General features: G+C 54.0%; 40 protein-coding genes. 32 read left to right on the top strand and 8 right to left on the bottom strand.

All coding sequences use genetic code 11. From position 1 onward, the window contains the following. Positions 1–119: 119 nt before the first annotated feature. From AC6CHQ_RS14205 to AC6CHQ_RS14220, 4 genes are all read right to left on the bottom strand, one after another. Positions 120–1,124 (bottom strand): FecCD family ABC transporter permease, encoded by a 1,005-nt coding sequence (locus tag AC6CHQ_RS14205; protein ID WP_498081880.1) that lies wholly within the window; start codon positions 1,122–1,124, stop codon positions 120–122. After that, positions 1,117–2,115, bottom strand: coding sequence for a FecCD family ABC transporter permease (locus AC6CHQ_RS14210; protein ID WP_424236790.1), 999 nt, complete (start codon positions 2,113–2,115; stop codon positions 1,117–1,119). The genes AC6CHQ_RS14205 and AC6CHQ_RS14210 overlap by 8 nt, the downstream gene beginning before the upstream one ends. 82 nt (positions 2,116–2,197) lie before the next feature. Next, a complete protein-coding gene (locus AC6CHQ_RS14215) occupies positions 2,198–3,121 on the bottom strand; it encodes an iron-hydroxamate ABC transporter substrate-binding protein (RefSeq protein ID WP_498081881.1) in 924 nt (307 codons plus the stop codon). A 26-nt stretch (positions 3,122–3,147) separates the two neighbouring features. Beyond that, positions 3,148–3,930 carry an ABC transporter ATP-binding protein gene (locus tag AC6CHQ_RS14220; protein ID WP_498081882.1) on the bottom strand — a complete coding sequence of 261 codons (783 nt, stop codon included), beginning with the start codon at positions 3,928–3,930 and terminating at the stop codon, positions 3,148–3,150. 146 nt (positions 3,931–4,076) lie between these two features. Between AC6CHQ_RS14220 and AC6CHQ_RS14225 the strand changes: the two genes are divergently transcribed. From AC6CHQ_RS14225 to AC6CHQ_RS14245, 5 genes are all read left to right on the top strand, one after another. Next, positions 4,077–5,135, top strand: a complete 1,059-nt coding sequence (locus AC6CHQ_RS14225; protein ID WP_498081883.1) for an NAD(P)/FAD-dependent oxidoreductase — start codon at positions 4,077–4,079, stop codon at positions 5,133–5,135. A 334-nt stretch (positions 5,136–5,469) separates the two neighbouring features. Continuing rightward, the gene (locus AC6CHQ_RS14230) at positions 5,470–6,315 is read left to right on the top strand and encodes a MurR/RpiR family transcriptional regulator (RefSeq protein WP_498081884.1); all 846 of its coding nucleotides are present in this window, start codon (positions 5,470–5,472) and stop codon (positions 6,313–6,315) included. Positions 6,316–6,335: 20 nt separating this feature from the next. Then, the gene (locus AC6CHQ_RS14235) at positions 6,336–7,136 is read left to right on the top strand and encodes a GNAT family N-acetyltransferase (RefSeq protein WP_498081885.1); all 801 of its coding nucleotides are present in this window, start codon (positions 6,336–6,338) and stop codon (positions 7,134–7,136) included. Between the two features lie 24 nt (positions 7,137–7,160). Further along, complete coding sequence (gene menC, locus AC6CHQ_RS14240) at positions 7,161–8,291, top strand: o-succinylbenzoate synthase (RefSeq protein WP_498081886.1); 1,131 nt, start codon at positions 7,161–7,163, stop codon at positions 8,289–8,291. 271 nt (positions 8,292–8,562) lie between these two features. Beyond that, the gene (locus AC6CHQ_RS14245; RefSeq protein ID WP_424236784.1) at positions 8,563–9,639 is read left to right on the top strand and encodes a YkvI family membrane protein; all 1,077 of its coding nucleotides are present in this window, start codon (positions 8,563–8,565) and stop codon (positions 9,637–9,639) included. A gap of 100 nt (positions 9,640–9,739) precedes the next feature. Here the strand turns inward: AC6CHQ_RS14245 and AC6CHQ_RS14250 are convergent, their stop codons facing one another. Further along, positions 9,740–14,290: an endonuclease gene (locus AC6CHQ_RS14250; protein ID WP_498081887.1), complete on the bottom strand. Its 4,551-nt coding sequence runs from the start codon at positions 14,288–14,290 to the stop codon at positions 9,740–9,742. A gap of 502 nt (positions 14,291–14,792) precedes the next feature. On the opposite strand from AC6CHQ_RS14250, the gene AC6CHQ_RS14255 reads away from it, so the two are divergent. From AC6CHQ_RS14255 to AC6CHQ_RS14290, 8 genes are all read left to right on the top strand, one after another. Further along, on the top strand, positions 14,793–15,473 hold the full coding sequence (locus AC6CHQ_RS14255; RefSeq protein ID WP_218143871.1) for an N-acetylmannosamine-6-phosphate 2-epimerase: 681 nt from the start codon (positions 14,793–14,795) through the stop codon (positions 15,471–15,473). A gap of 35 nt (positions 15,474–15,508) precedes the next feature. Then, entirely contained in the window at positions 15,509–16,375 is an 867-nt protein-coding gene (locus AC6CHQ_RS14260) for an N-acetylneuraminate lyase (RefSeq protein ID WP_092049736.1), read from the top strand. Between the two features lie 20 nt (positions 16,376–16,395). Then, a complete protein-coding gene (locus AC6CHQ_RS14265) occupies positions 16,396–17,889 on the top strand; it encodes a sodium:solute symporter family protein (RefSeq protein ID WP_251240000.1) in 1,494 nt (497 codons plus the stop codon). A gap of 33 nt (positions 17,890–17,922) precedes the next feature. Further along, positions 17,923–19,611, top strand: coding sequence for an FAD-binding protein (locus AC6CHQ_RS14270; RefSeq protein ID WP_498081888.1), 1,689 nt, complete (start codon positions 17,923–17,925; stop codon positions 19,609–19,611). Between the two features lie 106 nt (positions 19,612–19,717). Further along, on the top strand, positions 19,718–20,626 hold the full coding sequence (locus tag AC6CHQ_RS14275; RefSeq protein WP_251239998.1) for an ROK family protein: 909 nt from the start codon (positions 19,718–19,720) through the stop codon (positions 20,624–20,626). 12 nt (positions 20,627–20,638) lie between these two features. Continuing rightward, positions 20,639–21,472: a MurR/RpiR family transcriptional regulator gene (locus AC6CHQ_RS14280; RefSeq protein WP_092049725.1), complete on the top strand. Its 834-nt coding sequence runs from the start codon at positions 20,639–20,641 to the stop codon at positions 21,470–21,472. Between the two features lie 20 nt (positions 21,473–21,492). Then, positions 21,493–22,653, top strand: coding sequence for an N-acetylglucosamine-6-phosphate deacetylase (gene nagA / locus AC6CHQ_RS14285; protein WP_251239997.1), 1,161 nt, complete (start codon positions 21,493–21,495; stop codon positions 22,651–22,653). A 19-nt stretch (positions 22,654–22,672) separates the two neighbouring features. Continuing rightward, the gene (locus tag AC6CHQ_RS14290) at positions 22,673–23,584 is read left to right on the top strand and encodes a DNA-3-methyladenine glycosylase family protein (protein ID WP_498081889.1); all 912 of its coding nucleotides are present in this window, start codon (positions 22,673–22,675) and stop codon (positions 23,582–23,584) included. 155 nt (positions 23,585–23,739) lie between these two features. On the opposite strand, the gene AC6CHQ_RS14295 is transcribed toward AC6CHQ_RS14290, so the two are convergent. Further along, positions 23,740–24,285: a phosphoribosyltransferase family protein gene (locus tag AC6CHQ_RS14295; protein ID WP_498081890.1), complete on the bottom strand. Its 546-nt coding sequence runs from the start codon at positions 24,283–24,285 to the stop codon at positions 23,740–23,742. A 163-nt stretch (positions 24,286–24,448) separates the two neighbouring features. Between AC6CHQ_RS14295 and hemG the strand changes: the two genes are divergently transcribed. The 17 genes from hemG to AC6CHQ_RS14380 all read left to right on the top strand — a co-directional run bounded on the left by hemG (position 24,449) and on the right by AC6CHQ_RS14380 (position 43,791). Beyond that, positions 24,449–25,831 carry a protoporphyrinogen oxidase gene (hemG, locus tag AC6CHQ_RS14300; protein ID WP_251240050.1) on the top strand — a complete coding sequence of 461 codons (1,383 nt, stop codon included), beginning with the start codon at positions 24,449–24,451 and terminating at the stop codon, positions 25,829–25,831. A 191-nt stretch (positions 25,832–26,022) separates the two neighbouring features. Beyond that, positions 26,023–27,213 carry a MalY/PatB family protein gene (locus tag AC6CHQ_RS14305; protein ID WP_092049716.1) on the top strand — a complete coding sequence of 397 codons (1,191 nt, stop codon included), beginning with the start codon at positions 26,023–26,025 and terminating at the stop codon, positions 27,211–27,213. A gap of 102 nt (positions 27,214–27,315) precedes the next feature. Next, positions 27,316–28,626, top strand: a complete 1,311-nt coding sequence (locus tag AC6CHQ_RS14310; RefSeq protein ID WP_498081891.1) for an MFS transporter — start codon at positions 27,316–27,318, stop codon at positions 28,624–28,626. 228 nt (positions 28,627–28,854) lie between these two features. Beyond that, positions 28,855–29,781 (top strand): DUF7309 domain-containing protein, encoded by a 927-nt coding sequence (locus AC6CHQ_RS14315; RefSeq protein ID WP_498081892.1) that lies wholly within the window; start codon positions 28,855–28,857, stop codon positions 29,779–29,781. Between the two features lie 65 nt (positions 29,782–29,846). Beyond that, positions 29,847–31,421: a plasmid pRiA4b ORF-3 family protein gene (locus tag AC6CHQ_RS14320; RefSeq protein WP_498081893.1), complete on the top strand. Its 1,575-nt coding sequence runs from the start codon at positions 29,847–29,849 to the stop codon at positions 31,419–31,421. Positions 31,422–31,780: 359 nt separating this feature from the next. Then, a complete protein-coding gene (locus tag AC6CHQ_RS14325; protein WP_498081894.1) occupies positions 31,781–32,863 on the top strand; it encodes a CdaR family transcriptional regulator in 1,083 nt (360 codons plus the stop codon). A gap of 155 nt (positions 32,864–33,018) precedes the next feature. Then, positions 33,019–34,425, top strand: coding sequence for an FAD-linked oxidase C-terminal domain-containing protein (locus tag AC6CHQ_RS14330; RefSeq protein ID WP_498081895.1), 1,407 nt, complete (start codon positions 33,019–33,021; stop codon positions 34,423–34,425). 16 nt (positions 34,426–34,441) lie between these two features. Then, a complete protein-coding gene (locus AC6CHQ_RS14335) occupies positions 34,442–35,710 on the top strand; it encodes a (Fe-S)-binding protein (protein ID WP_498081907.1) in 1,269 nt (422 codons plus the stop codon). 44 nt (positions 35,711–35,754) lie between these two features. Further along, entirely contained in the window at positions 35,755–36,759 is a 1,005-nt protein-coding gene (locus AC6CHQ_RS14340) for a DctP family TRAP transporter solute-binding subunit (protein ID WP_498081908.1), read from the top strand. A gap of 30 nt (positions 36,760–36,789) precedes the next feature. After that, positions 36,790–37,278, top strand: a complete 489-nt coding sequence (locus tag AC6CHQ_RS14345; RefSeq protein ID WP_498081896.1) for a TRAP transporter small permease — start codon at positions 36,790–36,792, stop codon at positions 37,276–37,278. After that, the gene (locus AC6CHQ_RS14350; RefSeq protein WP_498081897.1) at positions 37,275–38,597 is read left to right on the top strand and encodes a TRAP transporter large permease; all 1,323 of its coding nucleotides are present in this window, start codon (positions 37,275–37,277) and stop codon (positions 38,595–38,597) included. The genes AC6CHQ_RS14345 and AC6CHQ_RS14350 overlap by 4 nt, the downstream gene beginning before the upstream one ends. A gap of 19 nt (positions 38,598–38,616) precedes the next feature. Next, complete coding sequence (locus AC6CHQ_RS14355) at positions 38,617–39,363, top strand: SDR family NAD(P)-dependent oxidoreductase (protein WP_498081898.1); 747 nt, start codon at positions 38,617–38,619, stop codon at positions 39,361–39,363. Continuing rightward, entirely contained in the window at positions 39,356–39,841 is a 486-nt protein-coding gene (locus tag AC6CHQ_RS14360) for a PPC domain-containing DNA-binding protein (RefSeq protein WP_498081899.1), read from the top strand. Before AC6CHQ_RS14355 ends, AC6CHQ_RS14360 begins: the two co-directional genes overlap by 8 nt. 1 nt (position 39,842) lies before the next feature. Beyond that, positions 39,843–41,324 (top strand): class I adenylate-forming enzyme family protein, encoded by a 1,482-nt coding sequence (locus AC6CHQ_RS14365; RefSeq protein WP_498081900.1) that lies wholly within the window; start codon positions 39,843–39,845, stop codon positions 41,322–41,324. After that, positions 41,321–42,457: a thiolase C-terminal domain-containing protein gene (locus AC6CHQ_RS14370; protein WP_498081901.1), complete on the top strand. Its 1,137-nt coding sequence runs from the start codon at positions 41,321–41,323 to the stop codon at positions 42,455–42,457. Before AC6CHQ_RS14365 ends, AC6CHQ_RS14370 begins: the two co-directional genes overlap by 4 nt. After that, a complete protein-coding gene (locus tag AC6CHQ_RS14375; protein ID WP_498081902.1) occupies positions 42,454–42,762 on the top strand; it encodes a Zn-ribbon domain-containing OB-fold protein in 309 nt (102 codons plus the stop codon). The genes AC6CHQ_RS14370 and AC6CHQ_RS14375 overlap by 4 nt, the downstream gene beginning before the upstream one ends. Before the next feature lie 57 nt (positions 42,763–42,819). Further along, positions 42,820–43,791, top strand: a complete 972-nt coding sequence (locus AC6CHQ_RS14380; RefSeq protein WP_498081903.1) for a bile acid:sodium symporter family protein — start codon at positions 42,820–42,822, stop codon at positions 43,789–43,791. 54 nt (positions 43,792–43,845) lie between these two features. On the opposite strand, the gene AC6CHQ_RS14385 is transcribed toward AC6CHQ_RS14380, so the two are convergent. Beyond that, a complete protein-coding gene (locus AC6CHQ_RS14385) occupies positions 43,846–44,385 on the bottom strand; it encodes a helix-turn-helix domain-containing protein (RefSeq protein ID WP_092049672.1) in 540 nt (179 codons plus the stop codon). Positions 44,386–44,519: 134 nt separating this feature from the next. Between AC6CHQ_RS14385 and AC6CHQ_RS14390 the strand changes: the two genes are divergently transcribed. Both AC6CHQ_RS14390 and AC6CHQ_RS14395 read left to right on the top strand, forming a co-directional pair. Continuing rightward, entirely contained in the window at positions 44,520–45,848 is a 1,329-nt protein-coding gene (locus tag AC6CHQ_RS14390; RefSeq protein WP_498081904.1) for an MFS transporter, read from the top strand. 28 nt (positions 45,849–45,876) lie between these two features. Then, positions 45,877–46,872 (top strand): ornithine cyclodeaminase family protein, encoded by a 996-nt coding sequence (locus AC6CHQ_RS14395; protein WP_498081905.1) that lies wholly within the window; start codon positions 45,877–45,879, stop codon positions 46,870–46,872. A gap of 377 nt (positions 46,873–47,249) precedes the next feature. Here AC6CHQ_RS14395 and AC6CHQ_RS14400 read toward each other — a convergent pair. After that, positions 47,250–47,463, bottom strand: a 214-nt coding sequence (locus AC6CHQ_RS14400; protein WP_498081906.1) for an integrase core domain-containing protein, incomplete at its 5' end; no start/stop codon positions are given.

Here is a 47,463-nt window from a genome sequence, read left to right on the forward strand (position 1 = left end):
TTTATTTTGGGCTCAGGTAAAGATAATCAACGTTTCAACGAAGATAGTCAACATTTCATCGTAAATCGTCAACGTCTCAATAAACTTAATCAACGTTTCAAGATCGTCAACGTTTCCTGTCACCCACTCTTCCTCATCAGATAAAGGAAGTACGGAGCACCGATAAGGGCGGCGATGATGCCGGCGGGGACCGTGAAGGCCGGGAGCGAGTGGCCGATCGTATCAGCCGCGACAAGGAGCCCTGCACCGATCAGCATCGCCGCAGGAAGGTAATGCTGGTGGTGCGGTCCGGCGATGGCCCGGGCGATATGCGGAGCCATCAGCCCGATAAAGGCGATGTAACCGGTGACGGAGACGGCAGCCGCGGCAAGGGCGACAGCAATCGCGATCAAAATCATCCGGCTCCGTGACAGCCGAAGGCCGAGCCCGATCGCCGATGGTTCGCTGAGCGCCAGGATATTTAGCGTATTCGACCGGTACAGGACATACGGGACGAGCAGAACGATCCATGGAAGAAGGGCGAGCACAAACGGCCAGTCTGCGCCCCAGACGCTTCCCGCGAGCCACTCCGCGACAAAGGCGGCCTCCTGGCGCTCGGCGCCGGAGATCAGGAGCATCATGCCGCCGGACAGGGCGGACGCAAACCCGATTCCGACAAGAAGAAGGCGCATCGGACGGAGACCGCGTCCCTTTTCAGTCGAGAACAGATAGATGAGTGCGGCAGTCACGATGGCTCCGGCAAATCCCACGGCCGGAAGCAGATAGGCGTAGTAAGGGATATCGCCTCCGGCAAAAAGATAAAACACGGTGATGGCGAATCCTGCCCCGGAATGGATCCCGATAATTCCCGGGTCCGCCAAATCATTTCGCGCGAACGTCTGCAGGATTGACCCGGACACCGCAAGCGCCACCCCTGCAAGTACGAGCACCGCCACTCTCGGCAGCCGCACTTCCAGCAGGATGAACGATTCCTTGAACGTGCCGTTTCCGGTGAGGACGGGGATGAGCCGGTCGATAGTCACGCCTGATGCACCTGCCGACAGGGCGGCGATAAGCACGATGAGGAACAGTCCGGCCAGGATAAGTGTCCGGCGGAGCGGCCTGCGCCGTTTCGATTCACGCATCGCGGAGCCCCCCTTTCCGGACGATCATGAGGAAGAACGGCAGTCCGATCAGTGCCGTAATGGCGACAACCGGCGTCTCGAATGGTGCATTCAAGGTCCGGCCGGCGAGATCGGCCAGCACCATAAACGCGGCGCCGAGAAGGGCGCTCATCGGGACGATACGTGTATAGTCCGAGCCGCTGAAGGTACGCACGATATGCGGGATGATGAGGCCGACAAACGCCAGGTTGCCGACAAGGGAGACCGCCGCACCTGCGAGAAGGGCGGTGATGCCCATCATAATGGCTTTCATCAGGAACACCCGCTGGCCTAGGCCGGCTGCCACGTCTTCCTGCAGGCTGAGGATGGTCAGCTGGCGGCTGACGGCAATGGCACCGATGAGGCCTACTGCGATAAACGGAACGATGATGAGAGCCTTGGGAGTCGTGCCCATGAGACCGCCTGCCGTCCAGAGCGAGACGTCCTTGGAAATCTGGAAGACGATCCCCGTTCCGTCCGCAATCGCCTGCAGAAAAGCGGAAACCGCAGCACCTGCGACGACAAGCCGCATCGCGGACATGCCGCCCCTGCTGGATGCCCCGATGCCGAATACGAGCACCATGCCTACGCCTGCACCGATAAAGCAGGCTGCCAGGATTCCGAGATAGGGGATGCCGGGAATCAGTGCCAGCGATAGGGCGAGCGCAGCGTTCGCTCCTGAGGTCAGTCCGAGAAGGCCGGGGTCAGCGAGCGGGTTGCGTGTTACGCCCTGCATGATCGCGCCGGCAACGCCAAGCGCCGCTCCTGTGAAGGTGGCGGCCACCACGCGCGGAATACGCAGTTCGCGGAGTATAGCGGCATGTTCGCCGGTCGCGGATGAGATGGCCTGCCAGACATCACGGATGCCGGTATCCGCGGCTCCGAGCGTCAGTGCCGCAACAAAGGATGCGGCCACCAGCAGAACACCGAGCGCGAGCTGTATCGGAAATGGAACAAGTCGTTTGGTGGTCATATCGTCAGTCACTTTCCTCAATCAAAGGAAAAGCGGTCCGCAGACCGGGCCTCACCCGGCCGGATGGACCGCTTTTCTGATGTTATTCGTTTCCGAGAAATTCCTGTTCAAAAAAGTCCAGCTGGTCATCAAGTGTCATGGCATCGTTGAAGTAGGCAGTCCGTGCATCTGCAACGATCAGATTGCCGTTTTTCACAGCCGGAATTTCCTTGAACCAGGCAGCATCCATGAACGAGGTGTCCTGCTCTTCCGTCAGGCTCAACACCAGATAATCTCCTGCGTAGTCCCCGAGCACTTCCTGCGAGATGGCGAAGTAGCCCGGCTCAAGCGCGACATCCTCGACCTGCTTCGGCATCTTCAGTCCCATTGCCTGGTAGAGGATTTCAGTGCCGCGACCCCAGTTGTCGCCGAACAGGTACAGCTGCTTCTCAAAGTTTTCCGCGACGGTCACCGTAGCATCTTCGCCGATCTTTTCCTTGATACGAGTCCCAATGTCTTCGGCGCGTTGCTTGAAGTCTTCAACCCACTCGGTTGCTTCCTTCTCTTTGTTGACGACTTTGGCAATTTCGATGTGCTGTTGGAGATAGTCATTCTTGCCGTAAGTGAAGAGAACGGTCGGCGCGATCTTCTCCAGTTTGTCTGCGTTCTGGATGTTGTTCAGGCCGATGATGAGATCCGGCTCCAGTTCGATGATTTTTTCGATGTCTTCGTTGGAGACGACTTCGGCGTCTTTCAGCGCCTCGTCAAAACTCGGGTTGGCTGCCGACCAGGAATCGACGCCGACAATCGGCACACCGAGCTTGATCAGGTCGCCTGCGTAGGATGACAGCACAACGACGCGCTGAGGATCTGCCGGGACTTCGACGGGCCCGGTTTCGGATTCATAGACGATGGTGTCGGAGGAAGCGTTGTCTTCCGCTTCTCCCTTGGTGTCACCAGTGGATCCGCATGCGGCAAGCGCAAGTGTCATGAAAAGGGTGAGGATCAAGAGCAGTTTCTTGTTCATATGGATTCTCCTTCGGATAAGGTCGTTTATTTGATCAGATCATAGGTCATGCAGAAGGGGGCCCCGGTCCTCGGGTCCTTTCCGATGACTGCATCGATGCGGAACACATCTTTCAGCACGTCGGGGACGAGCACTTCTTCCGGCGGTCCGCTTTTGATAAGCCGTCCTGCCGAAAGGGCGATGAGATGATCGGAGAAACGTGCGGCCTGGTTGAGGTCATGAAGCACCATGACGATCGTCCGGCCCTCTTCACGGTTCAGCTTCTGCAGAAGTTCCAGGACTTCAAGCTGGTGGGCCATGTCCAGGTAGGTGGTCGGCTCATCCAGGAAGATGATCCCGGTGTCCTGCGCGAGGGCCATCGCGATCCAGGCCCGTTGCCGCTGCCCGCCGGACAGGGCATCCACCGGCCGGTCACGGAATTCGTCCATGCGGGTCGCCTCCAGCGCCCAGTCCACCATGCGGCGGTCTTCAGCGCTCAGTCGTCCGAATCCCTTCTGGTAAGGGAAGCGGCCGTAGGCGACGAGTTCTCCTACCAGGAGGCCGTTGGCGCTGTCCTGCGTCTGTGGGAGGATCGCCATTTTCCTCGCCAGCGCTTTCGTATCCATCGAGCGGATGTTGGCGCCGTCAAGCAGGACCGAACCGTCCTGGTGGGGGATGATGCGGGTAATCGCCTTTAGGAGCGTTGATTTGCCGCATCCGTTCGAGCCGATGATGGTCGTGATCTTTCCCTGGGGAAACGATATATCCATCCCATGGACAATGGGGGTATCTCCGTAGCCGACTTGGATCTGTTCGGCGAGCAGTTGCATATCGGGTTTCTCCTTTCTTTTTGGAGTAGAACATGTTATTCTCGATGAAAATGATTATCAATGAGAATGATTTTCAATTTCAGATGATATAGACTAACGATGAAGGTGTCAACTGTTTTCTGAAGCAGGAGAGGGAGGAAATCGACATGGCAGAACCGATCCGGGATGTGACGATTATCGGCGGAGGGCCGGCCGGGCTGTACTCGGCGTTTTATGGAGGGCTCCGCGGCATGGACGTAAGACTGATTGAGGCGAGGGAAGAACTGGGTGGAAAAGTATGCCTGTTCCGCGAGAAGATGATCTGGGACGCGGGTGGCCAGCCGCCGTTGCAGGGGGAGACGTTCCGGAGGCAGCTGATCGAACAGGGGAAGACGTTCGGTCCGGAAGTGCTGACAGGGACGAAGATCGCTGCCATCCGGAAAAATGGAAAGGGCCTGTTTGAGGCCCAAGACCATCTCGGCCGTATTCATCTGTCGAAGGCCATCATCATGGCGAACGGCGGCGGCATCGTCACGCCCCAGAAGCTCCGGCTGCAGGGAGCTGCCGTTGCGGAGATGGACAATCTTCATTACACAATGCCGTCGCTTGCAGCATTTACCGGCAAGACAGTGTTGATCTCGGGCGGTGGAGATGCGGCGGTCGACTGGGCTGAAGAACTGTCCGGCATCGCGGCGAAAGTGATTCTCGTCCACCGCAGGGACAATTTCTGCGCGCACGAGGCGCAGGTGGAGAAGGTCAGGAGCAACGGCACCGACATCATGCTGAATGTGACGATCCACCGGCTACTATCAGATGCAGCGAAAACCCGGATTGAACTGGTGGAACTGATGGATACGGAATCCGGCGCGCTTACCCGTGTGGAAGTGGATGATGTCGTCGTCAGCCACGGTTATGAGCGTGATTCCGAGCTGGCATTTGAACCGGAACCATTGCGCAAAGACGGCCACTTTTTCGAAGGCGGGGCAAATGCAGCCACCACTGTCCCGGGAATTTTTGCCGCCGGTGACTGCCTTTCATACACAGGCAAGGTTAATCTCCTTGTCGGCGCCTTCCAGGACGCGGTCAATGCTGTGAACCGTGCTAAAACATTTATCGAGCCTGAAGCCCACGACCGGGGAATGGTCTCTTCCCACAATGACCGCTTCAAAGAACGGAACCGTTCGCTCATCAGGCAGATTGCGGAGGAAGTGAAATCCGGAGGTTGATTTCGCAAAAGTACACAGTCCAATACTTCACCCGACCAGACAGACTTTGCAGCCGACACTGCAAAGCCTGTCTTTTTTACATTTAAAACCCGACTCAACCCTCTATCACCATGAAGGAAAGATAATATTCAGAAATATATTGCACCTCTCTCCCAATCGTGATAGTGTAAAAATCATATTGAAGGATTCCCTTCATTAATGGAAAACTTATGCAGGAATTCCTTCAAAGATAGCCGGCGCCTATTTTGCAGGCCCGGATCAAAGATGTCCTGCCCGTTTGAGGGCTTCTTGATGTTTGGGTCATTACATACAGTCGAATGGGGTGTGCGGGATGATGTTGAAGGGATTGGTCCACCGGGAAATCCTGAAGCTTCCGCGGGGGCAGCGGAAAGTAGCAGAATATGTGATGGAGCGCCCGCATGACGTGGCGGTATGCTCAGGCTCCGAGCTCGGGGAGCGTACCGGCACGAGCGAGTCGACAGTCATCCGCTTCAGCTATAACATGGGGTTTACAGGCTATCCGGCGCTGCAGAAGGCGATCCGTGAGGAACTTTATACACCGGAAAGCAGCTTCACGGATTACCAGGACGACAAGCTGACAATCGGTGAGGACAGCCGGATTTTTGAGAAGGTCATGGAACGTGACCAGCGCGCAATCGCCGAGACTGCGAGAAATATTGACCCGGTTCAGTTCGACCGGGCCGTGCGGGAGATCCTTACAGCCGGAAATGTATCGGTGCTGGGCCTGCGGGCTTCCTATCCTGCTGCCGCCTGGCTGTCACTTATGCTGAGATTTGTACGGGACGGTGTCGATGTCATGCATCCGCAGGCGGAGGATCCGGCCTTGGCAATGGTGAAAATGGACAGCCGCTCCGTTGTGATCGTTTTCAGCTTCCATCGTTATCTGAAGGAAACACTGGAAATTGCGGATCTGGCAAAAAAGAGGGGGGCCTTTGTGATCGGCATCAGCGATTCCCTTTCGGCGCCGGTCTCTGGCTGCTGCGACGTATTGTTTTCCATGGAGTCGGGTTCAAACACGGTTGACAAAGCAGCACCACTTTTTTCATTTTTAAATTCGCTTGTGGCTGCGCTATGCGTAAAGGATCCGGCAACGGTAAAAAAACGGCAGGAAGCTGCACGGGCGATTGATAACGGGTTTTATTATGTAGAGGGCATCTGACACGCCGGGGAGTGAAAAATATGGAACAGCCGGTAATCCGGTCATTTGAAAAAGGGGAAACCCACCAGGCGACGGAACTGGAGCGGGCTGTGTGGGGAAGTGCGACACCACCGCAGCAGTTCCTGACAGCCATGAAAAACGGCGGCCTGCTGATCGGCGCCTTTATCGGGGACCGGGCAGTCGGTTTCCAATATAGTTTTGCGGGCTTTGACGGAAAAAGGCCGTACCTGTGCTCGCATATGCTGGCGCTCCTTCCGGAATACCGGCATTCGGGCCTAGGCGCGGCCATGAAACGGCACCAGGCAAAACTGGCGAAAGAGATCGGCTATGACCTGATCCAATGGACATTCGATCCGTTGGAAAGCCGCAATGCCTACCTGAACATCCGGAAGCTCGGTGGTGTGGTCGGCACGTACTGGGAGGACTGCTACGGCGAAATGAAGGATCCGCTGAACGCGGGACTTCCTACGGACCGTTTCTGCCTGGACTGGTGGATCGACAGCCCGCGTGTGACCGACGGAATACGCCAAGCGGAGCTGGATGAGGCCCATCCGTATACAGTGTCGGCGAGCCAATCAGGCCAGCCGGTACTGGATCAGCCGGAGAAGGTGCCGGAAGCTGAGGCAATCATCGTTCCGGTCCCGGCCGATTTTCAGGCAATGCGCAAGGAAGACATGACGCTGGCCATTGACTGGCGCTTAAAGACGAGGCAGATTTTCACGGAAGCTTTCAAAAAGGGATATGTGCTCGCGGACGTCCGGAGAAAAGACGGACGCTTAAATGAATATGTACTGATCAGAAATGAGCATGTACCGCTTTAATTCACGAAAAGGGAGATGGGATAGTTGATCATCAAAGAGATTCGATTGCGCCGCATGGAGATGCGCATGAAACATCCGTTTACAACCAGTTTCGGGACGATGCAGGACAAGCCGTTCCTCCTGATCGAGGCGATTGATGAGGAAGGGAATTCCGGTTGGGGGGAGTCGGTCGCATTTACCTACCCCTGGTATGCAGAAGAGACAGTGGAGACGAACGCTCATGTGATCCGTGACATCCTCGTGCCGCTTTTGCTTGAGAAAGAAATCAATCATCCCGATGAGGTGAATGAACTCTTCGCGCCAATCCGCAGGAACAATATGGCAAAGGCGGCCATTGAGGGGGCTGTCTGGGACCTGTATGCAAAACGGAACAAGCAGACCCTCGCAGAAGCGCTCGGCGGGAATAAGGAGAAGATCGACGTAGGCATCTCGATCGGAATCCAGGACAGCAAGGAGCAGATGGTCGAGACGGTCCGCGGCTTTATCGAACAGGGCTACAAGCGCATCAAGATGAAGATCAAGCCGGGCACCGATATCGAAATCATCCGTGCGGTCCGGGAAGCATTCCCGGACGTGCCGCTCATGGCGGATGCCAACTCCGCCTACACTCTTGAAGATATCGAGCTGCTGAAGATGCTGGATGACTTCGATCTCATGATGGTTGAGCAGCCGCTTGCGCATGACGACATCATCGATCACGCGAAACTGCAGGAAGAACTCGAAACGCCGGTCTGCCTGGATGAAAGCATCCACTCGCTCGAAGATGCGCGCAAGGCGGTCGAACTCGGCAGCTGCCGGATCATCAACGTGAAAATCGGCCGCGTCGGAGGACTGACCGAAGCCAGGAAGATCCATGATTATTGTGTCGGAAAAGGCATCGCACTCTGGTGCGGAGGGATGCTGGAAGCGGGAATCGGACGCGCGCACAATGTCGCATTGACCACACTGCCGGGCTTCACGCTGCCGGGGGACACGGCCGGGTCGGACCGGTACTGGGAAGAAGATATCATCACACCGGAAGTCGTTGCCGTGGATGGAGAGATCACAGTCCCTTCCGGATACGGTATCGGCTATGAGCCGGATCTTGAAAAAATCCGGAAGTATACAGTCGGGGAAGAAGTTTTCCGGACGGAGAATGCACAGTCAAATCGGTGAGCGTAAATAGGGGAACGGTGCTCTCGGGCACCGCTTTTCTCACCCTCCAGGTGACGGAATATTCCGATCTCCAAATGGTGCAATCTCCAGGGGCATTCGACAGAATTCTTTAAATCTTGCTTGAACTATGTAAGGATTCACGTTATCGTAGAAGGTATATTGAAAACGCTTACTGGTGGTTTCGACCAAAGAATTCTCAACAGAGACATACATCTGGGAACAGGTTGTTGCTGCGGCAGTTGAACCTTCCCGAAAACGGAGGGGATGGAAGTTGAAAGAAAGTATCCGGTTAGGGGCTGCGTTTGCAGGGGTGGTTGTCGGGGCAGGATTCGCCTCGGGACAGGAAATCCTGCAATTTTTCACGAGTTTCGGATTATGGGGGATTGCCGGCGCAATCGCCGCCATGGCAGTGTTTGCTTTTATAGGAATGAACCTGGCCAGTATCGGAAGTTCATTAAAGTCGAAGTCCCATAAAGAAATTATTTATAAAATCTGCGGGAAGCCGATCGGGATGTTCGTGGATGCGGTCATCACATTCTTCCTGTTCGGTGTTGCCGTTATCATGTATGCCGGCGCAGGGTCGCTTTTTGAAGAGCAGTTCGGAATTCCTGCCGTTGTCGGCAGTTTGTTCATGGTCGTGGCCACCATGGTGACCGTTTTGATGAACGTCCAGAAGATCATCACGGTGATCGGTGCCATCACGCCGTTCCTGGTGGCCCTAATCATTATCCTGGCAGGCTATTCGGTATTAACGGCTGACATCTCGAGTGCGGAGATTGCGCGTCTTGCACAGGAACAGGATGCGGCGGCTCCTCACTGGCTGCTCAGTGCTTTCCTCTATGTATCGTTTAACATCGCGTGCAGTGCTTCGATGCTTGCGGTCATGGGCGGAACGGTCAAAGACCGCAAGACGGCGGCGATCGGAGGCGCAATCGGCGGAGGACTGTTAGGTGTTCTGATTCTGCTCGTCAACCTCGCCATGCTGACCAAACTGGATGCAGTTAGCGGTGCAGCAATGCCGACATTGGCGCTTGCAGCTGAGATATCGCCGGTTCTTGCCAATATTATGGCAGTTGTGTTGCTCTGCATGATCTACAATACGGCTGTCGGTATGCTGTATTCCTTTACTGCACGGGTATCGGAGGCCGGCACAAAGCGATTCAAAGTCCTGGTTGTCCTGTTCGGGATCGGAGGCTTTGCCCTCAGCTTTGTCGGTTTTGTCAGCCTGGTCGGCACGCTTTATCCGATCACGGGTTATCTCGGCCTTGTTCTCATCGCCGCGGTGATCATCTACTGGGTGAGGAAAGTCGCGGGTGGCGCAAGGGTCAGCAGCGAAACAGTATCATAAGATTCCATCGTACGATAACAGGGAGGCACCGGCTGACGGCGGCCTCCCTGTATTTAATTTAAGAAGGCCCGGCTCAATGCCGGGCCTTCTTTTGATTTGCTTATGCTGCTGGATCTGCTTGATTTTCCGCACCGCTGCCGAAGATCGACTCCGCCCATTCCGGTTTGTCGATGAACGGGTTGCGGTTGCCCTGGATCTCGAAAATGACATTGTTCCTGTTTTGCTCAAATTCGCTGACCGGATCCATCTCATGCCATTCCAGGAGAACGGACAGCTTGCCGTGGTACGGGGCACTGCCGTTATTTACCCGCTCGTTGAGTTCGAGGTCCACACGGTTGCCTTCCTCATAGCGGGTTGCCATGTAGAAGAGCATCCGGGCAACATCGCCTTTGACTTCATCCGGCGCTTCGAAGGAATCGCCGTCGCGCAGGCATCCGCTGCAGTTGTTGACCGGGTTGCCGCCGTAGTCGAAGTCTAGGTTGCTGCGAGAGCTGTTTACTTGGACGTCTGTCGGTCGGAGGTGATGGATGTCCGTGCCGGGTCCCATCGATGTGCCGAAGTCGCCGTGTGACTTGGCCCAGACGTGCTCGCGGTTCCAGTCACCGACCTGTCCGCCGTTTCGGTCCTTGGAGCGGGACTGTTGTGAGTAGAACAGGATGACGTTGTCCGGGTTGTCCGGATCCTCATCCGTCAGGCGTAGTGCATGCCAGACCTGTTTATAGGTCAGCACTTCCTGCTCCGAGATGATGTCATGGAGGGTTGCTTTCAGGGCTTCGCCTTCCAGGTCTTCGGTTCCGTTGTAATAACCGTCAGGATTAACCGGCTCCTCCGGGATAACAGGCTGCTCAGCCTCTTCGACTGTCACGCTGAAGCGGGCAGTTGCGCTTTTCTTGCCATCTGTTGCCGTAACGGCAATGAGGTGCGTGCCGGCTTCGAGATTAAGTGTCAGTGTGCTGCCGGAGACGGTGCCTTTGGTTGCCGAGTAGGAGAGAGGATCGCCGTCAGGATCTGTAAAGTGTCCAGTGAGGTCAATGGTGACCGTCTCTCCTTCAGTCACGCTCCGGTCTTCAATAGGGGAGGAGACTTCAGGTGCCTTATTTGTTTCCGGTGCAGGCTTTTCCTCACCGGGAAGGCCGATCAGCCGGCCTTTGGAATCATAGAGAGTCAAAAGTTCCGGAGATGCTTTTTTCTCAAACTTGATCGATTGGATGTTTTCGCCGCCGCGGATTTCAAGCGGCTTCGTGCCTTCGATGATCAGTTCCTTCACTTCAGTGCCCTTGGCATCGATGATCGTACCGTCTTTTTTCGGCTTTACATAAACGGTCTGATTCTTGAAGCCTTCACCATGGAGTTCGGCGTAGCGGCCATTCAGGTGGAGGCCGTTCGGGATGACGCCGCGTTCATTGATCGTGACGGAGACGCTCTGCTTGCCGATCGTTACTTTCTTTTTGTCCGGCTTGTCGAAGACATAATGGTCTTTCGGCTCAATCGGCTCGAATTCCATGCCTTTGACGAGGTCGAGCTGAACCATGAGCGGGTCGTGGTCACTCGCGCGGCCAGCCATGTCGGTGAAGTCGGCGTTGATGTGCAGGATGTCAATTTCCGTGTCTTCGACTAGATTGTTCGAGACGACGATGTGGTCAAGCACCTGCGAGTTGCCCTGGTAAATGTACGTGTAGCGGTCAGGCGCATCGACATGGTTGATCATATTCGTCATGATGTCGCCTTCAAGGATCTTGAGCGGTTCCGCGAACTGGTAGTCGTTAAAGTCACCGACCGCAACTACATTCGCTTCCGGATTGTCCGCTTTGACGTCTTCAACGAAACCGTTGACGAGCTTGGCGATTTCGATGCGCTGTGCTTCACTGCCGAGGACCGGCGGCTGGATTTTTCCAAAGATCGGCGTGTCACCGCTCTTGGAGTTCCAGTGGTTCGCAATCACAACGACGCTTTCGCCCTGGAAGTCGAACTGTGCGGCAAGCGGCTTGCGGCTGTCTTCAAATGCCGGGTCGTTCGGTGCGATGCGGCCCGGGTTCAGGGTAAGCTTGCCGTCTTCGTAACCGACAGCGGTTGTCGCATCACCGTGAGGAATGCCGTCCGTAAGCGAGACGCGTTCCGGGTTGTAGAGGAAGGCGACGCGGATGTTCGCGTTTGGCGCTCCGCCATCCTCGTTGTTGACCGGGTTGATGTTGGCGTATTCATAGCGGACACCGCCCGCTTCGACGATGGTGTCAATCAGCCGCTGGTACGACTCGGATGCATCGGAGTCGCCCGCATCCTGGCCGTTATTGTCCTGGACTTCAGTCACGCCGACAATATCCGGGCTCTGCATGTCCACCGCAAATGCGCGGGCAAGCTTGCGGGCCTTATCATCGGACGTGGACTTCGTGTTGTTCGAGAAGTTCTCAAGGTTATAGGAAGCGATCGTCAGCTTGTCCTCGTCTTTGACGATTGTCGTCTGCTCCGGCGAGGTATCGCCTTCCACATGGTTCGCCTGCATGTCGTCGAGGGAAGCGAAGATCTTGTAGTTCTGGAACGAATAGCCGACGACGCCGGTGTTCGGGCCTTCGAACCGGTCGCCTGTCGCGACTTCAAAGTCACGCGCGGAGTCGTTCGGCTCGAGGCGGAATTGGATACGCTCCGCGTTCTGGTCGCCTTCTTTGTAAAGGATGCCCCCGTGAATCGTTTCCTCAGGCCAGTTCTCAAGTACGGTGACGAGGTCGCCGTGTTCCTGAGGACCGACTGCACGGACGTCACCGACCGTCACGCGCATACCTTCAAGGCTTTCCCAGAAGTCAATCGCATCGGACTCCGGATCGAAGACGGTGAGCTGATCATCGTCGACGGTCTCGGTCGGAAGGTTCGACTCGTCGATCACGACCGGTTCCGGTAGGTCGAGGCCGCGTTCGAGCACGGTCACCTGTCCGCCACGGTCATCGCGCACGTTAATCTGAGTAATCGGGAGGTCGGAATCATGGCGGTCGGAGTAGCCGTCGATCGCATACTCGCTTACTTCACCGGAGACGGAGACCAAATCGCCGACCTGGACCGGCCAGCCTTTACTTCCTGCGTAGAGTGTAATCGCTTCGGATGTATGCGGGTCTTCATCCGCAAGCTCGTCCGGTGTCTGGACGTGGTAATAATGCGCTCCGTTTAGCTCGTAGTGGTACGTGACAATCCCTTCCACACCTTCGACCCGCTGGCTGTCAAATGATGAGAAGTGGTCGGCGCCCTGGATGTCATGGATACGGAGTGCTTCGGTGATCGTGTACTCATAAATGGACATTTCGCTGAACTCGCCGTCCGCATTCCGGACCACAGTCTTCAGGACAGTGTCTTCACTGATGGTCACCGGGCCTTCATAGACCGTGCCGTTTTCAGCCGGATCGGAGCCATCCACCGTGTAAAGGATATCGGCACCCGCCGTTGTCGTCGTGAGGGTCACTTCCTGAGGACCGACGTATGTGCCGGAACCCGGAGTAGCCGATGCAGGACGGAGGATCGTGCTGTCAGCAACGATGTCTTCGGCGCCGCGCGGGATAATCTGATAGGCATCATCGAACTGCTGGACAATGCCGGTGACCGACTCATAGGCCATGCCTTCTTCAAGGCCGAGCTGGTTGGTTTCATCACGGACGATGAACTCTCCGTTGCCGTCGGTTGCGGTGAAGTTTGCCCAAGAGCTGCCGCCGGACATGTCGCCGAGCGTCACGCCGCTTACGGTGACCAGCTGTGACTCAAGCGCTTCTCCAATCTGGTCGCCCGTGACGGATTTTGCCGCAGGTGCTTCCGCGTCCGCACGGTTGACTACAGTCGCGCTGTCCAGCTGGAGAAGGCCGCGGTAGTCTGCGAGTGTCCCGGTGAGGGTCACTTCTTCTCCGGCTTCAAGCCCGAGGGAAGTCGGGCGGACCGCGATGCCGCCTGTTTCGTCCTGGACGGAGATCGTGTTTTTCAGGTTTGCTGCGACCACACCTTTAATAGTGACGGTCTCGCCGAGAGGGAGGGCACGGGCATCCGCGATGGAGATGGTGTCAATCGGTTCTTCGGGATCAGATGGTCCGCCTTCCTGAAGGTGGCTGCCGAGGTTTGAGAAATCATCTTTTCCGAACTCATCCCATTCAGTTGTCCGGTCGAATGGGTCATCAATGACCTTATCCCCGGCTGATACAGCCGCTTTCCGTACAAGTGTCAGGTCCTTACCGAACTCCAGACGCTCGCCAACCCGGCCAATTGAATCAACTGCCTGCCCGTCTTTTTTCAGAACAACCGCATCGTCACCGTTAAAGTTGATGACGGTCTGGTTCAGAAGATCGGCCTTGCCGAGGATGTCCGGAACTGCCTGGTTATGAGCCAGGACATAGGTTTCGCCCGCCGCGAGTGTGCCAGAGAGTTTGAGGGAATTGCTTGGTGAAGAGGAACCGTTTGCATACAGTTCGAGGCTATAGGCTCCGAGGTCCACTTCTGCTCCGGTGCCGTTATAGAGCTCCAGTGCCTTATTGAAGCTGCTGCCTTCAATGTATTCCGAGATCAGCAGGTCTTCTGTCGCAGTTTCCGCATTTGCGGTTGCCGGGATCGCCGGAACCATCAGGCTCAGCATCAGGCTTGCGGACAGCAGGCCATTCAATGGCCTGCGCCAACGCTTTTGGTCCATATGGGTATCGCTCCTTTTTGTATGAAGTCCATTATGAATCGTGGGGGAGAATCAGAACCGTTTCAATAGATTGAAAGAGAATTTAACGAAATTTACAGAGACTTTACTCTGTTTCCTACTTTAGTCCGTTTTCCTCCCTTCCTGCTTATCATGCCGGGGGCAAAATGGCATGACAATGGCTTTTGCCAAAGTTCGGATTTTTGATTCTATTAAACTATTCGTTTGGAATCATACAACTTGAGGGTGCATTGAAATTTTGGGTAAATAGAACCTCCGTGAAGGGGTCTAAAGTAGTGGAAGGAGAAACTTGTTCGGTTAACCTGAGCGGAAACTGCTTAGATATCTGACATGCTGGTTTGATTGTTCGTTGTCATTTATATAAATAACTTTGACAATTAGTTATCAAAAGTGATATATTTTTCTCGTGAAATCGTTTACTATTGGTCGCCTAATTCGCAATCAGGCGGCCTCAATGTGGCCAGGATGAAGGTGGAGAGTCATGATGGAAATTTTGGATAGGCTGAAGGGGCGGCTGATCGTCTCTTGCCAGGCGCTCGAGGACGAGCCGCTCCATGATCCCTATATCATGGGCAAGATGGCATTGGCGGCCAAAGTCGGCGGCGCTGCGGGCATCCGGACCAATACGGTCAAGGATATCCGGGCGATCAAGAAGGAAGTGGATCTGCCGCTGATCGGCATCATCAAGAAAAATTACGGCGATCATCCGGTGTTTATCACGCCGACCATCAGTGAAGTCGCAGAACTGCATGAAGAAGGTGTGGGCGTCATCGCTTTTGACGCAACCGGAAGGACGCGTCCGGACGGAAAGACGTTCGGGGAGTTTTTCTCGGAAGTTAAAGCCCGCTTCCCGGATCAGCTGTTCATGGCAGATTGTTCAAGCGCCGATGAAGCGGTCGAGGCGGAACGGGCAGGTGTCGATATCGTCGCGACGACACTCGTCGGCTACACCCCATACACGGAAGGTCATGTGCCGCTTGAGGCATTGGAGGAAGTCGTCTCCCGCGTGTCGGTTCCCGTCATCGCGGAAGGCAATATCGATACACCGGAAAAAGCACGGAAGGCGCTCCAAATCGGGGCGCATGCGGTGGTAGTGGGCGGGGCAATCACCCGCCCGCAACTGATCACGAAAAAGTTTGCGGACGCCATGGACGGCCGTTCCTAAAGCTAAGACCAATACACAAAACGGAAGGTGAGAATATGAACGGAATTTATACGGCACTGATCTGCTCGTTTGACGAAAACGGCAAGGTAAATGAAAAAGGGCTGCGCGAAATCGTGCGCCACAATATCGATGTGCAAAAAGTGGACGGCCTCTATGTGAACGGCAGCTCGGGGGAGAACTTCCTGATGTCCGCGGACCAGAAAAAGAAAGTTTTTGAGATCGTCAAGGATGAAGTCAAGGACGAGGTCAAACTCATCGCGCAGGTCGGTGCCCTTGATATCGACGAAGCGGTCGAGCTTGCCCAATTCGCAACGGATCTCGGCTACGATGCCTTGTCCGCGGTCACTCCTTTTTACTACCGCTTTGACTTTGAAGAGGTCAAGGACTACTACAACACGATCCTTGAGAACGTCGACAACAAGATGATCATCTATTCGATTCCTGCTCTGACAGGCGTCAGCATGAATCTCGAGCAATTCGCGGAACTGTTTGAGAACGAAAAAGTCATCGGCGTAAAGTTCACGGCACCGGACTTCTTCCTTCTGGAGCGGATCCGCCACGCATTCCCGGATAAGCTGATCTATTCCGGTTTTGACGAAATGTTGCTTTCTGCCGCGGTTCTCAATGTGGACGGCGCAATCGGCAGCACATTCAACGTCAACGGACAGCGTGCCAAGCAGATTTACGCGCTTGCCAAGGAAAGCCGGATCGATGAAGCCCGTGAAGTCCAGAAAGTGACGAACGATCTGATCGCAGAAATTCTTGCGAACGGCCTCTACCAGACCATCAAAGAAATCCTGAAAGCCCAAGGCGTAGACGCAGGCTACTGCAGAAAGCCGATGAAGCGCCTGACAGAAGACAAAGTCGAAAACGCGAAAGCGATGGCAGCGAAATACTGCTGATCGGCTAAGGGGGAAAGGTTATGGATGCAAAATTTGCAGTCATTGACTATGTAATTCTGTTCGCTTACCTGCTGTTCATCCTTTATGTGGGGATTGCCGTCGCGAAAAAAGAAATGCGGGGGAAAGAGTTTTTTAAGGGGGACGGATCGATCCCTTGGTGGGTCACATCCGTCAGTTTGTTTGCTACATTGCTCAGCCCGATTTCATTTCTGTCTCTTGCAGGAAACTCGTATCTCGGTTCCTGGGAACTGTGGTTCGCGCAGCTCGGCCTGTTCATCGCCGTGCCCATCGCGATCTATTTCTTCCTGCCTGTCTACCGGAAGCTGAACCTCGACACGGCATATGAGTATCTGGAGCGCCGGTTTGATGTGAAGATGCGGATGATCGGCAGCGTGCTCTTCATCGTCTATCAGATCGGCCGGATGTCGATCATCATGTACCTGCCGGCCATCGCGCTGAGCGCGGTCACCGGCATCAATACCGTCCTGATCATCCTGTTCATGGGTGTCATTGCGACGATCTACTCCGCGTTCGGAGGGATCAAGTCCGTACTCTGGACCGACTTTATCCAGGGGGTTGTCCTGATCGGCGGCGGTATTTTCGCCCTGATCTTCCTGCTGTTCTCGATTGACGGCGGGATGGGAGAGGTGTTTAAAACCGGCACCGAGAACGGCAAGTTCTTCACGGACATGCCGCTGTTTGATCCGAATTTCGTCAACAACAGCATCCTGCTTCTGATCTTCGGTGCAGGTCTGTCAACCGCGTTCTCATACATCTCGAGCCAGGATATGGTCCAGCGCTATCTGACGACGGATAACCCGAAAGAAATGAACAAGATGACGTATATGAACGGGATCCTGTCCCTCGGTACGGCCACGCTGTTCTTCTTTATCGGGACAGCACTCTACACGTTCTACACACAGCAGGGAGGCGCTATGCCTGAAGGCAAGGGTGACCTGATCTTTGCCAACTATATCGTCAGTGAACTGCCAGTCGGGATTTCCGGACTTCTCATCGCCGGCCTGTTCGCAGCAGGACAGTCGACGCTGTCGACCGGTCTGAACAGTGTCGCGACCAGCTGGACGCTCGATATCCAGAACGTCTTCAAGCCGGGCATGAGCGATGAAGCAAGCACGAAGATCGCACGTGTCGTCTCGGCGCTTGTCGGTGTCTTCTCGATTGCATTCGCCATCGTTCTTGCCTACTCGGATGTCAGCTCGGCTTACGAATGGTTCAACGGCCTGATGGGCCTCGCGCTAGGAATCATCGGCGGTACGTTCACGCTCGGCGTCATGACGAAGAAAGCTAATGCAAAAGGTGCGCTTCTTGGTTTTATTGCAACAACGGTACTGGCCGTCTACATCTCGTACTTTACGGACATCACTCTCTGGGCGTATTCGATCATCAACCTGATCGCCTCGCTGATCTTCGGCTACGGCTTCAGCCTGCTGTTTAAAGGCAAAAGCAAAGCTGAAGATGGAGAGCTGACTTTCTACGATAAAACAGTCAACTGATTCATACGGAATGCTGAAGGGAAGGTGAGCAGGATGGAGATCAACAAAACGGTCGAAACGGATGTGCTTGTCGCGGGAAGCGGCCTGGCCGGCATCAAGGCGGCTAAGGAGCTTTCGGATCTCGGACACCGGGTACTCTTGGTGACGAAGATGAAAATCGCGTCAGGGTCCAGTTTCTATCCGCTGAAAGCCTCCCTTGGCACCCAGGTGACAAAGGACCAGGAAGACGAGCAGACGTTTCTGAAAGACATCGAAGAAATGAGCCGGGGCATGCACAGGCAGGACCTCGCAGAAGTATACGTCCGCGAAATCCCGGAGCGGGTCAAGGAATACTGGGACATCGGGGTCGACGCGAAAAAGCTGGAGGGAGAGCGGAAGGCCTGCTTCGCACCGAACGCCCGAAGAATCTACCTGCTGAGTGACTGGGACCGCATCCGACGGAAAGTCAACGAAATCTTCGCACGCTATGACACACTCTCCATAATGGAAAAGACGGTCATCCTGACGCTGATCAAGGAAGGCGGCCGGGTGACAGGGGCTGTGCTCCTTGATGAAAATCACGAGCTCGTCCTTGTTCGGTGCAAGGCTGCAATCGTTGCGACCGGCGGGTTCGGTTCGATCTACAAGCACAACCTGAACCCGAATGATGTGGACGGCTCGGGGCATGTCCTTGCACTTGAGGCAGGGGCCCGCCTGGTGAACATGGAATTTATCCAGTTTATCCCCGGCATCACTTCGCCGAAATATAAGACACTGTTCGGCGAGCACACCCTCATGTATTGCAAGGACATCGTGGATGGTGAAGGAGAAAGCCTTCTCAGGCCGATGCTTCCGGAAGGGCTCAGCCTCAGGGAATGCTTGGAGATCCGGAGCACCCACGGACCGTTCACGCATTCTCTGGAGTCCAGGTACTTCGATATCGCCATGATGAAGCGCATCACCGAAACCGGGAACGAGGACGGGTTCCGGCTGCAGTTCGACCCGGCCATTTATGAGAATCAGGAAGAATTCTATACCGTCTACCTGAACTGGCTAAAAGAACGCAACGTCAACTTGGCGGAAGATGAAATCCGCATCGCCCCGTTTGCCCATGCAAGCAATGGCGGAGTCTTTATCGACCCGCACGGACGGACTGGCGTGGATGGCCTGTATGTGATCGGCGAGCTTTCGTGCAACATCGAAGGGGCGAACCGGCTCGGCGGAAACTCAACGGGCGCCTGCATGGTGTTCGGGAAGCGGGCTGCGGAACACTGTTCTGATTATATCGGCGGGGTGGATCCCGGAATTGCAGATGTAAAACTCGCTGCTGATCGCCTGACCGGGATGTTCGGTGAACCGACTGCTGCTGATGCGGATGTGGAGGCTGCGGCGGAACGGGCAAGGGCAGTGACTGAGAAAATCAGGGAAATCCTCTGGTACCATGCCAATGTCGTCCGCTCAGAAGAAGGATTGTCCGGTGCACTGGACGAAATCCGTGGATTGGAGAAGGTGGTGGACCTTCCGCTGCTCTTTAGCCGGCCGGAAAAAAGGCAGCTGGCTTTTAAAACACGGAATTTTCTAAAGCTTTCCCAAGTCCTGCTGCTGGCGATGCTGGAACGCAAGGAAAGCAGGGGCGCCCACTACCGTGAAGATTATCCGGATGAAGATGAGGCATTTAGCCGCCGGCTTTTTGTCTCGGCCGATCCTGAAGGTCAGCCGCATCTTGAATTTCTGAATGAATGACAGCCGAAAGGCAGAGAAAGAGAAAAACCTGTCACGGGTTTTTCTCTTTTTCAATGGACAATGAGAGAAATGAGAATAACAATAGAAATAGAAATGAGGGAAGATCATGATGCTTGGCGTCATTGATATCGGCGGGACATCAATTAAATACGGGGTTCTTGGCGGTTCCGGGGAACTGATCCACCATGATTTCGTGCCAACGGAAGCGTGGCGTGGGGGAGACGCGGTTGTTGAGAAAGCGTGCGAAATCTCCGATCTTCTCCGGGAACGCTTCGATATAGAAGGAATCGCGATCAGCTCCGCGGGGCAGATCGACAACCGGAACGGTTCGGTCGTGTTCGCTACGGACAATATCCCGGGCTATACAGGCTCGCCAGTGGCGGAGCGGGTCAGCCGGCATACGGGGTTGCCGGTCACAGTCGAGAATGACGTGAACTGCACGGCGCTCGGCGAGCATTGGAAGGGAGCAGGCCGGGGTGTCCGGAACTTTGTCTGCATGACAATCGGGACCGGAATCGGAGGGGCGTTATTCTTGGACGGCCATCTTTTCACGGGCTCTGCATTTTCTGCAGGCGAGATCGGCCATATCTCTCTTTACCGGGACGGAAAGCCATGCAATTGCGGAAACAGCGGGTGTTATGAACAGTACGCTTCCGCTTCCGCCCTAATCGCGCTGATCCGGGATGCGTATGAGGGCGAGCCGGATCTGGAAGCGTTCTTCGATCTGGTTAAAGAAGGGGAAGAGGTGGCGAATGAGATTTTCGGGCGCTGGGTGGATGATATTGCGACAGGTCTCCAGTCTCTTGTCCATTCCTTCAATCCCGAATGCATCATTATCGGCGGCGGCGTTTCTGAACAGGGTGAGATCCTAAGAGGCGCGATTGAAGAATCCCTCCGGAAGAAGGTCATGCCGAACCACCGCAAATCACTTGAAGTCCGCCTGGCGGAGCAGGGTAACCGGGCAAACTTGCTCGGAGCGGCCCATCATTTCATAGAAAGCCGGAAAAATGGATAGGGGGGTAAGGGGATGAACAGTCCGCTCAGCAATGTGAGGCCGTCTGTGGTCATGGAGCAGCACAAACACCAATTCACCAAGTCCGAGCAGAAAATCTATGCCTATATTCTTGAGCACCCTGAACAGGTGATCTATCATTCCCTGACTGAGTTCTCGGATGCGAGCGGTGTTGCCGAGGCGACGGCACTTCGTTTTCTGAGGAAGCTGGGGTACAAAGGGTTCCAGGACTTTAAGTTCCTGTTCGCCAGGGAAATTGCCGAAGCCGGCACAGATCAGGGAGAAACGTATCTAGAACGGATCCGGGAAAACATGGTCCAGGCCATTCGGGACACGCATGACGTCGTCGTTCAAGACGAGTTGGCTGCCAGCATCGAGGCGATCGACCGGTCCGATGACGTGGTCATCTTCGGCATTGGCTCATCCGGAATCGCGGGGCTGGACATGCAGCACCGCCTCATGAGGATCGGGAAGCATACAAGCGTCGTGACAGATTCCCACTTCCAGATGATGCGCGCCGCGTCTCTTAATGAAAAGTCAGTGGTGATCGCAATCAGTCTGACCGGCGGTACGAAAGACATCGTTGACGCGGTCCGTGTCGCCAAGGAGAAGAAGGCGACGATCATCGCGCTGACAAACTACGTGAAATCTCCGCTTACCAAGTTTGCCGACCATATCTTGCTGACTTCCGCGAAAGAGAGTCCGCTGGACAGCGGTTCTCTCGTATCGAAGGTTGCACAGCTGTTCCTCATCGACCTGATCTGTACCGGACTGACGATGAATAATTACGATGAAGCGGAACGGGTAAAGCGGGAAGTATCCGACAGCATCTCTGGGAAACTGTACTGACATTGGGAAGGATGAGCGAAATGGGAACAATCTTGATCAGTGGGGCCAAAATCTATGCCGAGGAAGGTGTCCTGGAAGGGGGCTATGTGCTGGTCCGGGATGGTGAGATTGTCGATGTGTCCGGCACCCGTCCGGCGGAATTGCCGGATGAGATGCTGGAGATCGACGGCACTTCTCTGAACCTGCTCCCGGGATTCATCGATGCCCATATCCACGGAGCGGACGGGGCGGATGTGATGGACGCGACCGAAGAGGCACTTGACCGGATGGCCCGATTCCTGCCGGCGGAAGGGACGACGGCATTTCTCGCGACGACCATCACCCAGTCACATGAAAACATCGGCAGTGCGCTCGAAAACGTTGCACAATATCCGAACCGCCCAGGTCAGGCTGAAGTGCTCGGCGTCCATCTGGAAGGGCCCTTTGTGGAGAAAAAGCGTGCCGGCGCACAGCCTGAATCCTATATTATCGAACCCGATGCGGAGCTGTTCCGGAAGTGGCAGGAAATGGCCGGAGGAAGGATCAGTGTCATCACGATGGCGCCGGAACATGACCGGGATGGCGCGTTCATCCGGGAACTGTCCGAGTCGGGAGTGGTCGTATCGGCAGGACACACCGATACCGGATTTGTAGGAATGCAGGATGCTGCTAAGCATGGCGTCAGCCAGGTGACCCATCTGTGCAACGCCATGCCGGGAATCCATCACCGGGATGTCGGTGTAGTCGGAGCGGCATTTATTTTGGATTCCCTCAAGGCGGAACTGATTGCGGATGGCATCCACGTCGAGGAACAGATGCTCCGCCTGATCTGGCAGAACATCGGACCGGAGCGGCTGATCCTCATCACCGACTCCATGCGGGCAAAAGGACTTCCGGCTGGGGATTACGAGCTCGGCGGACAGCCGGTCAGGGTGACCGAAGACCGGGCGGAACTTGCAGACGGGACGCTTGCCGGCAGCATCCTGAAAATGAATGAAGGCGCACGGCGCATGCTTGGGATTGAAGGCGTCACAATGGAAGACATCGTGGCGATGGCATCCCGGAACCCAGCCCGCCAGCTGGGAGTCGATGACCGGAAGGGCGGCATCCGGGAAGGGAAAGATGCGGACCTGATTCTCGCCGATGACAATCTGAATATCCGGCTGACTCTTTGCCGGGGGGAAGTGGCGTTTCAGGCGTAAGTGAAAGGAGACGGACCCGATGATCCATCAAATGATCATCCCAGTACCGGAGGATTTCAGCTTTGCAGAGAACCTGGAGTATCTGTCGCGTTCGGCTGACGAGTGCATGTTCCATATTGAAGAAGGCAAGGTATCGCGGGCGATTGAAGCTGGCGGTGAGCCGGTTGTTTTTGAAATGGAAGATCATCAGGATGGAATCTCTGTCCGGTTGAACATGAACGGGAAACCGGGCGCGGAGGAGCAGGCGGCAGTTTCCGGGTTCATCCGCGATTGGCTGGACCTCGAAAGGGATCTTGGTCCGTTTTATGAAATGGCGGAGCGGGATACGCTTCTCCGAGATGCGGTCAGCCGTCACCGTGGGCTCCGTGTCGTCGGCATTCCTGATTTGTTTGAAACGTTCGTCTGGGCGATCCTCGGCCAGCAGATCACCGTGGCTTTCGCCTATGTGCTGAAGCGGCGATTCGTCGAGACATTCGGCCAAGCCATCGAATCGGACGGTGTGACCCATTATCTGTTTCCCTCCACGGAGAAAGTGGCCGCGCTTGAACCGGATGCATTGCGCGAATTAAAGATCACGGCCCGGAAAAGCGAATATATCGTCGGCGTCGCGCGTCTGATCGCGGACGGGGAACTCACGAAAGACGGCCTTCTGGCGATTGGAGATGACCGGTTGATCGAGCACCGGCTCACTGCCATCCGGGGCATCGGCCCGTGGACCGCGAACTATGTCCTGATGCGATGCCTGCGGTCACCTGATGCCTACCCGGCGGCTGACGTCGGATTGCATAACGCCCTGAAGCTGGTCGCTGGCCTTGACCGGAAGCCGACTCTCCCGGAAGTGGAGGCTTTCGCCGAACCGTGGCAAGGATGGCGTGCGTATGCGACGTTTTATCTATGGCGTTTCCTGAGCAGCGAGGCGGAACAGGGTTAAATTCAGAGTTAATCAACGTCTCAAGGAAGATCGTCAACGTTTCACTAAAGATAATCAACGTCTCAATAAACTTCATCAACGTTTCCATAAAGATAATCAACGTTTCAACAAAAACAGGCGGTTCCGCAAACTCGGAACCGCCTGTTTTCACGTATTCATTCGGCCGGGAACAGTGGCAGCTTTTCAAGGTAAAGAATGTCGTCCCGCTCCGACGCGTCACCTTCGGCAAGCATGGCGGCGCGGCCAACGACTTTCGCGCCGGCCTCTGTGACAAGTGCCTCAAGCGCCCGGAGGGAATCGCCGGTGCTGATGACGTCATCGATCAGGATGACACGCTTCCCGCTAATCAGGGCGGCATCCGGGCCATCCAGGACGAGTGTCTGCTTTTTCTGGGTTGTAATCGAGGTGACGTTCGCCACCAGCGGCTCATCCATGTACGCTTTTACGCTTTTTCTGGCCACGATGTAACGGGGCATGCCTTTCAGCTTCGCCACTTCGTGGGCGAACGGAATGCCTTTTGCCTCGGCTGTCACGAGAAAGTCCACATCAGGCAGCTTGTCCGAAATGAGTGATGCCGCTTCAACCACAATTTCGGTGTCGCCGAGGATCACGAAGCTGGCGATCTGGAGTTCTTCGGATACCCAGACGAGCGGCAGCTCGCGGGTGACATTCCCAATCGTTAATGTATACGAGTTCCGCATGAAGTCCCTTCCTTTCCCGATCCGGATCACAGATTTTGGTTCAACTACAGTTTACCCTTTAGCGGCCGCTCTCTGTCACAAAACTGTCCGCGCACAAGTCGCATCAGCTCATCAAAACGGTGTACACTTGCGTTAGAGGGCTTTAAAAAGGAGCGGGTGAATGATGAAACGTATGATCGTGGTCGGCGGGGGCATCACCGGACTATCCGCTGCGCATCGGCTGAATCAGCTGGCAGATGAATCAGGTGAAGATGTCCAAATCACGCTGGTCGAAGCGGAAGGACGTCTAGGCGGAAAATTGTGGACGCTTCATGAGGACGGGTTCATCATGGAAGCGGGAGCGGATTCGATCGTGGCACGCCACGAAGCGGTGGGAACGCTGGTCAATGAGCTCGGCATACGGGACCATGTCGTTCACAATGCGACCGGCATTTCTTATCTTTACCGGGACGGTGAATTGCATGCCATCCCGGCAAATACGGTGTTCGGCATCCCAATGGACAAAGAGTCGCTCATGGCCTCGACACTTGTTTCCGAAGAGGGGAAGAAGGCGGCGCTAAAGGATTTTGAAGAAACCGAGCATGACTTCACAAAAGACAGCCCGATCGGGGCGTTCCTCAGGGCATTTCTCGGTGATGAGCTGGTGGAGAGACAGGTGGCACCTGTGCTTTCCGGCGTCTATTCAGGCTCACTTGATACACTGACGCTCGGATCGACATTGCCTTATCTGTTGGATTATAAAAACGAATACGGCAGCATCATCCGCGGACTCGGTGCCAACCGGGAAAAGTTCCAGTCCCAGGCCAACAAGAAATTCCTGTCGTTCGATGGTGGGTTATCCGTACTGATCGACCGGATGGAAGAGGAAATGTCCGGCGTCCGGATTCTGAAAGGCGCAAAGGCAAAGAGCCTTGAAAAATGCGGGGACAGCTATCTCATATCGGTTGAAGGCCACGGAGAACTCCAGGCAGACGGGGTCATTCTGGCTCTGCCGGATTCCCAGGTGCGCGGACTTCTCGGCCAGGCCGCACCGAAGAAAGTGTTCGACACCTTCACCAGTGCCTCGATCCTGACAATGTATCTCGGCTACGACCTGCCGGATTCGGAGCTTCCCGCGGATGGCACCGGCTTTATCAATGCCGGAACCGGTGAGGTTGTCTGCGATGCATGCACGTGGACAAGCAGGAAATGGACACATACATCTCCAGATGGCCGTCTGCTCGTCCGGCTGTTCTACAAAAACTCCAATCCGAAATTTGAAGAGATCTCTTCAATGGACAGGGAGCAGCTGATCGCCCTCGCACGCCATGATCTGAAAGAAAGCCTGGGTCTGGACGCGGAACCTACCGTGGTTGAAGTCACGCCATGGCTAGGCCTCATGCCGAAGTACGGCCTCGGACACCGGACGGCAGTGGAGGAGTTGGAACAGTTCCTTTCAGCGTCCTACCCGAATGTCCAAGTCGCCGGTGCTTCGTTCCACGGCGTCGGCATCGGCCTTTGCATCGCGAATGGGCGGGAGAAGGCTGAGAAAGTATTTGGGAAATGAAAAACGGTCAGTCCCGACAAAGGGGCTGACCGTTTCATCTATATTCAGAAGTGAAGATGATCCGGTTCTGTAAATTCAAACAGGTTGAGGTGGCTATAAGAGGCCCAAAAGAGGTAAAGTAGACAGTAGGCGGAACCGGTACCCGACAAACCCGTGACCGGTTCCTTTATTTAGGTAAGGGGGCAGCAAGGATGGCTTATAACTTTGATGAAACAATCGAGCGCCGCGGAACAGCGAGCGCTAAATGGGATGCAGTTAAGGATCTTTTCGGTTCTGAAGATGTCCTCCCGCTCTGGGTGGCGGATATGGACTTCCGCGTGCCCGAAGAGGTCGTCGAGGCGATCAAGCAGGCTGCGGACCACGGAGTTTTCGGTTATACACTCCGTTCCGAAGAATATAAGGAAGCGGTCAGTGACTGGATGAACAAACGCCATGGATGGAAGATTGACGGTGAATGGATTACCCAGACACCGGGCATCGTGAATGCATTGAACATGGCTGTGCTTGCCTACACTGAGCCGGGTGATTCGGTAATAGTCCAGCCGCCGGTTTATTATCCGTTCATGAAAGCCATCAACAATCATGGCCGTAAAGTGGTCGACAACCCGCTGGTCGACCGGGGCGGGCACTATGAAATGGACTTTGATGACCTGGAGACGAAAGTTGCGGAAAGCGGCGCGAAGCTGTTGTTCCTGTGCAACCCGCAGAACCCGTCAGGCCGTGTCTGGACGCCCGAAGAATTAAAACAGCTCGGTGACATCTGCGTGCGCCATGGCCTCACGGTCGTCTCGGATGAAATCCACGGTGATCTGATTCTCGGCGACCAGCCGCACACACCGTTTGCGAGCATTTCGGACGAGCTTTCAGGAATCAGCGTGACATGCACGGCCCCAAGCAAGACATTCAACCTTGCAGGCCTGCACACATCAAATATCATCATTCCGGATGAGACGCGCCGGAAGGCTTTCAACGCGCAACTTGAAAAGTTTGCGGTCGGCGGTTCCTCGCCGATCGGCGCGGCTGCCACGATTGCCGCATACCGTCATGGAGAAGAATGGCTCGAAAGCCTGCTCGACTATGTACGGGGTAACTACGCCTACTTGAAAGACTTTGCGGAAACGAACATCCCGCAGCTTAGGGTGTATCCGCTTAAGGCAACCTACCTCGCGTGGGTGGACGCCCGTGCACTCGGCCTCGACAACAAGGAACTGGAGACGTTCATGGCCAAAGAGGCCAGGGTCGGCCTGAACCAGGGCCATGTCTTCGGCCCGGGCGGGGAAGGGTTCGTCCGAGTGAACTTGGCGTGTACGAGAGCGACGCTCGAGGAAGCGCTCAAGAGAATTGATGAGGCGGTCAAAAAGCATCAGGAGACGACCGCCTGACCTGGGAGGATCGGCAGCTGCCGGTCCTTTTTCAAATGTCATGGACAGAAAGCCTCCATACAGTTAAAGTGAGGAAAATGTAAAGCGGAAAGAGGGACTGAAATGGGGAAGGGGAAAAGAAAGCCGGAACAGGAAAAGGAATTCCATCCATATCGGGAATACACCGAGTCTCCGGAAAAAGTCAGAAAGCTTTATAGGCGGACGCTTTCCATCGTCGTCCTCTCCCAAATATTCGGCGGGGCGGGTCTTGCTGCCGGTATTACGGTCGGCGCGCTGATCGCCCGGGAGATGTTGGGGACCGATAGCATGGCCGGCTTGCCGACTGCGCTGTTTACCCTCGGGGCAGCACTGTCCGCGTTGATTGTCGGGCGGCTTTCCCAGCGTTCAGGACGCAGGTTCGGCCTTGCCGGCGGATTTCTTGCCGGAGCCCTGGGTGCGGTGGGCGTCATTACGGCAACGATGTTGGACAGCATATGGCTGTTGTTTGCCGCGCTATTTATTTACGGGGCAGGATCGGCCACCAATCTGCAGGTCCGATATGCGGGAACCGACCTTGCCGGACCGAAGCAACGGGCGACAGCCGTCAGCATTGCTCTTGTCTCGACGACGGTCGGCGCAGTGGCAGGGCCGAACCTGGTCGGGGTGATGGGGGAATTTGCATCATCTGTCGGCGTTCCGCCTCTGGCCGGTCCGTTCATCCTTGCGGCGGTAGCCTACCTGGCTGCCGGTCTGATTCTCCTGACTCTCCTGAAGCCTGACCCTTTGCTCGTGGCGAATGCTCTTGAAACGAGACGTCAGGCGGCGGCCGCGGAAAAAGGTGAGAACGTGTCCGTCGGTGGAACTTACCGGAGAGGGGTCATTGCAGGTGCGACGGTGATGGTGGTCACTCAGCTGATCATGACAGGAGTGATGACGATGACGCCTGTGCATATGGAGCAGCATGGGCACGCCTTGTCCGCTGTGGGCTCCGTGATCGGCGTGCATATCGCGCTAATGTACCTTCCGTCCCTCCTGACCGGCATCCTGGTGGACCGGGTCGGCCGGAACATCATGGCCGCGGCTGCAGGCATTACGTTGCTTGCTGCGGGTATGGCAGGCGCTTTTTCGCCGCCCGACTCACTTTTCGGTCTGTATGCTGCTTTGGGGCTTCTCGGACTGGGCTGGAACTTCGGCCTGATCAGCGGCACTGCGATGATCGTTGATGCAACGGCTCCTTCTGTCAGAGCCAAAACCCAAGGCTCGGTTGACGTTCTGATTGCCCTGTCCGGGGCCACGGGCGGGATGCTGTCGGGCATCATTGCTGCCTATACAGGGTTTGGCGCCATGGCGCTCGGCGGGGGAATCCTGTCACTGCTCCTGATTCCGGTCGTCATCTGGTCGTTGAGAGGTCGGGGGAAACAGGTAGTAGTCTGACAGGATAGAGGATTATTAATGAAATAACGGCCGGATCAGGATGTAAGTACTGTCCTGTTCCGGTTTTTTATTTGGAATGGACAAAGGTCCCATGAATTTTAACCACAAAAGAGGGCCGAATTTCAATTTTCGACATTAATTTCATCACTTTGGTTTCGTCCTTTAGCTTCATTGCCCGCTTTGGTACAGGCGGCTACAATGAGAGCAAATCCGAAGGGAGATCACTAAATGTCCCATGAACTGGAACTGACTCTGCTCAATACGTCACCGCCGGTCAAACGAGTGATCAAGTTGGAAGACGAATTGCCTGTCCAAGCCCTGCAGGGAATTCTGCAGACCGCCTTTGGGCGGGAAAGCACCCTTCTTGAAGAATGGACTGTTTTGCTTAGCCTAAAGTCAGTCAGTCACCAACTTGGCTTTTCCTTTAGCGGCTACCCGCCAAACGATCATCGGCAATTTGAAGCCAGACCTGCCCGGATGATCGGCAGATTCAGTGAATCTGGAGATTTCGATGACTATTATGACCATACGGATTTTGATGACGATGATGAGCTTTACTGGAGAAATCGGACTCAGGCTTTTGAACCGGATCCTGACATTCCATTCAAAGAATTGGTAAAGGAAGCGAGAAAGGTCGCAAGTGACAAGCCGTGGACTGTACTCTCGTGCGACCAGATTTTTCTTTGTGAGCGTTCGGGTGAAAAAGAACCGTTTTTCGTTTCTGTGATAGGGGATGGTGGAGAAGAGATCGGCGTAACAGTCGCACGGGGATGGGAAGGCTTCCGGTATCTGCTCGGGAAACAGGACGAGGCGTTCGGGGAAACGTTCAGGATGATGATTACGTTTGAAGAGCGGGAAGACATGTCGGAAGAGGATCTCCGTTTTTATCAGAGACTCGGATCCTACTTCCGGGGCAAACGGTGGCCGAAGCTCAGAATCCATGAGGGAGAAGCGGAACCAAGACTCCCCGAGCAGGATGAAGCCAAGCTGATCGACTGGCTTTTGTCCCGTGTCCGATCTATGAGCAGCAAAGCGAGAAAAGGATGGGAAGTTCCGGTGCCGGCAAGTGCTCACATGATTGCGGCAGTCCAGGACTGGGAGATGGAAGCAGAGGTTCGCAAAGTTCAAGAATGGAATGCTTCAAACAAAAAGTGATTTCCACTTCGGCTGCAGCGCTTCTTTCCGTTACAATGAAGAAAAAAGGGGAGAGGAGTGGCAGGATGATTTATGAACTGGAGACAAAGCTCAAATACACGGAGACGTCGGTGACGCGAACGCTCGAAGTAGACAGCGGGATGACGTTCGAAGAACTGCACCGGGTATTGCAGAAGGCTTACGAATGGGAGAACGCCCACCTCCACCAATTTGTAATCGTTCGAAGTGGAGGAACAGAGACACGGGAACTAATTGGTCCCATCGGCTTCATGGATGAGTCGGCTAGTTTGCTATTTGACGAGGACGTTGAACCGCTGGGTGACTGGCTGACGGAAAAGGGCGACGAGCTGATCTATCTGTACGATTTTGGAGCGGGCTGGGAGCACCGGGTCACGCTTACAGATATTCTTGAAGCCCATTCGGAATCAAAAGTCCCTCGCTGTACGGCTGCCTCAGGTGAACCGGCTGAAGAAGATACATTCCCGGGTGCTTACTCCGACAGCGGAGCGCGACAACCTGGAACGCTCGTGCGAGATATTAATCAAGCGTTAAAAAGCTCGAAAAAAGGGCCGAAGACACCGGAGACTGAGAACCGGGAAGAAAACCGAACAGAGAAGGAGTTGAACCGGCTGGTCTTTCTTCCGGAAGTGGAGGAAGAGGCTCTAAAGGGAATGGTGGAGGCGGCCAAGCGGGTCAGCCAGGAAAAGCCGTGGGAACACCTGCACAGCAACCAGATTGTCATGTTCGATTTTCCTGAAGAGGAAGAGCCGCATTTCGTTTCAGTAATGGGCAGCCTTGGAGAACAATTTGGTGTGATGGTATACAGGGGGTGGGACGGCTACAGGAGCCTGAAATCGGTATTTGCAGACGGTTTCGGTTCTGACTATCTGACAGAACTGGATGCACTGTCCGTCTCATTCGAAGATCGTCAGGACTTAACAAAAGAAGAATACAGTTTCCTGAAAGATCTCGGTTACTCCTTCCGCGGCAAAAAACGCTGGCCGGTATTCCGCAGCTATGAACCAGGTCTTCTTCCTTCATTGCCGGATGAATGGGATGCGCATTTTCTCACTGATCTGTTGGAAGGCGTTCTTGCAGTAGCTGAAATTGCGAAGAAAGGGAACCATCTTCCGGAGTTTGGGATGGAAGAAAAGATTCTTGCCTTTTCCGGTGATCCAGACGGACAGATGACACCGTTCTACGTCCCTGTTCCCGAAGCGCCTCCCATACCGGATGTCGGTCTGCAGCTAAGGGAATTGGACATTAAGCGGCTGCTGAAGTTGCCCGCGGGCAATCTTTCTTTGGAATTTGATCTTTTCTCCGCTCCAACTGCCGTTCACGATGAGGAAACCGAAATAACTTACTTCCCGCTGGTCGCACTCGGAGTCGACCGCGAAGTTGGAGTCTCGGTCTTTTATGAGATGATTCCCAACCCTCTCCCCGAAGACGTTGCACAGGCCGCTCTTGCCAACTGCATGATACGGACCGGCACCATTCCGGGCGAACTGCATGTCAAAGACCGTACAGCGGCGTTCCTGAAGCCACTCCTGGACAAGCTTGGCATCGTTCCGGTCATCCATTCAAGACTTCCTATGATGGAGGAGTTGCGGGTGCAACTGGAAAGACGGATGGGAAGATGAAGGTTTCATATGATAGGGGGTTCTGGACCCGGGCAACTCGTATGCTGTGTCCAGCCAAAGACGGCGGCCTTATCATTGCCCATACGGCGCCGGGCTGCTGGGAACCGATGATCACGCCATGCATACGAATGCTAATCGTACAATTTATTTGGAATAAGCTTGCTGAAAAAGCGGGGGAAGCTGAATCACTCAGCCTCTCCCGCTTTATTTTGATATGGACCAATACCTATCACTCATTCCATACAAACATGGAAAAATAGGGATTTAATACCGTGCCGGATTTTATTTGTCATACTATTGTATCAATTTATTAATACACGTATGATTTGATATATACAAAAGAGATTAGGGGGAGGAGCATGTTCGATCTGCAGGTGATCGGAAGCCAAATTGTCGATGAAATATCCTCGCTGGTTGAACAAAGTATTCTAGTAACAGACCGGAATGGGTTTATCATTGCCAGCACCAATCCCGAACGCCTCAATAATTATCATGAAGGGGCAGCCATGGCAATCCGGGAAAAGAAACAGATTCAGATGACTGAGGAACTGAGCCGCGAATTAAAAGGGGTCTTGCCCGGGATCGTCTTGCCCATCATCATTCAGGATCAGTCAATCGGAGTCATCGGTATCACAGGCCCCCCTTATACGGTAGAAAAATATGGAAAGCTTGTAAGGAAAGTTGTGGAGCTGTTCGTGGCGGACTTTATGTCCAGACAGCAGCGGGAACGGAGCGTGCGGGAGCTGGAATACTTTATCTCTGACTATCTCAACGGTGAGATTGATCAGGAAAAAGCAATCAGGCAAGCAGAACTTCTCAGCTTTCCTATTCAGAATTACACGAGCGTTGCTGTGTTTCAGGCCACCAAATATTTGGATGACGGGCTGGTTGAAAGAATGAAAAGCTTTCAGACGATCCACCAACACCTTGAAGTGGTGCGTTCCGGCATTGGAGAGCTGATCTTCCTGATCCCGGACGTCGATCGTCAATCCTTGAGGAACGGGCTGGAGCAAATAGAAGCACGTGCAAATAAGGTAATGAATGAATTCCAGCCGATCGGTGTGGGCCAGGCGGGAAGTCTGAAACGGTCGTACAAGCAAGCCAAGATTGCCCTCGCTGTATCAGCCCGTCAAAAGAGGATCATCTTCGAAGAGGACCTGAAGCTGGAACTTCTTTTCCAGGAGCTGCCGGAAGACGTAGGCAGGAAGTTCGTTCAGCGGACACTTGCTCCAATCACAGAGGATGAAGAACTGCTGGAAACGTTGGAGACCTATTTATTTAATGAGGGCAGTCTTCAGGAGTTGGCAGATCTCCTGTTTATCCACAAAAACACATTAAAGTACCGGCTGACGAAGATAGAAAATCAGCTGGGCATACATCTGCAGAATAAAGAGCAACTGACAGAATTATATATCGCATACAGTTTGTATCGTCAATACTAAATGACCTTCCCGACTCAAGGGAGGGTCATTTTTGTGTTATAGGACAAATATTCATTCTTTCTTTTCGGAAATGTTAGCTTTTTGGACGTATTAAATGTTCAGAATATTTTATACCATTGTTGAAAGCCCTTTACAGAAAGGAGGCTCAAGGCGGCATGGAATGGATCGAATCAATAAAGAATGTTGTCGGCAGTGAACATGTCAGGACGTCATCTGCCCATCTCCTGTCCTATAGCTACGATGCGACCGCAGGGTTTCAGGCGATGCCCGATGCCGTCGTTTCACCGGGTTCAACCGAGGACATCCGACAAATCATGGAGATTTGCCGGGAGCATCAAATCCCCCTGGTTCCCAGAGGTTCCGGTACAAACCTGGCTGCAGGAACAGCGCCAACAAGCGGCGGGGTCGTTCTGCTATTTAATCGGATGAACCAAATATTGGAATTCGATCAAGATAATTTGTGTATCCGGCTGCAGCCCGGCGTCCTTACCCTGGATCTATGCAATTTTGTGGAAGAGCGGGGACTGTTCTATCCTCCTGATCCGAGCAGCATGAAGATCTCGACAATCGGCGGCAATGTCAGCGAGAATTCCGGTGGGCTCAGGGGCCTGAAATATGGTGTCACCAAAGATTATGTCCTTGGCCTGACTGCTGTATTGCCAAACGGGCAAGTCATCAAGACCGGAGGAAAACTGGCCAAAGACGTGGCAGGTTACGACCTGAAGGCACTTTTGGTCGGCGCTGAAGGGACGCTTGGAGTGGTTACAGAAATCCTCCTGAAACTCATCCCGAAACCTGAACATCAAAGGACCGGAATCGCTTATTTCCAATCTCTCGAGGAAGCGGCTGCCACTGTCTCCGAAATTATCTCGAAGCGTATCATTCCTGCCACTTTGGAGTTTATGGACCGCGGGACGATGGACGCCGTAGAGCGGTTCATGAATCTTGGTCTTCCGCAAGATGCGGAGGCGATGCTGCTGATTGAACAGGACGGGGAAGCCGGGCAGGTGGAACGGGACCTTGCAGCGATGATCGACATTTCGGTCAGAAACGGTGCAGTCATGACAGCAGTGGCAGAAACGGAAGAAGAAGCGGGACTGCTAAAGGCCGGGCGTCGGGCTGCGCTTTCCGCACTGGCTAGAAAGCGGCCCACGACTATTTTGGAGGATGCTACCGTCCCCAGATCTGAGATTGCGAATATGGTCCGGAAAATCAGGGAGATCGCCGAGCGGAATCAGGTTGAGATCCATACGTTCGGACATGCAGGAGACGGAAATCTGCATCCGACCTGCCTGACTGACATCCGGGACAATGAGGAAATGGTCCGTGTGGAACGTGCATTCGCTGAGATATTTGAAGCCGCCATTGACTTGGGCGGCACGATCACCGGAGAGCATGGCGTCGGGGAGATGAAGTCGCCTTATCTTCAATGGAAGATTGGCGATGAGGGAATTGAATTGATGAAAACGATCAAACAGGCGATCGACCCTCTGAATATCTGTAATCCCGGCAAAATGTTTGCGAAGGCAAACAAACCGAGGGTGGTGGTGGCCCATGGTTAGTCCTCTTCAGGAAAAGATGAAAGAAAGCTTTGTTGAACATGTCAGCGAGGAGTTGCTGACAGATTGCATGAGGTGCGGTTTTTGTCTGCCGGCATGTCCCACCTATGTCATGACCGGACAGGATGAGGCCCATTCCCCCCGGGGAAGGATTTCTCTCATGAAAGCCCTCAGGGACGGACAGGTCCTCTGGGATGGCAGCATTGAAGATTCGCTTGATGTCTGCCTCGGCTGCCGAGCCTGTGAGCCTGCCTGTCCGGCAGGTGTCCAATACGGCACGTTGCTTGAGGAAGCACGCCATGCGGTGCTCGATGCCAAACAGCCCGGATTAAAAGAACAAGTCGTCCGGAAAATCGTGTTTGACGGATTGTTCGCCGACCAGAAAAAGATGAAGCGCACTGTGGGACTGATCCGGCTCTACCAGGCGACGGGGATCCAAAAAGTCGCCCGTGCATCCGGCGTGATGAAGCTCTTGCCCAAGCAGATGAGTGAGATGGAGCGGGTCTTGCCGCCGATCAGGCAGAAGCCAAAACAGGCCCAGCCAAATCAGACTTACAAGGTCGCTTTCTTTACCGGGTGTCTGATGGACACGATGTTTCAGGAAACCAACAGCCGAACCATCGAACTGCTTGAAATGGCAGGTTACGAAGTGGACATCCCCGCCAATCAGCAATGCTGCGGCGCTCTTCACGGACACAGCGGAGAAATCCCGAAAGCCAAGAGAAATGCAGAAAAGAACATTCTGGCATTTAATCACCAGGACTATGATTTTATCGTCCAGAACGCAGGGGGCTGCGGGGCCTTTCTCAGTGAATACGGGAAGTTGCTGGACACTGACGAGGCGAGAGCTTTTTCCGGCAAGATTGTCGACATCTCTACTCTCTTGATGAAAGCGGGCTTTGACAGGCAATTGCAGGCTATCAGCAAAGTAGCCCAGGCGGTCGTCACCTACCAGGATTCCTGCCATCTCAGAAATGTGAATGGCGTTTGGGAAGCTCCAAGGACATTGATCGGATCCGCTCCCGGATTCACCTTTATCGAGATGCCGAATGCGGCCGGCTGCTGCGGGTCCGCTGGTATATATAATCTCTTGCAACCGGAAATGTCTGCGAAGATTCTGGCGGAGAAAATGAAAGGGGTGAAACAGGTCGGGCCATCCGTGATCGTAACTTCAAATCCGGGTTGTCTGCTGCAGATGAAAGTGGGGATCGAACGCGAAGGGTTGTCCGGACAGATGGAAGCGGTGCACATTGTGGATTTCCTCTATGAATCCATGAAAAACAATTAAAGGGGCGAAATGATTTGAAAAAAACGAAGAGATCGGTATTCGGCATGATCGGCTTGTCTGCCATGCTCTTACTCGGAGCATGTGGGGGCGGAGCATCATCGGAAGATGAAGCAAGTGCCGGAGGAGAAGCGAAAAACTATGACCTGAAAATGTCCGTCACAGTCGCAGACAGCTCGACTTGGTATGAAGCTGCCGAGAAACTGAAAAACGACCTGGCGGAAGAAACAGACGGCCGCATCAATATTGAGCTTTTCGCAAATGAACAGCTTTCGGGCGGTGATTCCGGGAAAGCGGTAGAAGGTCTTTCAAAGGGAACCATCGATCTGACCTTTAACTCCACTATCATTTATTCCATTCTGGATGATCGTTTTGGTGTGGCCTCGGCACCGTTCCTCTTCAGCACGCTGGATGAAGTGGACCAAGTGTTTGACGGTGAAGGCGGAGAAATGCTGAAAGACATTCTTGCGGAAAAAGGGGTTCATGCACTCGGATATGGCGAGAACGGATTCCGGCAGCTGACAAATAGCGTAAAAGAAGTTAAAGGGCCAGAAGATCTCAGCGGCATGAAGCTCCGGATTCCTGGCATCACGATGTATACAGACCTGTTCAGGGAACTGGGGACAGATCCTGTCACGATGACCTTCTCCGAAGTCTTTACATCACTTCAGCAGGGCACGATCGACGGCCAGGAAAACCCTGTTGATGTCATCTACTCCTCGAAACTCAATGAAGTTCAGGACTACATGACAATGTGGAACTACTCATATGATCCGCTTGTTCTTGGCATCAACAAAAAGCTCTATGATTCCATGAGCGAGGAAGACCAGGAACTCTTTGACCGTCTCGGCAAGGAAGCGGCTGAATACCAGGTGAAAATCGCACGTGAACGCGAAGCTGAGCAGATTGAAGAACTCAAAGCTGCAGGCATGAAACTCTATGAACCGACTGAAGAAGAAATTGCAGCATTCCGTGAAACTGTCCAGCCTGTCTATGAAAAGTATGAAGATATCTGGGGAGCGGACCTGCTGAAAGCATTCCAGGAACGATAAGGGGAGAACCAAATGAAGGTCCTAGATCATGTGGAAGAGTTCATCATCGCAATTGCCATGCTCGCCATGACGGTCATCGCATTTGCCAACATCATCGCCCGCAACTTCGCGGAATTCTCATTTTCTTTCACAGAGGAATTGACCATTAATTTGTTTGTTCTGCTTACCTTTGTAGGGACAGCCATGGGGGTGCGCAAATTTGCGCACCTCGGCTTTACCCTTTTGTATGACATTGGTGGAGCAAGCGTTAAGAGAATCATGATTGCCATTTCCACGATTGCTGGACTGGTGCTGTTTGGCGTGCTGTTCTGGTACGGAATCCAGACAGTGATGTTCCAGATAGATATGGGACAAAAAACGCCGGCCCTTGGTATGCCGCAATGGATCCTGACAATGGCACTGCCTTTTGGATCCCTGCTTTGTATCATCCGCACTGTTCAGGTGTGCCTGATTGAATGGAAGTTGGACGGAACGGATCCGGCCGACCTTGAGAAAAGCAGGAAGGGGGAAATGCAATGACTGCGCTCTTATTGTTCGGTGTATTTTTCCTTCTTGTTTTCTTGAGGGTTCCGATTGCGGTCTCCCTCGGTATCTCTTCATTGATCGTCCTCGTTTCCAATAATGGGGCGTTCGGCCTTGAAGCGATCACGGACATCATGTATACAAGTGTGGCGAAGTTCACGCTTTTGGCCATTCCGTTCTTTATTCTGGCAGGCGTGATCATGGAGCACGTCGGGATTTCAAAACGACTGATTGATTTTGCGCAAGCCATGGTCGGCCATGTCAGGGGCGGAATCGTGTTCGTTACAGTCCTTGTGGCCATCTTCTTTGCGGCAATCTCAGGTTCGGGCCCGGCGACCGTGGCGGCAATCGGCGGCATTCTGATTCCAGCAATGGTGAAAAGCGGCTATCGGAAAGAAACGGCGGGTGCGCTTCTTGCGAGTTCAGGTGCGATCGGCATCATTATTCCGCCATCAATCGCATTCATCGTTTTTGCGGTCGTAGCGGGTGACCAGATTCCGGTCACGATCAACCGGATGTTTTTGGCTGGTGTCATCCCGGGATTGCTGATCGGGACAGCGTTCATCTTAGCGGCTTTATATGTACGTTGGCGTGAAGAGAAAAAAGGAATTTTCCATGCTGATGAAGGGGCGGTCCGGAAAGCGACCGGTAAAGAAAAATGGGATGCTTTTGTCAAAGCATTGCCGGGTCTTTTCATTCCGGTCATTATCCTGGGAGGAATCTACGGAGGGTTTTTCACTCCTACAGAGGCCGCAGTTATTGCCGTGGTCTACGGACTGGTCGTGGGGGCGTTTGTATTAAGGGGGAATCTTCTCAGAGGGATGTATCGGATTTTTGTCGATGCGGCGCTGCAGACAGCTGTGATTATGATCATCGTCAGTGCGGCTTCGGCGTTTGCCTACATCATCACCACTGAGCAGATTGCCAGGGACATCTCGACAGCACTCCTGGAAGCGTCAAGCAACCCTATCATTATCCTCTTGCTGATCAACGTCCTCCTGCTGATTGCCGGTGCATTCATTGATGCGATTTCGGCTTACTACATTTTTGTGCCGATCCTTCTTCCTGTCATGATTGCACTTGAAGTCGATCCTACCGTATTTGGCGTCTTCATGACGGTCAACCTTGCCATCGGCTTGTTCACTCCTCCGGTAGGATTGAACTTGTTCGTTGCAGCGAGCATTTCAAAATCGAGCATTGTCGATATTTCCAAAGCGGCATTGCCGTTTATAGTCGCAGGCATCATCGTCTTGCTCATGATCACGTACATTCCGGCTATTTCAACATTCCTTCCGGATCTGCTGAACGTTAAATAACAACTTGGGGGTAGGGGACATGAAATTTTCAAAAGAAGTTGCCATCGTTACAGGGGCTGCAAGCGGAATCGGGCAGGCGGTGGCGATCCAACTCGCGCAACAGGGGGCAAAGGTTGTTCTGGTTGACCTGAATCCTTGCCAGCAGACAATCAGCCAGTTGGGGGAAGCTGATTACCTGGAGTGCCTCGGAGATATCCGAAACAAAGAATTTGTCCGCGCGACGGTGGATCGGACCATCGAGCGCTTTGGAGAAGTCCAGATTCTCGTGAACAACGCGGGAACCGCCAGCCGTCTGGATCTGGAAGATATGACGGAAGACATGTGGTACCGCGATCTGGACACAAACCTGAAGGCCACCTTCCTCTTTATGCAGGCTGTTATCTACCCGCATATGAAAGAAGCCGGATATGGGCGGATCATCAATATCAGCTCCATTTCCGGGATGAACGGGGGAGTTGTCTCGGGCGGTGAGAAAAATGGCCGCTCCGGCCCTGCATACTCCGCTTCAAAAGGAGGCGTTATCGCCCTCACCAAGTGGGTCGCAAAGGAAGTAGGAAAGTACGGCATTACTGTGAATTCGGTGGCACCGGGCGCTACGGCAACAGCCATCACGGCAGGAGTGAAATATGATACGTCCGGCCAGGTGATCGACCGGATGGGCACACCGGATGATATTGCGGATGCAGTGCTTTACTTTGCTTCGAAAAATGCCGGATACACCACATCCCAGGTTCTCAAGGTGGATGGAGGCTACAGCATTGGATAATCACCTTTTTCAGGCTTTCTACGATGAGCAGACGAACCGGGTCATCGGCCGCCTTAAAAAGGATTGTGACTTGTTTGGCGGCGTCAAGGCAGTGTGCAGTGAATTTGACATCAGGGGAGGTCACTTCCAGTGCATCGGTTCACTGACGCAAGCGGCTTTTTATCAGGTGGTCAAAGATGAAAAGTCTGCGGCTGGGATTCGATATTCCGAACGCAAGGTCTCCGACTCTCCTGTGGAACTGCTTTCCGCAAGCGGATTTGTGGGGGTGGACAGAGCAGGCAAGCAAGATGTCCATATGCACGGAGTCTTCGTGGATAGTGACGGCAAAGTGAGCGGCGGACATTTTCTAGACGGGGAGAACCCAGTCGCCATTACAATCGAATTCGTCCTTTTCCCGATCAGTGAAGTGGAACTCACCCGCGGGAAAGACGAAGCCTATGGCGTACCTATTTTCCAATTTTCGAAAGGCGGTGCGTGAGATGGAAACACTCAGCAAATTGGCAGTAAAGGCAGCGGAAGCCAATCCGGATAAAGTCGCGGTGAAAGACCGGGACAGGTCCATCACGTATGGCGAACTTAAATCCCGGACGCTTGCGCTTTCCCATTATCTGAACAAACGCGGGATTGTAAAAGGGGACCGTGTGGCTGTTCTCATGAAAAACAGGATGGAACATATTGAGCTGGATGTGGCGCTTGCGCACGGGGGAATTGTGAAGGTGCCGCTGAATTACCGGCTGCATCCAAAAGAATTGGACTACCAGGTCCGTGATGCGGGTGTGTCCCTTGTAATCGGCGAACCTGAACTGCTTGAAACGCTAAGCGATGACCTCCCTCTTCTTCCGGTAGGCGAGCCTTACGAACAGGCAATCAGTGATCACATGGGGGCTTCTTTCATTGAAGAGGTTGATGAGGACGACCTGTTTGCGATTATGTATACATCCGGCACGACCGGAAACCCGAAGGGCGTCATGCTGAGCCACCGGAATATGATTGCGGGGGCATTGTCACTTGCACAGGTATGTGAAGTTGACTATGACGATATTGTCGGCCATGTTGCACCTCTTACGCACGGAAGCAATTTTTTAAGCCACGTTTCATGGCTATATGGTCTGACTCAGGTTGTCTACGACAAGTTTGAGGCAGAGCATTTTCTGGACCGGCTTGCTGCGGATAAGGTCAGCATTATCTTCATGGTGCCGACCATCGTTAACCTGATGATCCAGGATCCTTCGTTTGATGCAGAAAAGCTGCGCCATGTGAAGTCCATCAACATGGCAGGTTCTCCGATCGCCGCTGCAAAGCTTCAGGATGCCCTGGACAAGGCGGGCACCATTTTCGTGGAGACGTATGGGCAGGTTGAAGCACCGATGTGCATTACGATGATGCCGCGGAACGAGCTGCCGAAGCGGCTGGCATCGTGCGGGCGGATCGGACCGTTCGTAGACATGAAAATAGTGGATGAAGCCGGTGAAAAAGTGAAAAACGGCGAAGTTGGAGAGATTGTCTGTAAAGGGTCTCTCGTTATGCAGGGCTACTGGAACAACGAAAAGGCCACCGAAGAAACGCTCAAGGATGGATGGCTGCATACAGGGGATCTCGGATGGCGTGATGAGCAAGGCTATCTCCACATCGTTGACCGGAAAAAGGATGTCATCATTTCCGGCGGGGTCAACATCTACCCTCGAGAGGTGGAAGAAGTCCTGAATAAGCATGACGGGGTGAAGGAAACTTGTGTAATCGGCGTGGAAGATGAGAAATGGGGAGAAAATGTCGTCGCTTATGTTGTGCCCAACGGACGACGCGAGGTAGTGGAAGACGATTTGGCAGCGCTCTGTAAAGAACATTTGGCAAGCTTCAAGAAGCCGAAGGAAATTCATATTGTGGACGCTCTGCCGAAGAGTTCATACGGCAAAATACTTAAGCGAGAGCTGAAGGCCATGCATGCGGGGGTTAAGTCATGACGACAAACACATATATTCACGGAATTGGAATGACCAAATTTGGCACACACGAAGACCGGACACTGAAAGATCTGTTGCTGGATGCCAGCCGGCAGGCTTTGGAAGATGCCGGCCGTCCCAAAGTGGATGCCGTCTTCGTGGGCAATTTCCTTGCGGGGAGCATGTCCAACCAGGAAATTCTCGGGGCGATTGTGGCAAATGACCTCGGGCTAGGTTTTGTGCCGACTGCGAAAGTAGAAGGGGCCTGCGCCTCGGGCGGTATCGCGCTCCGGCAGGCTGTACTTGCTGTGATGAGCGGTGAGCATGACACGGTCCTCGTCGCGGGTGTGGAGAAGATGAAGCATGCCAAGACTGCAGAGGTTACACAAGCCATCAATGCGGCAATGGATACGGATTCCAGTGAAAAAAGTGCCGGCCTTACGTTCCCGGGATTTTTCGGAGTGCTGGCCAACCGCTACTTCCATGAAACTGGAGCAACCAAGGAACATCTGGCCATGGTGGCGCTGAAGAACCGGGAAAATGCGATGAATAATCCACTTGCGCAATTCTCCAAAGCAACCAGTCTGGAAGAGATCATGAACGCCCGGATGATCACGGAGCCGCTGGGGCTGTTTGATTGCTCGCCCATGACAGACGGTGCTGCGGCTCTTGTCATCTCCAGGAAGCCGAGCGGCATTCACATCAAAGCTTCCTCACTGGTTTCCGGTCCGACACAGATGCAGGATGCAAACGACCTGCTGTCGATTCCGGCAATCGGGGAATCGGGCCGCCGGGCATATGAAAAAGCAGGCCTCGGTCCGGAAGATATCGATGTGGTGGAAATTCATGACTGCTTCTCGATGACCGAAATGATCGCAATCGAAGAACTCGGCTTTTTCCCGCGGCTGGAAGGCTGGAAGGCTGTGGAGAAAGGCCTCACCAAGGCGAATGGGGAAAAGCCGGTCAATACGAGCGGCGGCCTTCTTTCAAGGGGCCATCCGATCGGCGCCACCGGAGTTGCGCAGATCTATCAGCTCGTCAGGCAGTTGCGTGGTGACGCGGCCAACCAGGTGGAAGGCGCGCGAATCGCACTCGCACAAAACCTGGGCGGTACCGGTTCGTATTCTGCCGTTCATATTCTGGAAAGGGTGTGAAGAAACTGAAAGTCTATTCTTGCTGTGGACACGAGACCGTAGTAAAGAGAGTTTACTGCCCGTCATGCGGGACAGACGGAATTTCCGAGCGGGAAGTCGAGGATAAGGGGAGCATTTACAGCTTTACAAAGATCCATGTGCCCCCGTCTGAATTTGCCCATCTGGCACCCTATTATGTGGCACTGGTCCAGCTGGACGGGACCAGCGCAAAGGTAACTGCCAGAATGACCGAAAACATTGAGATCGGTGACAAAGTGGAATTGGACAAAGTGGAAGACGGGGCCTATCTGTACAAAAGAGCTTGATGATGCAGCCTGTGCTGACGAGAGTGCAGGCTCTTCGCTATTGAAGGAAGTGAACATGTGAGTAACATAAAAGCGATCATTTCCAAATATCTGCCGTTCTGGATCTTATTTTGCGCCATCATTGCTTATGTGTTTCCTGGGGCATTCTCAGGAATCAGGGAATGGACATCGGTTGGTCTGGGAGCCATTTTTCTCTTCATGGGAATGACCCTGGCCACTTCTCATTTGGTTGAAACGGTCAAGAAACCCAAAACCGTATTGATCGGCGTCATGATCAAATGGACCATGACCGTCACCATTTCAGTCGGTCTCGCCTACATCTTTTTCAGGGATCAACCGGAGCTTGCAACGGGTACGATTCTGGCAGGAACTGTACCAAGCGGAACGACGGCCAATCTCTTTGCCCTTCTTGCAGGAGGGGATGTGGCACTCAGCATTGCCATGGCAACGACTGACACCTTCCTGGCTCCGCTGCTGACGCCTGTCCTTACCCAGTTCTTTGCGGGGCAATTCATTCCTGTGAGCTTCTGGGCGTTGTTCATTAATATTATTCTGATTGTGTTGCTGCCTCTGACCACAGGGTTGTTCCTGAAATGGAAATTCACCAAAGCGGTGGAGAAGATACAGCCATATACACCGCTTTTATCTCAACTGGCGCTGTTCATCGTCGTGCTTTCGGTGATTTCAAATGCGCAGCAAGTGCTGAGTGAAAACCTCGGTTTGATTCCTTTGATAGCGGTGGTCGTGCTTTTTCAAGTGTCAGTGCCGATGGTTGGGGGGTATCTGATTGCCAGGCTGATTGGGATGAAGGAGCGGCATGCCCGTTCTGTGTTATTTCATGTGGGCATCTGCAATACGGCACTCGCCGCCACTCTTGCCCTGGAGCATGTCAGTGCACTTTCCGCGGTTCCGGCAGTATTGAACATGGTAACCAACCTTACCCTTGGCGCTGCAATCGCCAACTTCTTTCAGAAAAGGGGCGAGGAAGGAATTCAGCTGCCCAAGCTTAAATCACCCAGACAAGCTTGAGCTTGGATTCTCGATTACAAATGAACCTCCGGGGGCGCACTGCCCTCCGGAGGTTCATTTTTTTGTATCAGAGCTGACGCAGAGAAACACAGTCCGTCCGTCACTCCGGTTGTACCAGTAATGGGAATCTCCGGCGTCATAGAAAAGCGAGCCGCCGGGGGTGAGTTCGGTCAGTGACTCTCCGACTTCCACGGTAAGTTTGCCTTCCAAGACATAGACGAATTCCTGGCCGGCATGGGTGATAGGCTGGCCGCCGTTCTCGCCGGCTTCCAATGTGACCTGCATCGGCATGAAGTCAGGCGAGCTGAAGCCGGGCGCAAGATTACGGTAGTGTACACCGTAGGCAGCGATGCGTTCGGCCATGCCCAATCCATCTTGTTCCGGAATGCCGGCTTCCTCTTCGAAGAAGTGGCCGGGACTGACGCCGAGGGCGACGGAGATTTTCTTGAGGGATTCCAGCGTCGCGGAAGATTTGCCGCGCTCCAGCTGGGAAAGGAAGCTGATGGAAAAGCCGGTTTCTTCCGCCACCTGTTTCAGCGTCTTCTGTTTTTCCTTGCGGATGCTTTTGATTTTCAGGCCAAGTGTAAGGTCCAATCCAAACTCTCCTAATTATCTAAAAATAAGATTGACAACGTTTTCAAGCTCACTTATGATGGTAGCATAAATTGAAGTGTCACTTCAATTGAAGAGGTGCTTCAACTTTTATATGGGGATTAGGGGGAAGTTATATGAAAGACAAGGACATGAGGCGCGTGCTGATCGCCAGCCTCGTCGGAAGCTCCATCGAGTGGTTCGATTACTTCCTGTATGGTACGGTCGCAGCACTCGTCTTTAATACCATGTTCTTTGTGGCGGAAGATCCGTCGATCGGATTGATTCTGGCGTATGCATCATTTGCGCTGTCGTTCTTTATCCGGCCGCTTGGCGGGGTGATCTTCAGCCATATCGGGGACAGGATAGGACGGAAAAAAACGCTCGTTCTGACGCTTAGCCTGATGGGGATCGCGACATTTGCGATGGGGCTATTGCCGACGTACTACGCAATCGGTATCTGGGCACCGATCCTGCTGATCACGCTGCGCCTGATCCAGGGGCTCGGCATCGGCGGGGAATGGGGCGGTGCGATGCTGCTCGCCGTGGAATATGCACCAAAGGACCAGCGGGGCTTTTTCGGTTCCGTGCCGCAGATGGGGGTCACGATCGGCATGGTTCTCGGGACTCTGGCGCTGTCCGTCATGACGTTGCTGCCGGAAGACGCGTTCATGAGCTGGGGCTGGCGCGTGCCATTCCTTCTGAGTGCGCTGCTCGTCATCTTCGGACTTTGGATCCGCAAGGGGATCGAGGAGACGCCGTCGTTCAAAAAGGTACAGGCGGAAGGTTCGGCACCGAAAGTGCCGCTTGTCCACACACTCAAGCACCATTGGCGTGAAGTACTGATCGCGGTCGGAGCAAAAGTCGTAGAGACGGCGCCGTTCTACATCTTCGGGACATTCGTCGTATCGTATGCCACAAGCAATGTCGGCCATACGAACAGTGAAGTGCTGAATGCGGTCATGGTCGCGACGATCATCACGACGATCCTCATTCCTATTATGGGCAAGCTGTCCGACAAGGTCGGACGCAAGCCGCTGTATATCTGGGGAGCGGTTGGCATGATCCTGTTTGCCTTCCCGTACTTCTGGATGCTTCATGAAGGGTCCAACATCATGATGTTCCTCGCGACCATCATCGGGCTCGGCATCATTTGGGCGCCGATCACGGCCGTGCTCGGAACAATGTTCTCGGAAATCTTCTCCGCGGAAGTGCGGTACACGGGCATCACGCTCGGTTATCAGATCGGTGCAGCGGTGGCCGGGGGCACGGCTCCGCTGATCGCGACAGCACTTCTGATGCAGTTCAACAACTCCTACGTGCCGGTCGCACTCTACATCATCTTTACAGCAGTTGTTTCACTTGTCGCCATCTGGGCCGTGCGTGACCGGAGCAACCAGCTGCTGGATGAGCAAGCATCTGAAGCTCAAGGCAAGGCGAACATCATAGAAAAGCAGCTTGTCTGATTCGGCTGCCACAAAAGGTGGAATTGAAATGATCATCATGAATGAACAGCAGATTATGGGCATGTACGGGATGGACGATGCGATCCCTGATGTGGAAGCGACGCTCAAGTCGCTTGCCGATGGAAAAATCGACAACCCGCTCCGAACGGTTATCGGGTTCCCGGAGCGGAGCGCTTCAGTCCTCTACATGCCATGCGCGGATCTTTCGGAAGGGATAGCGGCGAGCAAGACCGTCTCGATCTTTCCGGAGAATCCGAAAGCGAACGGACTGCCGACCACACAGGGCGTCGTCCTCGTGACCGATGCCACGGACGGCAGACATTTGGCGACGCTGAATGCGTCGTACCTCACACGGCTGCGGACCGGGGCGATGAGTGGTCTGGCGACAGACCGCCTCGCCAGGCAAGAGGCGTCGGTCCTTTGTGTGATCGGGACCGGCGGAATGGCTTACGAGCAGGTGCTCGGTGTGCTGGCCGTACGGGCAATCCGGGAGATCCTTCTCGTCAATCCAACCCGATCTAAGGCGGAAGCATTCGGCGAGCGTCTCCGGAGGGAAGGAAGAATTCCTGAGGATGTGACGGTCGAAATTGTTGTAGACGTCAATGAGGCGGTAAAGCGTGCGGACATCATCAACTGTGCGACGCGCTCCGAGACGCCGGTGTTTGACGGGGAAGCGATTATTCCCGGCACGCATGTAAACGGGGTCGGGTCCTATCAGCCGCATATGCAGGAAGTGGACGAGACATTCATCCGCCGCTGCTCGAAAATCATCGCCGATGATCTGCACGGTGTGCGGGAGGAGGCAGGGGAACTGATCCATGCCGACCGTTCTGGAGCCTGGTCATTTGATGACCTGCACGGTGAACTGGTGCACCTGGTGACCGGTGAAGCAGCCGGCCGCGAGGGGGTAGAAGAAATTACTTTCTTCAAATGTGTAGGCGCCGCTTATTACGACCTGGCAGTGGCCCAGGGAGTTTACCGGAAAGCGAAAGCCGGCGGGCACGGTGTGCAAGTAGAAGTATAAGAGGAAAAGGGCCGGCAGGGATGCCGGTCTTTTGTTGTGCAGTATGTGGACGTTTACCGCAGAGTGAAGGAAGCTGATAAAAGCCGTCATCCAGAAATCTGGTGACGGCTTTTGCAATGAAACTTATTAATGATTTCGGGGCACGGCATGTGCCTGCCTGTTGCGGTTTCGTCATTCACTCTTGAAGTTTCGTCATTCGGCCGTCCGGTTTCGTCATTCAACCAATTATGGACTTATGTCAAGAAAACGGACACGTAATTCTTAGGTAGATAGGAGGTCTAAACCCCTACCGCGCTTCGCTTGGTGCGGCAATGTGGTCGAACGATTCCATTTGGAATCATTCGACCACACAGCCCTGTTGAAGATAACTTGAATGCTCAAGCAGATAGGTCTTCCCGGATTTTTTGCAGCTCAAATTCCACCGGGGAAAGATAGCCCAGCGACGAATGGATCCGTGCCGTGTTATAGAAATGATCGATGTAATTACGGACTGCTCTTTCCGCTTCTTCCCGGTTCACTCTGCCCAGACGGTAGATCAATTCTTTCTTTAAAGTAGCGTGAAAGGACTCGATGCAGGCGTTGTCCCAAGGA

This window comes from Bhargavaea sp. GQ12, from assembly GCF_059758705.1.

Bases quoted from the DNA above. Each gene is read 5' to 3' on its own strand.
- AC6CHQ_RS14255 (WP_218143871.1), top strand. From the start codon at position 14,793: ATGGAAATTTTGGATAGGCTGAAGGGGCGGCTGATCGTCTCTTGCCAG.
- AC6CHQ_RS14315 (WP_498081892.1), top strand. From the start codon at position 28,855: ATGTCCCATGAACTGGAACTGACTCTGCTCAATACGTCACCGCCGGTC.
- AC6CHQ_RS14230 (WP_498081884.1), top strand. From the start codon at position 5,470: ATGTTGAAGGGATTGGTCCACCGGGAAATCCTGAAGCTTCCGCGGGGG.
- AC6CHQ_RS14275 (WP_251239998.1), top strand. From the start codon at position 19,718: ATGATGCTTGGCGTCATTGATATCGGCGGGACATCAATTAAATACGGG.
- AC6CHQ_RS14280 (WP_092049725.1), top strand. From the start codon at position 20,639: ATGAACAGTCCGCTCAGCAATGTGAGGCCGTCTGTGGTCATGGAGCAG.
- nagA (WP_251239997.1), top strand. From the start codon at position 21,493: ATGGGAACAATCTTGATCAGTGGGGCCAAAATCTATGCCGAGGAAGGT.
- AC6CHQ_RS14320 (WP_498081893.1), top strand. From the start codon at position 29,847: ATGATTTATGAACTGGAGACAAAGCTCAAATACACGGAGACGTCGGTG.
- AC6CHQ_RS14235 (WP_498081885.1), top strand. From the start codon at position 6,336: ATGGAACAGCCGGTAATCCGGTCATTTGAAAAAGGGGAAACCCACCAG.
- AC6CHQ_RS14210 (WP_424236790.1), bottom strand. From the start codon at position 2,115: ATGACCACCAAACGACTTGTTCCATTTCCGATACAGCTCGCGCTCGGT.
- AC6CHQ_RS14365 (WP_498081900.1), top strand. From the start codon at position 39,843: ATGGAAACACTCAGCAAATTGGCAGTAAAGGCAGCGGAAGCCAATCCG.
- AC6CHQ_RS14290 (WP_498081889.1), top strand. From the start codon at position 22,673: ATGATCCATCAAATGATCATCCCAGTACCGGAGGATTTCAGCTTTGCA.
- AC6CHQ_RS14340 (WP_498081908.1), top strand. From the start codon at position 35,755: ATGATCGGCTTGTCTGCCATGCTCTTACTCGGAGCATGTGGGGGCGGA.
- AC6CHQ_RS14390 (WP_498081904.1), top strand. From the start codon at position 44,520: ATGAAAGACAAGGACATGAGGCGCGTGCTGATCGCCAGCCTCGTCGGA.
- AC6CHQ_RS14370 (WP_498081901.1), top strand. From the start codon at position 41,321: ATGACGACAAACACATATATTCACGGAATTGGAATGACCAAATTTGGC.
- hemG (WP_251240050.1), top strand. From the start codon at position 24,449: ATGAAACGTATGATCGTGGTCGGCGGGGGCATCACCGGACTATCCGCT.
- AC6CHQ_RS14205 (WP_498081880.1), bottom strand. From the start codon at position 1,124: ATGCGTGAATCGAAACGGCGCAGGCCGCTCCGCCGGACACTTATCCTG.
- AC6CHQ_RS14310 (WP_498081891.1), top strand. From the start codon at position 27,316: ATGGGGAAGGGGAAAAGAAAGCCGGAACAGGAAAAGGAATTCCATCCA.
- AC6CHQ_RS14335 (WP_498081907.1), top strand. From the start codon at position 34,442: ATGAAAGAAAGCTTTGTTGAACATGTCAGCGAGGAGTTGCTGACAGAT.
- AC6CHQ_RS14355 (WP_498081898.1), top strand. From the start codon at position 38,617: ATGAAATTTTCAAAAGAAGTTGCCATCGTTACAGGGGCTGCAAGCGGA.
- AC6CHQ_RS14330 (WP_498081895.1), top strand. From the start codon at position 33,019: ATGGAATGGATCGAATCAATAAAGAATGTTGTCGGCAGTGAACATGTC.
- AC6CHQ_RS14295 (WP_498081890.1), bottom strand. From the start codon at position 24,285: ATGCGGAACTCGTATACATTAACGATTGGGAATGTCACCCGCGAGCTG.
- AC6CHQ_RS14265 (WP_251240000.1), top strand. From the start codon at position 16,396: ATGGATGCAAAATTTGCAGTCATTGACTATGTAATTCTGTTCGCTTAC.
- AC6CHQ_RS14225 (WP_498081883.1), top strand. From the start codon at position 4,077: ATGGCAGAACCGATCCGGGATGTGACGATTATCGGCGGAGGGCCGGCC.
- AC6CHQ_RS14260 (WP_092049736.1), top strand. From the start codon at position 15,509: ATGAACGGAATTTATACGGCACTGATCTGCTCGTTTGACGAAAACGGC.
- AC6CHQ_RS14220 (WP_498081882.1), bottom strand. From the start codon at position 3,930: ATGCAACTGCTCGCCGAACAGATCCAAGTCGGCTACGGAGATACCCCC.
- AC6CHQ_RS14215 (WP_498081881.1), bottom strand. From the start codon at position 3,121: ATGAACAAGAAACTGCTCTTGATCCTCACCCTTTTCATGACACTTGCG.
- AC6CHQ_RS14350 (WP_498081897.1), top strand. From the start codon at position 37,275: ATGACTGCGCTCTTATTGTTCGGTGTATTTTTCCTTCTTGTTTTCTTG.
- AC6CHQ_RS14270 (WP_498081888.1), top strand. From the start codon at position 17,923: ATGGAGATCAACAAAACGGTCGAAACGGATGTGCTTGTCGCGGGAAGC.
- AC6CHQ_RS14250 (WP_498081887.1), bottom strand. From the start codon at position 14,290: ATGGACCAAAAGCGTTGGCGCAGGCCATTGAATGGCCTGCTGTCCGCA.
- AC6CHQ_RS14395 (WP_498081905.1), top strand. From the start codon at position 45,877: ATGATCATCATGAATGAACAGCAGATTATGGGCATGTACGGGATGGAC.
- AC6CHQ_RS14305 (WP_092049716.1), top strand. From the start codon at position 26,023: ATGGCTTATAACTTTGATGAAACAATCGAGCGCCGCGGAACAGCGAGC.
- AC6CHQ_RS14325 (WP_498081894.1), top strand. From the start codon at position 31,781: ATGTTCGATCTGCAGGTGATCGGAAGCCAAATTGTCGATGAAATATCC.